Below are 57671 nucleotides of genomic sequence, written 5' to 3' on the forward strand. Positions count from 1 at the left end.
ATCGCTGCTTTACCGCTCCGCATCATCAGGGTGGAGTCGTCGAACCCGGCTTCGTAGACCGAGTCAGCCAACTCGTCGGTGAACTCCTCGGCAACGAGAATTAGATAGAACTCAGGATTCATGGCTTGCTGCTCCCGGACAGGCATCGATGATCCGACGAATGTCCTTCGCGTGATTCTCAGGATTGCGAGGCGTTGACCAGACTGACATCTGGCACTCGTGGTGGCCAAATCCACAGTAGATTCGGCAGTGGGCGTGTCCATTCGACATGACGACGCGCCACCCACGCTCCTCGGCGTACTTCAACGCTTCGCGGATGTGCTTGTTTGGGTGCATTGGCTACATAGTGACTGCACCAGTGTCACTCATCAAGTATACGCCCGCGGGGGCTTCTTGGCAGGCGGCTCGGCGGATAAGAAGGGTCCAGAGTGCACAGCCACCCCAGTTCGGTGTCGCTGCAAATGCTGGTTGAAAAGCCCTAACCGGCAAGTCGGCCTACCTGCCCCGGCGCTGATCTCGTCCGAATTCGGCAAACTTCTATTGAGACCGCCCAGCCCCCGGCGTAGTATCGAAGCTCGCGATCCGTTTTGTCGCTGAAGCGAACCGTAGTCGGCGCCGTGAACAGAGAACCGAGGCCCTGGAGTTTCGTTCACGGAGGATGGCTTCCTGTTTTTGGAGCGCCCGCCATGCCGTCGGTCACTTGTCCTGGCTGTGAGAAGAAATATAACCTCCCGGCGACCGCCGCGGGGCAGGTGGCGAATTGCAAATGCGGGAAGAAGTTCCGCGTTGGCGGAGCCTCTGCGGAAGCGAAGCCCAAGCCCGCGGTCGCCACCGCATCGGCAGCCAAGCCAGCGGCGCCGCAGCCGGCCGCGCGAGCGGTAGCCCCTGCGGCGCGCGTCGCCGCCCCCGCTAAGCCGGCTGCACCCAAACCGGTTGCCGCCGTCGCTACGCCGACTCGCGTGGAGGCGCCGAAGCCCAAACCGAAGCAGGACGACAGTTTCTGGGACGACGTCGACAAGCCGCTCGCTGATCTAGAGCTGGAACCGGTCGAGGCGACGTCGCGGCCGGCAAGTGCGTTCCGCCCAAAGACGCCTGCCCCCGTTCAGGCTCCGCAGCAAAACATCGTGATGCGGATGTGGCACTCCCGTGCTCGCAAGCTGCTCATGGGGCCGCCGATCGCCGTCTTGGGAGTCATCATCCTGGTCTCGAAGTTCAACTCCGGCGAGCGGATTCCTCGGGGCGGATTTTTCCTGGTGGCGATTGGCGTGGGCATTACCTGGGCCGGGCTTACGGGCGAGAGCGAGTGAGTGATCAATTCCGCAGCGGGTATCCCCGCGCCAGGGCGGCTGGTTCCGCATCGCTCCCTGGCGGCGTAAACTGGACGGATTCCCCTCCGTCCGTTCGCCCCCTGCAGAAGACCCCATGCCCGCCATCTCCGCCTTCCGCGGCATCCGCTACGATCTCGGCCACGTCGGTTCGCTTTCGGACGTGATCGCCCCGCCGTACGACGTCATCGATCCCGCCCTGCAGGACGAGCTCTACAAGAAGCACCCGGCGAACGTCGTCCGGCTGATCCTCAATCGCGACGAGCCGGGCGACGACGAGCTCGGCAACCGCTACACCCGTGCAGCGCGGTTCCTCCGCAACTGGCTCCGCGAGGGGGTGCTCTTCACCGAGGGCGACCCGGCGATTTACGTCTACCATCAAGAGTTCGTCGAACGCGGCCAGACGTTCACCCGCCGTGGGTTCATGTGCCGGACGCGGCTCGAGCGGTTCGGCGAGGGGAACATCCACCCACACGAAGAGACGCACGGCGGCGCCAAGGCCGACCGTTTTAAGCTTTGGAAAATGTGCCGCGCCAATCTCAGCCAGATCTTTGGCCTCTACCCCGATCCAGAGAACGAAGCCCAAAACATCCTCGAAGTCGCGATCATCGGGCAGACGCCGCTGGTGGCGACCGACCACCTCGGCACGATTCACCGCGTTTGGCCAGTGACCGACATCTCGGTGATCAACCAAGTCTCCGCGGTGCTAGCAGGCAAGCCGGCGTATATTGCCGATGGGCACCATCGTTACGAGACGGCCCTCAACCTCCGCGACGACTTGGCGGCGGAGTTCCAAGCGCGCGGCGAAGAGCTGCCCTCCGAGCATCCCGCCAACTTCGTGTTGATGATGTGCGTCTCGATGAGCGACGAGGGAATGCTCGTCCTGCCGACGCACCGACTCTTTCGCGGCCTGCCGGCGATGACCGCCGAGCAACTCAAGGCAAAGCTGGGCGAGGCGTTCGAAACGGAACCGGCCGGCAACGGTCCCGAACGGGCGATCGGCCTGTGGGAGGAGATCGAACTCGAGGGTGACCAGGGGACGCTCGGGCTCTACACGGCCGAGGACAATCAGTGGACCTTGGCCCGGATTACCGACGCCGGGCGGCTGCGGATGGCGGAGATCGCCGGCGACCACTGCGAGGAATGGCAGGGACTGGGGGTAAGCATTTTGCACCGGCTATTGGTGGATGACCTGCTGACCGCGGGGATGAACCCCGCGGCTCGCCTGCCTGCACCCAAATACGTGCGGACGCTCGACGAGGTGCCGGTCGGACTCCGCGAGGGGGACGCCGCGGGGCGCGATCTGACCGGCCAAGAGGGGAGCGGCGGGCGGTTCGAACTCGCCGCCCTGGTGATGCCGGCGACGGTCGAGGACATCCAGGCGATCTCGAACGCCGGCGAACGGATGCCGGCGAAGAGCACGTTTTTCTTCCCGAAGCTGCTGAGCGGGTTGGTGATCAACCCGCTGGAGTAGCCGCCCTGCCTGCGACGCCAATTCCAACTGCGAGCCGAGGGGTTCATCCCCTCGGTCTTCGGGGGCACGCCCCCGCCAGAACGTTTCACGTGAAACATCCGTCATAATGGCGAAGGTTCCCAACTTCGCCAATGTTTCACGTGAAACGCAGCTCTCGCTGCAAGCGGCCAGCAGAGGGACGCCGCCAACTCAGCTTCGAGCTTCGCGAGCCAGAATCGCATAGCCGCCCGTTTCACGTGAAACGGCTCGGATCTGTGCTATCCTTTCCGCCGCTCGTTCTCCCCACCGCGCGAACAGGCAGAGCGTCCCCGCCTGATAGGGAAGCCAAATAGCGACGAAGGTCAGGTCGCGAAGATCGAGCGGTCGTCGCCACTGCAGCAGCGTGAGCGTGATCGCCAAGCTTGCCGTGCCGATGAGCGCCGACCTGATCGAGAATCGCCAAGGGGCCGCGGGACGGCGCCGCCGGTCCAAGATCATTTCGATCAGCTCGCCACGGGTGGCGATATACGCACCCGCCTGCCCCACGAAGGAAGCGAACAGCGGCCCCAGGACGAAGCCGAGCCAATCGGCGGGATGCACGATAGTGACACGCCCGCACGCGACGAACGAGGCGAAGCCCACCAGCCCGCCGAAGCAGGGTGCCGCCAGGGGGTGACGCCAAGTTCCGCAGACCGCGCGGACGGCCATGGCGAAGGGGACGACCAGCGCCACCGAGAAGAAACCCGCAATGGCGAATCCGAACACGGCGCCCACCAAGAAGATGGGAAGGCCATACCCTGCTCCGGCCACCGACACGCCGAGGATCGCCGTGACCCAGTAGCTGGCGACATCGAAGGCGGACTCGCACGGACTTGGTTGGTCCAAGCGAGAGTCGCCGCTCCGATCGCAAGCGGTTGGGAGCACAATCTCGATAGCGGTTGGGGAGTCGAACTTACTCATTCGAGCGGTTCCGAATTGAACGGCTGCTTCAGGCGGGCGCACAGCAGAGACGCCTGGACCCTCTGCTATCACCCTATACCGCAATCGCCATCGGCAATTAACTGCCGTTGCGGCGACCGTTGCCGCTCCTACAATCCTGCCGGCAAAATCGTGGAATTGTGCGGGATTGCGCTGCGGACCGCGGGGATGAACCCCGCGGCTCGCTTAGGATGCTACGCCCTGACTCCTCCCGCCTGAACCCTGAACCCCAACGCCTGAACCCTCCGCCCATGCCCCGCGTTATCTGCATCGCGAACCAGAAGGGGGGCGTCGGCAAAACGACGACCGCCCTCAACCTGGCGTGCGCGATCGCGATGTCGGGCGACCGGACGTTGCTGGTCGACCTCGACCCGCAGTGCAACGCCACCACCGGATTGGGACTGATTCCGGACGCTCGCCACGCCCTGGTCGACTCGCGCCCACTGCGGGAATCGTTCCGCGAGACCTACCTGCCGAACCTTTCGCTGCTGCCGGGCGCCCGCAGTTTTGAAGACGTCGACGCCTTGGCGAACTCGTCCGACTCCCGCTCGCTGATGCTAGCAACCCACCTCTCGGGCAGCCTTGGCTCGTTCGACTCGGTGCTGATCGATTGCCCTCCCTCGGTCGGCGCCCTCACCCGCACCGCGCTCGCCAGTGCTAGCGAAGTCCTCATGCCGATCCAGTGCGAGTATTTCGCGATGGAGGGGCTCACCCAAATGATTGAGGTAATCAAACAAGTGATGGGGCGGTCGAACAGCCGATTAGAATTTGGAGGAATTCTCCTCACCATGTACGACGCGACTTTGGAGCTTACCGCCGAAGTCGATCGCGAGGTGCGGGACTTCTTCGGGGGAATCGTCTTTTCAACCGTGATTCCACGAGATGCTGCGGTGTCCGAGGCCCCGAGCCACGGACGGTCGGTCATCGACTACGCCCCGCGTTCGCGGGGGGCTCGCGCCTACGTGGAACTCTGTCAGGAGGTATTGGAGCGTGTCTAAGGAACGTCGTTTGGGCCGGGGGTTGGAAGCGCTGCTGGGCCGCAGCTTCGAAGCTCAATCGCAGGACGGCCAGTCGGAAGTCCAGCTCTACGAATCAGAAGATGGTCAACAGTCGTTCGACCAAAACAGCTATCAGTCGAGTGCTAGCACCGACGAGAACGTCACTCGCTCGGCCGATGGCCAGCAGTGGCTCGGGCTCGTCACGATCGATCGCAATCCTTACCAGCCGCGGACGAGCTTCGACGAAGCCGAGATCGCGGACCTGTGCGATAGCATCCGCACCCATGGTTTTCTGCAGCCGATTGTCGTCCGTCCATTCGAGGGACGCTTTCAGTTGATTGCCGGCGAGCGCCGTTTGCGGGCCGCCCAGATGGCCGGTTGGGAACGGGTGCCGGTGCAGATCCGCGACGTCACCGATCAGCAGATGGCCGAGCTGGCCTTGGTCGAGAACGTCCAGCGCAAAGACCTCAACCCGATTGAAAAGGCCGCGTCGTTCAAGCGGTACATGGATCAGTACGGTTGCACGCAGGAAGAGGTCGCCACCCGCGTGAGCATCGATCGCTCGACGGTCGCCAACTTGCTCCGCTTGTTGGAACTGCCGGAAGAGCTGAAGGGGATGATCACCCGCGGCGATCTGACCGCCGGCCACGCCCGCGCCTTGTTGCCGCTGGGCGACGAGCACGAGCAGATGGAATTTGCTCGCCGCATTCAAAAGGAATCGCTGTCGGTTCGCGCCGTCGAGCAAGCGGTCTCGGAACACATCCGTCGCACCGATGGCGAGCCGCTGTCGATTGTCGACGCCGAAGGCAACAGCCGCCCGTCGCCGCTGCAACCTGGGCAGCACATCCGCGAGATGGAAGAACAGCTGTCGTTGTCGCTGGGGACGAAGGTCGAGATCAAGCAGTCGGCCAAGGGCCGCGGCAAGTTCACGATCCACTTCGCCAGCCACGAAGAGTTCGATCGCCTGCGGTCGAGCCTGAGCCAACAGGCGGCGTCGCAGCAAACCGGCACGTTCTAGACGCCGGCCAGAGTTCGACGATTTCCCCAAAATCAAAAGCGGGGGCGAAGCAATTCGCCCCCGCTTTTTTTGTTTTTAGCCGCCGGTTCTTCAAACCGGCGGTAATGCGGCTCGCCCGCAATTCGCGGCCCGCACCCTCCGTTGCCCTCCCCCGCCCTCCCGGCTACCATACGGGATTGCCATTCGCGGGCCTGGTTCAGCTAGGTTCCGCCCAACGCCGCGGGGCGTAGCTCAGCTTGGCTAGAGCGCCTGGTTTGGGACCAGGAGGTCGCAGGTTCGAATCCTGTCGCCCCGACTATGCCGTATTCTTACTCGCTTTTCTGGCGAGAAATGCGGTCACGTTGGTCACAAAGTTTTGTGACCAGCTGCGTCGTGCCGTCAAGCCTGCTTGACATCAATTAGCATGCCCAAGCGAATTGATATCGGGACAGATATCGCCACGATTGGCGTGTGGGATCCGACCCGCGAACGCCATGATCTCAGCGGCGCGAAGTACGCCGATTTCCAAGCGGCCCTCGAATCAGAAGCAAAAGCAGCTCGGCTTTTCTTTGTCGAAACTGGTGGTGACGGCGGTCATCTAACTGACGTCTACGTAGATGAGCAGCCGAGTTCAGATTGCCTTAGCCTTTACTCGCCTGTGGAACGCGAGTTCCTAATTGAATCCCCATCGGGACGCCTCATCGCTGGTGGCATTGAAGATTTCGTTAGCAGCGAGAAGCAGATTACATCTGAAGAGGATGTGATTGCAGTTGCACCGGGAATCTATGCTCTCAAAATCCACCAACTCGTCGAAGACAAACTCAACGATCGGGTACGAGAGTGCGTTGGCGCCGAGGATTATGCTTACTTCGTTCACAAAACGACGCCATCTTATTGGGGGTTTTTGCTGTTCGGGATAGCACTAATTTCCCTGCTGGCTCGCCTTTGGCTGATCTCTATCGCCATGCTCGCGTTGTGGATCGTTTATATGGTCATCCGATCGAGGTCGCGCAAGGCTGACAAAAGATTTCGCGATATCAACAATCGCGTCGAAGCACTAGATAAACAATTCCCGCCCTTCATCTATGTCCTTCGTAGGCTCGCAAGTCCAGCAGACATTACAGGTGGTTGGCACAGATTGGAGTGGTAGGTTGATGGCTTGATAGGTGGCATGTCGTCGCGGAGCGTCGACATGTTGGACTACGCCGGAGTGTCTGTGCAGAGGCGGCATGCTCACGCATGGGGGCGAGAGCATGGCACCCAGCGTCGATTCCCACCGGCGTCATCTCTCAATCGCTCGCATCCGGTATCCGTCCAAACGCAATCTTGTTCTCCATCGCCTGCCGGCAGTTGTGCATCGGGGCGAAATAGACCTTCGACGCTCCCCACCGCAGGTTGATCGCGTCGACCGCCTTTGACGCTCGTGCGAGTTTGTCGAACTCCTCGATCAGCGGCCGCGACACCTCGGTAGCCAGCTTCAGTCCGCCGACGACGAGGTCGACTTTTTTGATTGCTTGGCCGTTTGGGCGGCGGCGTTCCCAGAGCTTGAAAAATTGGTGGAGTAGCGTCGCCGTGTCGTTCACCAGCGGGACGCCGATCTCGTCGCCGTACCGCCCGCCCCGCTCGTCGCGGAGGGAAACTCGCAACGTTTGAGCGACGTAGCCATGCCGGCGAAGTCGCTGGCCGAGTTTGCAAATGAGCCGCGAGAGAATGAGCTGCGCCCCCTCTTCGGTACGGAACTCGGGCGCCAGGACGTTGCCGTGGCTCATCGAACTTCGCCGCGTCGCGACCTCCGGCAGGTCGATTCCATGAAAGCCGGCCCACCATTGGCCGCCGGAAACGGAACCCCAAATCCGGGTCGCTTCGCGCTGGTCGGTCTCCCACAGTTGGCGGACCGTGTGGACGCCATGCGATTGCAAGCGGGCGAGCATGCCGCTGCTGATGCCGCACAGGTCGGTCAGCTTAAGATGTTCCAAACGCGCCGGCAGGTCGTCGGTCGAGAGGACCGTCAGCCCGTTGGGCTTACCGAGACCGCTGGCAATCTTGGCGAGTAACCGCGTCGGCGCGACGCCGATCGAGCAACTCAGCCAGGGCCCGAAGTCTTTTAGTATCTTGCGCTTCACCTCTTCGGCCAACTGCCGCGCCGACGTCGATTCGCGTTGCGGGCCGCGTAATTGGACTGACCACTCGTCAATAGAGTAGACCTTCTCGACTTGCGCGATTTGATCGACGCTGCGCAGCAGCTCGTGATGTTTCTCGACGTAGACGCTCGGCTGCGCTTTCACGAGCTTGATGCCGGGGCACATCCGCCGCGCGTCGCGGACGCCGGTTCCCGTTTTCACCCCATGCCGTTTGGCGTCGTAACTGGCGGCGATGATGCAGGTGCTGTCCGTTTCGACCGGAATCACCCCCACCGGCCGGCCGCGCAGCTCGGGCCGCAGATGCTGCTCGACCGAGGCAAAGTAGGCGTCCATGTCGGTGAACAGCCAGTTCATCATCTCAGCCGTGCCTTAGTTTGGTGGTCGCATGTTCACTACTGTATCGTCGGCGCAGGCGCGATGCAAGCAACTTTTTTTGAGGCGAGTTTTTGCTCGGCGCTACTGCTGGCAAGCCAGCAGTGGCACGCAATTGACCGACGTCTGCTCGTCCGTCTACAGATCAGTGCGCCGCAGCTTCGCGAGGAGCCGATTGAGGTCGGCAATTTCCATCGCCGAAAAATGCGCGAGCTGCCGCCGGTGCAGATCGAGAACCGCGTCATCAAGATTGGCGAGCACTTCCTTGCCGGCCGTCGTCACCGCGAGGGCTCCGTCCGCTTTCTGCTCCACGAATCCCGCCGCGCAAAGTTCGGCGACGAGATCGGGCGGCGACGGGTGGGCGATCACCATCCGGGCTTCGATCTCCGCCAGCGGCAGCGCTTCGCCCGCCCCCCGCAAGATTCGCAATAGGTTGTACGCCGGAATCGTCAGCCCGTGCGCGGCGAACAGCAATTCGACCTCGCAGCGAATTTTTTCGCTGCTCTTCATGAGGTTCAACACGGCTTCCTGTTCCGGCACTTCGAACGGCGTCCGCTTCTTCAGTTCGAGTTGCAGCGGCGACGATTTCAAACGTCCGCCGTCGCGGCGCATTTGGCCGGGCGTCATGCCGAACTCGCGGCGGAACGCTTTGCCGAACGAGGCGTCCGAATCGTACCCCGCGGCTCGCGCGACTTGAACCAACGTAGCGCCGTCATTACCGCGTAACTGCGCGGCGGCACGGTGGAGCCGCCACCAGGTGAGGTAGGCGAGCGGCGGCCGGCCGGCAATCTTCTTGAACCTCGCGGCAAAACCTGATCGCGATACGGCGAGCCGTTCCGCTAACTCCGCGACCGTCCACGGATGGTTCGGGTGAAGATGCATCAGTCGGAGCGCCTCGCCGATTTCCGGATCCGCGAGTCCGCGCATGAGTCCGGGATCTTCGCCGGGCGCGGCCCCGTGCGTGCGGAGCGCCGACACGAACAGTCCATGCGCGATCGCTCGTGCGGTGGAACGCCAGCCAGGGGAGGCGTCGGTCGCCTCGGCAATCAAACGGGCGACAAGGGCGGTATTCGTCGAATCGAGTTCGATGGCGAGCCAGGGCGCTTGGCCCCAGTCGGCGATGTTCGCCATGCTCGGCTGCAAATGGATTCGCCCTGCGATCAACGAGGCGCCGTCCCCGCCGAGGTTGGCAATCGTTGTGCGGCCAGGCGCCGCCGCAAACGCCAGTTGCCCCTCGCCTAGTTCCAACGATGCGACGTCGGAGCGGAGTTCGAAAGCTCCTGCGCTAATGGCGAAAAAATCAATCGTCTCGCCGCCAGCCAGTTCCGTTTGCCAATCGGCGTCGCAGGCGATGCGGCGGTCCACTTCCACCGAGGCGCCGGCGGCGGTCAAAAAGTCGGTCAGAACATCCACAAAAGGCAGTCGCTTAGACGATTGAACCAAGAAACTAGCGATGCGGCCATTATGGCTCTGGGCGGTAATGGCTACAAGATGAGATGTGGGGCCAACATTCAGGTCGCCGCGGCGATCGACCCCGGGGCAGGGGGTGTTGTGATCCGACTTTCGATTGGTTGGTTGCGCTTCAAGGCAATTACTGAGAGGATTTGTCCGATTTTATCTCACAGAGCCTACTTAAGCAGGTCGGCGAGCGCGGATCTCAGTCGAGGGAATTCGAATTGAAATCCTTCGGAGGCCAGGCGCGACGAGGTGACGTAGCGACCGTAGAGGGCCAACTCAGGATCGCGCTGTAGCACATAGCGAGCGCCGAACCGCACCAACCATGCGGGTGTTAGCAAGCCGATCGGCATGCCGACGGCGCGGCGCAACTCGCGGGCGAAATCGTGCTGCGGGACAGGCTGCGGCGATGACGAGATGTATGTGCCCCGCATTGCCTCGTCGAACAACCCACGCTCGATGAGCCGATTCAGATCGGTCTCGTGGATCCAACTCATCCCCTGCGTTCCCGAGCCGACGCGGCCGCCGAGGCCGCAGCGGGCGAGTCGGGCAAGCGTCGTGAGGGCTCCGCCACCGGCGCCCCGATCGCGGCCGAGCACAAAACTCGTGCGTAAGACCACGCCGCGTTGTTCCGGGAGAAGGCTTTCGCGAAAGGCTGCTTCCCATGCGTGCCCAACGGTCGGCGCGAGGCCGAAGCCGGTGGGCGAGTCTTCGTCGCAAGTCGCGATTGGCGGATCGCCGTAGATGTGGGCGGTGCTCATCTGCTCCCACACGGGCGGCGGGCGCTCGACGTTGCGGAGGGCGCGGCCGAGCACCAGCGTCGCCTCGATTCGCGAACGCAAGATTTCGTCGCAATGGTCGGGCGTTTTGCTGCAATCGACTCTGCGGCCGGCGAGATTCACCAGGCCGACGGCGCCGTCGAGTTCGCGTTGCCAGTCGCCGATCGTGCGGGCGTCCCATGGTGCATGCCGCCACGGCCCTTCTGGCTTGGGCGGGTTTCGCGAGGCGATCACGACGTCGCAACCGATTGCGGCGAGATGAGTGGCGAGCGAGATTCCCAAGAATCCGCTGCCGCCGGCGATGAAGATCTTTTTGCGGGCGTCGGTAGGCGGCATTGTTCTTCTCGGCGGCATGGCGAGTGATTCTCTCTGGCAAGTGAACCGCATCGCACCGTGACGATTAACTGGCATGTCATGCTCGACTCCGAAACTTATCCGAGCACCCTGGTAAACGATCACATATGTTCTGGCTCCCTCCCCCTGGAGGGGAGGACTGGGGAGGGGGGCGGAGGCTGGTACCCGCATCAACCACCCCTCCCTAACCCTCCCCATCAAGGGGATGGGACCTCAGGAGAAATTGTTGAGGTCGGTACGCTTCCGGTCGCGCCGGCCGTGTCGATCGACGCGGAATAACGGCACCCACAGCGGCGCGAAGGCCGCAATCCTGCCCAATGAAACCGATGCCCCGTCGCCATGCGAGTCGATTTGCCACCATAGAGATCGTCGCTTCGTTTTCCTTCGGATCGCCATGAAAGCTATTCTCACGTTCGCCCGCGGTTGGAACGCCCTCGCCGCAGCCCGCAGCCTCGGTCGCCGCGGCGTTCAGATCATCGCTGGCGATGAATATCGCTTCGCCCCGGCCAGCTTTTCGCGGTACACGGTCGAGAGCTTTCTTTATCCGAATCCAGACAACGATCCCGAGGGGTTTCTCGCGAAGCTCGACGAGGTGATTCGCCGGCACTACGTCGCGGGCGAAGAATACGTGCTGATGCCGTTTCACAAAGAAACGTATCTCATCTCCGCGAATCGCGCTCGCTTCGAACCGCTCATCAAATTCGCGATTCCGACGATCGAGCAGATCATGCAGGTCGACGACAAGGGGACGCTCGCGCGGCTCTGCCAACAGCGAGAGCTTCCAATTCCGGAAACAATTGTCGCCGATTCGCTCGAGGAGTTCCGCGAGCGGGCCGTCGGATTTAACTATCCGGCGTTCGTGAAAGTCCGGCGTTCCGCCGCAGCCGTGGGGGTGAAACGGGCGACGAATTCGGCCGAAGCAATTCATGCGTGCGAGCAATTTATTCATCGTTACACGCTAGGTAGCGACGCCGTTCCGCTGCTGCAGGCCTCGGTCCCCGGTGAAGATTATTGCGCGACGTTCCTGTTCAATCACGGCGAACTCGCGACGACGATGACCTACCACAACATTCGCACTTACCCGGTGCGGAGCGGCACCGGCGTGCTGCGCGAGACGGTGAGCGAGCCGGCGATGGAGCAGACGGGCGCCGCGCTGCTCGCCAGTTTGAAATGGCACGGCGTCGCCGAGATCGATTTCCGTTGGGATGGGCAATCGACGACGCCGCAGCTTATCGAAGTGAATCCCCGCTTCTGGGGCGGGCTGACGCAATCGGTCGCGTCGGGCTGGGATTACCCGTGGCTGCTTTATCGGCTGGCCCTCGATGGCAAGGTCCCGCCGATCGTGCCGGGCGATCCGACGATCAAGACCGAGACGCCGGTCGTTTCGATGCTCTCGACGCTGACTGAGATCATCCAGGACGATCGCCAGATGGGGACGCTGCGAGCGTCGTTCGAGCAGGCGCGGAGCGAGTTCGGGGATGGCCAGCGGATGAAGGCGATCAAGGATTTCATTGGTCGGCTGGAAGAGGGAGCCGACATTCGCGGGCGCGTTGAACTGGCCCGCAAGCTATTCCGCGATCATGGCCACACGGTGTCCGACATTTGGGCGTGGAACGATCCGCTGCCTGCGTTGGGATTGCTGTACCCGCTGGCGGTGTTCTTGAAGCATGGAAAGGTGTCGACGGAGTTGTTGGTTTCTTAGCCCCGGCCTCCGGCCGGGGGTAGGTTTCCATTTCGGTCGGCGTCGCCGTACGTGACGCAACGCGACCCCCGGGCGAAGCCCGGGGCTAGAAATGCGGCGTTAGTTTCCTTGTCGGGCGGCGTGGTCGCGGAGCGCTCGAATAAACTCTTTCACCAACGGCGATTGGTATCGATCTTTGTGCCAAATGGCATGAATCGTGCGCGTCGGCGTCGGTTCGGCCAGTTCGCGGTATTCGCAGCGGCGGCCGCGGTCCATTTCGTGTGCCATCGCAGGGATCAGCGAGACGCCGTGCCCTTGCGCGACGAGTTCTTGAATCGTCAACAACTGGACGCCTTGGCAGCGGACCACCGGCGAGTAGCCTCGCTGGCGGCAAAATCCAACAATCTGATCCCCTAAGCAGTGGAGCTCGCTCATCAACACGAACGGCTCGCGCTCCAATTCGTCGAGCGATACCTTTCGCTTCTTGACGAGCGCATGGCTGGGCGGCAGCGCGAGCAGCAAGCTCTCGCTGAACAGCGGCTCGCTATGGAGCAGATCGCTCGCCGACGGCGACGCGATGATGCCGACGTCGATCTCGCCCGCCAGGCACGCGCGGGTCGTCGGGTCGGTAAGGTTCTCGTGCAGCGCGAGCGTCGCTTGCGGGAACTTCTTGCCGAATGACTTGAGCAGCGACGGCATCAGGTAGGGGGCGATCGTGGGGATCGCGCCGATGGTCACCGTGCCGCGCTTCGGGTCGGTGGCGGCCGTGACGCGGTCGCGAATCTCGTCGACGCGCGCGAGCACGGCGACGGCGTGATCGTAGAGAGCCCGCCCCGCATCGGTGAGGCGAATCGTGCGGCCAAGTCGTTCGAACAGCGGATGCTTGAGCTCCTTCTCGAGCTTGATCACCTGCTGGCTGAGCGACGGCTGGGCGACGTCGCACTTGGCGGCCGCCTTCGTGAAACTCCCCTGATCGGCGACGGCAACGAAGTAGCGAAGTTGGTGGAGTTCCATGTCGACGTGCTATCGATTTTTGTTAAGTTATAGTGTTTGTCTATGATTCTACGCGCCGACGTAGGCCGTGGCAATCTCGTGAATCGTCTCGCTGCGATATGAATTCCCTGTTCAGATGCATTCGCCCGCTTCGCAGCGGTGTGCTGCTGGTCTATACTCTTGGCTTGGCTGAGCGACCCATCGCCGGCCACGCAGGAGATGGTTTCTTGAGTCGGTTTCATCGACTATCGATCTGGCTGGCCGTTGTGACGGTCACCATCGGTTCGCTTGGCGTGCCGATCTCCGCTCAGCGCGCCGTCACTTCGGGCGCGCCGTTCCCCTGCCAAAACTGCCCCTGCGGCTGCACCGACGCCGAGACCTGCTGGCGGGGTTGTTGCTGCTTCACGAACGCTCAAAAGGTGGCATGGGCCGAGCGGAACAACGTGGAGGTCCCTGTTTACGTCATCGCCGCCGCTCGTCGCGAGCAGGCGAAGCCAACGGCCTGCACTAACGCCGGCTCCTCGTGCTGTGCGCAGCGTGCAGCTTGCTGCGAACAGCAGAGCGGCGGCTGTGCGGATGGCGCTTGCGGCCATGACAGCGAATCGACTCGCTCGGCGTCGGGCGGGAAGACCGTCCTGCTGATTTGTGCCCTAAAATGCCGTGGAATTAGCGTTTCGGTCGGCTTGTTGCCGCCGTCGGTTCCGCCCGTCCTGCCGATGCTCGCGGATGCATTTGTAGATCTCGGCCCGCTCGTGATCGAAGCTCCGCCGCGGTACTTTTCTCCTAGCCACGACGTGGCGACTCCTCCGCCGGATGCCCGCGAGTTACTCGCGTCTTAAGGCATCAATGTTTCTTGACGCCAGCGGTTGCGCTGGAGGTCTGCGCGCACCTTTAGCACGCGGACTTCTGATCGTGATTCGCCATTGCGTATCGACCGCGCATCGATTGTTGCGAGCAACTCGCACCACGATGGTCGAAGCGCCGCGCTGGCGCGCACCTTGGAGGAATTCGTACTCATGCGTTGGAATATGTTTGCGCTCGCTGCTGCGCTGGTCGCGGCGGCGGCTTTGCCTCTACACGCCCACGGCCCGCAGATTCAACTGACGGCCGAGGCTGGCAAGATCGTCACCCGACAGGTGCTGATCGACAACTACGTCCCCGTTTCGCCGGCGACCTCGCTGTATGTGCTGCCGGTCGTCAATGTCTCTGGTCAATGGCTGGTGCAGCCTCCCGGCACCGCCGGCTCGGGCCCCGGCATCGCGGCGGGCGTCGGCTTCGTCGACGCCGCGTCGCATCCGTTCAAGACCGGTAACTATGCCACGAGCATTACTGCCGGCTTGAAGAAGTGGAACGGCGCGAGTTTCGTCGACGCCGGCGCCGCCCAATTGCAGTTGTATAAGACGGTGAGCGGCAATCCGCTTACAGCGACGACGACCGACGTCGGGCCCTTCGCGTCGCTGGGGTATAGCTTGAGCGTGGCCGATGAAGAGGCCCACACCGGCATGGGATATCGCTTTCTCGGCGACGGCGTTTCGGCGACAAGCACGTTGGACAACGGCGTCTACCTCCTCAGTCTGAAGGTTTCGGCCGCCGGGCTGACGGATTCCGACCCGTTCTATTTTGTGCTCCCGAAAGGCGTCACGCCCACTGAAGCTGGCGCGGCGACGTATGCCTTCGCCCAGCAGCAGGGGATTGGCGCCGGCGCTATCCAGGCAATGACCGCGGTCCCTGAGCCGGCTAGCCTGGCGCTTGCCGGGTGCGCCTTGATTGGCCTGGGCGTCGCCAGTCGCCGCCGCGTCACCAGCGAGGCGTAACATGTGCCGAGCCCGAAAAGCGATGACGCTAGTCGAACTGCTAGTCGTCATCGCCATCATCGGCGCCCTGGTGGCATTGCTCTTGCCTGCGGTTCAGAGCGCGCGGGCTGCCGCGCGCTCTGCCGCCTGCAAGAATCAGATGCGACAAATCGGCCTCGGCGTGCTCCGCTTCTGCGACGACCACGACGGCGAATTTCCGAGCAATTACCACTCAACGAACCAACTGAGTTGGGTCTACACGCTCGCGCCTTACATGGAAAGCGTCGACGCGATACGGGTCTGCCCCGAGGACCCGATTGCCGACGAACGGCTGGCCGCCAAAGGTTCCAGCTACGTTGCGAACGATCTGGTGATCAACGACCAAGATCCCGCCAATCTCGACGACGAGAAGGGCTTCGTGCGCTACCTGCGACAAGTGCCAAGCACTTCGAAGACAATGATCGCGTTCGAGATCGCCGACAAGTACAAGGCGACCTCCGGCGTCGAGCATGCTCACGCTTCGAATTGGTTCACAGAACTGACGGTTAGCGAAAAGTTCGTCGCCGAGATGATTCAAAGCGATATCAAGCTCGATCGGCATGCCGCGTCTTCGAATTACCTTTACCTAGACGGCCACGTCGATCTGATCGCCGCGGAAACGATTCGGCAGTGGGCCGACGAAGGATTCAACTTCGCGAAGCCGCAGTAGGGCGGCGCGTAGGATTAACACTCATGAATAACGCCACGACTAAATCGATTCTCTATTTATGCTTCGCGACGGCGGTCGCATGCGCAGCGCCCCGCGGCGCGTGGGGACACGGGTTGCCTATTCACGTCGACGGCAGCAGCGGAGTCCTGGCCGTTTCCGGCGGGCTCAACCTGTCGGCGGGTTACGTCTCGCAAGGCTTTGACTATCACGAGGATGCGTACCTTGACTTCGGCCCGGGCAATACGCAATTCACTTCGCTCCCCGGCTTTCAGTTGACCGGCATCGCCGCGAACAGCCAATTGAACTTGGAGGTGCTCGCCCGCCCCGATTTCACGCAGCCGAGCTCGCCGCCGCGGTGGCTCTGGTTTTGGGATAAGGAGACACAGGAACTGTCGACCGCTCCCAACGATCCGCTGGTTCGCATCGCGTCGCAGAAGGGGTTCGGCGACGTTCGAATCACGCAGTTCACGCCGCCGACGACCGCGGCGAGCGTCAAGGTGTTCGAGCCGACGTCGAGCGAAATTGGCTCGCATCAACATCCGCTGCTCTATTTCCTCGACGACGCTCCCGCAGCGAAGTTTGGCGCGTACGGCTTTTTTGCGCGGCTGACTTCCCCGAACTACGGGGCGTCGGAGCCGTTCCTCATCGCGCTGAACTACAGCCTGTCGAGCGAAGAGCACGACGCCGCTTCACGGGCGATCAACAACGCCGCTCGATTGGCGGGCGACTACGACAGGAACGACCTCGTCGACGGCGCCGATTTTCTGGCCTGGCAGCGTGCGTTCGGTGCGACGACGGAACTCTCGGCGGACGGCTCGCTCAACAAGGTGGTCGACGCCGACGACTTGGTCGTTTGGAAAGAAGGTTTCGGCCACTCGTGGCCGTCGACAGTGGGCGCTGCTGTAGTTCCCGAGCCAACTGGCTTGGGCTTGCTTGCTTGGGCCTTACTGTTCGTGCGGCGGTGTAAAAACGGGGCGCCTCAAAACGGGCTCTCGTGAATGACGGGGTCGAGTTTCCCCTCTTTCGACATCGTGTCTCGCGTCGCCAGCGCGTTCATCACCGCCGGGTCGACCGAGTCGAACACGAATCGCGTCCCGCCGTCGCAGAAGGCGAAATAGGCGCCCCCCGGGTGTTGGCTGCCGAAGCCCTCGGCGTAGCTGGTCGAAGCGTTGCGATCTTCCTCGTCGGTATCGCAGATGTTGAAGCCGTCTTTGAACGTCGTTCCCAGCACAAATCCAGGTCCGCCGGCGAACTCGCCCGGATGCTGATTGTCGAACAATCGCGAGCCGGCGACGACGCCCCACATCACGGCGTTCGACCATTGTGCCGATCGTTCGCCGAGCGCGAGCGTGTTCGATGAGCCATCGAGCAACTCCTCGGGCTTAATCTGGCGATTGCGGCCGAAGACGCCGTCGAAGTTGTCGCGGCACACGATACAGGTCGGCCGCACGGCCCCCGCGCTGGCGACGTAGTTGGCCGCGGCCATTTGGCAGACCGCCTTGAAGAAGGCGTTCATCCGCACGTCGATCACGGCCTGAAACTGGTGATCGGAAGGGCAGATGAAGACCGGCAACGAGCGCAACCGCACCCGCTCGGCAGCGAGAGATTCCACCGGCGCCTTGAAGTCGACCTGCTCGTACAGAGCTTGCTGTTCCAAGTACGGGAGCAGTTCCACGCCCCACGCCCAACCAGGGCCAGCGTCGTCGCCATTGGGGCGGAGCTTTGAGACGTAGCCGGCCGGGTAGACCTTCTTGGCGGCGACGTAGTTCTGCAGCGCCAGGCCAATTTGCTTCAGATTGTTGCCGCAGGTTTGTTTGCGGGCCGACTCGCGGGCCATCTGCACAGCGGGCAGCAACAATCCGATTAGCAGGCCGATGATCGCGATCGCGACCAGCAGTTCGACAAGCGTCATGCCTCGTTGTCGAGCGTCGCTACGAAGATCAATCATCCTTGTTGCTCCGAGGCATGAACGCGTTGAGCCAAGTCTGCACAAATTCCCGCGATGGCCGATCGCCGTCGAGCCAGACGCCCGCGGCGCCAAGCTGCTGCGCCGAGTCCTAGAATCGCCAACATCCCTGAGGCGGGTTCAGCAACTGCAGAAATCGACCCTGATTGACCGCTTTGTCGCTGCCAAATGACGAAATCAGCTCCATCAGTGCGGCCATCTTGATTGGCATCCGCTCCGGGCCCCGCGCCGAACGCTTGCCGCCAGGTCGCTAAATCGGCGCCATTCACCACGCCGTCGCGGTTGAAATCGGCCGATAGCCCGCCGCCGACCGCCGTGACGTTGAACTGCAGGGCAAACGGCACCGCGGAACTCGGCGCTTGGAACAACATCGTGTACGAGCCGCTCGCCAGCGGAGGTGCAAAGCCAATCGAACCGGGAGCCTCGCCGATGGCCGCCAGAATGTCGGTCTCTTGGTGGGAGTGTTCCGGGTTAAAAGGGAAGTCGACCCACCCCAGCATATTCGTGGGATCAATCTCGAATCCGACGCCTGCCGTCCACGTCGTCCCGCTTTGAATTCCTGTGAAAACGCGACTCAGGCTTTCATGAAATTGCACGACGATCGAACTGAGCACGTATCCGGTCGGCACGTCGAATCGCAGCAAGTCTTGATCAGTCGCAGAGCTCGAGGCGACCAGCGTGTTCCCGCCAGGCGTGAGCGACCACTGGGTGGGGAGTGCAGGATTTCCCGACAAGTCGCCAGTGACAAATTCGCTGTAGTCGGCTGCCCGCAGCAACGGGGCGCCGGCGGACGCCGCTGCTAAAGCGACAAGCAAAAAAGGAATGACTCGTACCATGTCACCCAGGTGCACATTCGCAGCAAACATTCGACGCGCGGCCGCGCGTTGCCGGGCCGTCGAAGCGCAGAGAAGAGGCTCCGCAAGACGGTGTAAGAGTAGGAAGCGGCGCAGCCCGGGACAAGCGAAATCTGGCCGTTTGGCGGCTGAAAACGCCCCCATGACGGTTTGCCGAAGCAGTCTCTCGAAACTTCCCCGCCGTCTGGGGGGGATTTTTTGAGTTCTTGGCTAGCTGCGGGCTGCTGCCAGTCGTTCGACAATCGAGTCGCCGATTGTCAATGCCGAGGTCGCCGCAGGCGAGGGGGCGTTGAGGACGTTGACCACGTTGCCGTGCGATTCGATCAAGAAGTCGTCCACCAGCGAGCCGTCGCGCATCAAGGCCTGGGCCCGCACGCCGGCTGGGGCGGCCACCAGGTGCTCCGCCTTGATCTCCGGCACCAACCGCGCGAGCGCGCGAACGAAGGCTCGCTTGCTGACGCTCCGCCACATCTCATCGGCGCCCATTTTCCAATACTTGGCGGCCAGCCGGAGGAACCCGGGATAGGTCAACGATTCGGCGAGTTCAGGAATGTTGATCGTCGATTTGAAATACCCTTCCCGCGCGAACGCCAGCACGGCGTTCGGCCCGCACTCGACGCCGCCGTTGATCATCCGCGTGAAGTGGACTCCCAAGAACGGGAACGCCGGATCGGGAACCGGGTAGATGAGGTTTTTTACTAAGTGCTCGGCGTCGTGCTTGAGTTCGAAATACTCGCCACGAAACGGAATAATTTTGGCCGGCGGCTCTTCTCCGGTGAGCGCGGCGACGCGATCGCTGTAGAGCCCCGCACAATTGACGACCTGTCGCGCGGCGAACCCGCCGGCGATCGTTTCGACGATCGTGGTCGCGCCGTCGCTCTTGAACCCGAGGGCAGCCGTGCCGAGCTTGATCTCGCCGCCGCCGGCGACGATTCGCTCCGCCAGCTTTTTGCAGACCATCGGATAGTCGACGATGCCCGTTTCCGGGACGTGGATCGCGCGGATACCGGCCACATGCGGTTCGAGTTCGAGCAACCGCTCGCGGCTGATGATCTCGCACTTCACGCCGTTCGCTTGGCCCCGCTCGTAGATGTTATCGAGCCGCGGTAGTTCCTCGTCTGAGAGAGCGACGATTACCTTGCCACAGATGTCGTAAGGCACGCCCTCGGCCTGGCAGAACGCCTCCATTGCGAGCTTCCCCTCGCGGCAATTCTTCGCCTTAAGCGACCCCGGTTTGTAGTAAATGCCCGAGTGGAGCACGCCCGAGTTGCGGCCTGTTTGATGGGCGGCGAGCTCGCTTTCCTTCTCGAGCAGCAGCACGCTACGGCCGGGGAATTGCTGCTGGTACTTGTACGCGGTGGCGAGGCCGACGATGCCTCCGCCGATGACAATGAGATCTGAGGTGGGCATGAATCGGGGCGGGAGGGGCGTTGCGGTGAAGTTGGAAGTTGATTGCGTGAAGTTTACGGCGAGGCGTTTATTGCGAGGCGTTTACTGCGAGCCGCAGGGTTTATCCCTGCGGTGAAGCGGGGACTCGCTCGGCCATTCACCGCGGGGATAAACCCCGCGGCTCGCTGGGCGTTTGACTCGTCGGGGTTAGTAGTTCCCGCCGTTTTTGCGGATGTGAACCATTGGCGACAAGTCGGCGGTGGCGAGGGCGCCGCCGGTGACGCGGGCGAGGAAAATGACGTGATCGCCCGACTCGACGTGCGATTGCGGCAGACATTCCAAATGCCCCACAACGCCGCCAAGGGCCGGGACGCCATTCTCCGCAGCGAACGTTTCGATGCCTTCAAACGCGGGTTGCTCCGGTTCAAATCCTTTGCCGAAGTGCTTCAGGAATTGGTGCTGCTTCTCGCCGACGACGTTGAGCACAAACGGCTCGCTCGCGGCCAACCAATCGGCAACGTAACGGCCGCGCTTTACCGCGACAGTCACGCACGGCGGTTCGAACCCCGCCTGCATCACCCAACTGGCAAGCATCCCGGTGGCACGCTCGTCGCGGCCAATGGTGAGGATGAAGATGCCGCTTGGGACGCGGCCAAGGATGGGAAGGGGATCGCTCATAGGGCAGGGGAGTCCGTGGGCTGGTTAGTTCGCAGGAGGCTTTTGCCCCAGCTTGGCACGCACGCTTGCCACCTTGGCTTGGATGCCGCCCGACACGCCCTGGCGGTAGTCGATCTTCGCCGTGCAGCTGACGCGGTTCGATGATTTGGCAACCGTCTCAATGCATTCTCGCATCAGGTCGAGCACTTGCGCTAACTCGCCTTCGACGATCGTTCCCATCGCGTGGAGCTCGTACGGCAGGCCTGAGCGATCGACAATTTCGACGCACTGGGCGACGTACCGGCTGACGCTTTCGCCCTGCCCGAGCGGGACGATGCTCATTTCCAGGAGAACCATGGTAGGGCGAACGCTCGTGCGGTTACTGGCGCCCGGTTCGCCTCGGCAAGGCGGGAAGATCGGGGCAAGTAGCTCATTGTAAGTGGGGCGACTGGGGTGTCGAGGTAGCCGAAATCCCGCAAAAAGCGCTCTTCGCGAAATCGCAGGAGTTCAATATTCTTCGCCGCGATGGACATCCGAGCGCTACGAGTGTTGTGGGTTCTTGCCGCCGCAACAGGACCCTTAACCGGGGCCTGTAGCGTGTGGGCGCAAGCGCCCACTCCCAACGGAGCCGCTTGGCAACCCTATCGTGCCGATGCCAGCATCTTGCCGACGCCCGGCGCCGGCATGCTCGCTCAAGCAGCAGCCACGCCCGCAGGGCTGCCGGTTCAAGTAGCGCAGGCGCCAATGCCGCTGGCCATGCCGATGGCGACCGACATGCCCATGGATCAGATGATGGCCTGCCCGCCGCCGGTCTTCGCCGCTCCGCCGGCCGCGGTGCCGCTGTTCATCGATCACGGCGACATCTCGCCGAAAGATCCTGCTTTGTGGCAATGGCGGCTTCTACCTGAAAACGTCATCTGGCAATCGTATTGGGCCGGCGTTCACGAACCGCGGATCTCGGGCGTCGCCTTCCACAACGCCCCGAACAACACCGACTATCTCGACGTGTCGCTTGGCGGTCGCGCATCGCTCTTGCGTTACGGCAGCGACGGTCCCGGCCGTAACGAAGGCGCCGAATTCCAAATCGAAGGCGCCGCATTCCCACGGCTCAACCTCGACGCCAACTGGGATGTCGAAGCGGTCGACTTCCGCTTCGGCATGCCGCTCATCTACGGTCGCGAAAAGTGGCAAACGAAATTTTCGTACTACCATCTCAGCTCGCACATGGGCGACGAGTATGCGATTCGCGAGCATGCTCTCGTCGACCGGATCAATTTCAGTCGCGACGTGCTAACGCTCGCCTTCTCGTACTTTCCGCTCCCAGCCTGGCGGTGGTATGCCGAAATGGGCTGGGCGTTCCACTACGACGAATCGGAACCGTGGGAGTTCCAGTTCGGCGTCGACGTCGCCGAACCTGGTCCGACCGGGCCATGGGGCGTGCCGTTTTTCGCCATCAACGGCCACATTCGCGAAGAGGTCGATTTCGGCGGCAACGTGGTCGCCCAAGTCGGTTGGCTTTGGCGGGGGAACAGTACAAAAGTGCTACGGACCGGCTTCCACTACTTCAACGGCAAGTCGAACCAGTTCGAATTCTTCCGCAATTTCGAGGAACAGCTCGGCGTCGGGCTTTGGTACGAGTTCTAGTTTTCCGACGCTGCTTGGGCGGTTGTCGCCCAATTCTCAGGGCTTCGTTGCGAGCCGAGTTCCCGCTAGACTGGTTCGATGGCAACCGGCGGGGCAAATTATCGACTGTTCTGGCAAGAGTTCCGCCGCACGTTTGAGAGCACCGGCGCCATCGCGCCGAGCGGCCCCAAGCTCTGCCGCGAACTGGCCCGCTACGTCGCCGGCGACGGCAAGGGCCGCCGCATTCTCGAAGTCGGCCCCGGCACCGGCGTCGTCACCGACGCGATCATCAACCAGATGGGCCCGGCTGACACGCTCGACATTGTTGAGCTGAACGAGCGCTTCGTCGACGCGTTGCGAGAACGCTTGGAAACGCAGGCCACGTGGAATCGTGTCGCCGATCGGATCCGTATCCACCACATGCCGATTGAGCAGCTTCCTGCGGACGAAAAGTTCGAGGTGATCGTCTCGGGGCTGCCGTTCAACAATTTTCCGGTTGAACTGGTTCAGTCGATCCTGGCCCATCTCGAGCGTTTGGCCGCTCCCGGGGCGACGCTCAGTTTCTTCGAGTACGTAGCGATCCGGCGAGTAAAATCAGTCGTTTGCAAACGGCCCGACCGTGAGCGGCTCACCGGCATCACCCGCACCCTCAGCGACCTGTTCGCCAAGCGGCAGTTTCGCCAGGAGTGCGTTCTCGCCAACGTTCCCCCGGCGTGGGTTCATCATTTGAGATACGACGGTTAGTTATCCCCGTCGCTGGCAGCTATGACTCTTGTTCTGACGATTGAATCGACGTGCGATGAAACCGCGGCCGCGGTGATCAACGACCGCTTGGAAGTCCTCGGCGCCGTCGTCGCGTCGCAGGAGAAGTTTCACGAGCGGTTTGGCGGCGTGGTGCCTGAAATCGCTTCGCGGGCCCACGTCGAACGCATCCTGCCGGTGATCGACTCGACGCTCGCCAAGGCGGGCGTCACGCTGGCCGATCTCGACGCGATCGCCGTCGCGAATCGCCCCGGTCTGGCCGGCTCGCTGCTCGTGGGCCTGATGGCGGCCAAGACGCTGGCCTTGGCGCTCGACTTGCCGCTGATTGGCATCGACCACCTGCAGGCCCACATCTACGCCTGCCGCCTCGCGGCTGGACACGACGTGTTCCCGTGCATCGGGCTGATCGTGAGTGGCGGGCACTCGAACATTTACCGCTGCGAAACGCCGCTCGATTTCACCCCGCTCGGCGGGACGATCGACGACGCGGCGGGCGAGGCGTTCGACAAAGTGGCCAGCATGCTCGGCCTCGGCTTCCCGGGCGGTCCGGCGCTGCAACGCGCCGCGGAGAAGGGCGACCCGCGGAAGTTCCGTTTGCCGCGGCCGCTGCTCGACGACGACTCGCGGCTGGAGTTCAGCTTCAGCGGCCTCAAAACGGCGGTGCGGTATCAACTCTTCGGCGCCGGCCGGCCGACGATGGACGCGGAAACGCTCGACCCGCAACTGGTCGCCGATATGGCGGCGAGTTTCCAGGCGGCAGTCATCGATTGCCTCGCGGGCAAGGCGATGCTGGCCCTCGACAAGACCGGTTTTAAGCGGCTCTGCATCGGCGGCGGCGTCGCGGCCAATCGTCCTTTCCGTGAACGGATGGAACAACTGGCGGCCGCGCGGAAGATCGAACTCCACATCCCCCCGCTGTCGCTTTGCACCGACAACGCGGTGATGGGGGCCATCGCGCTCGAAAAGTTTAACGCCGGCAAATTCGAGACGTTGGAGTTGGAAATCTCCGCTGGCCTCGAACGCCCGCACCTAGCCCCGGGCTCCGCCCGGGGGTGACTTTCCATGCCGGCAGGCGTCGCCCCTACGTGACGCCACCCCCGGGCGGAGCCCGGGGCTAAACACACGCCAGCGCACAAAAAAAGCGGCCCAAGCCGAAGCTTGAGCCGCTTTTCTCAATGTTGTCGATCTAGCTGATTCTAGTCGCGGTCACGTGAATCACATGCGCCGCGAACCGAATTTCGCCAAGCTTACAGGCCCATCGCCTTGCGTTGGCAGGCGGTGCAGCCGGCCGGGTACGAGGCGCCCGATTGCGAACCGAGGACCGTGTTGCCACGGTACCCGACGGTGTGAGCAACCGGTTGCTCGCCCTTTTCGAACTTCGTCAGGGCAGTCTTCATCTCATCGGCCGAGATCGCGCCCGGCTGCTTGAACAGCACCGTGGCGCCATTCTTGTCAATGATCGAGGTGTGCGGGAACTGGGTCGCGCCGAAGGCGGCGGCCACTTTCTTGCCGTATTCGGTCGTGACGTCGACGTGGCACAACTCGTACGACTTCAGCAATTCAGCGTTCGGGCCTTCCGTAGCGAGCAGGTCCGCCGCGACGGCCGTTTCCGGGGCGTCCAGAACGATCAGCAGCGGGCGGTTTTCACTCCGCGTCGTCGCCAGGGCCTTGCCGTAATCCGACTGCCATTCCGTCGTAGCGGGGGTGACGGCAGACGAAGCGGCCAGCATGGCGACAGCGAGGTAATGAACCATTCAAACACTCCTTGTGGTGCTGCGATCTCGCGACGAACCGACGGCTCGTTTCCGAGTCAACCAAGGCCGCCTGCAACGCCATCAATGCGCGGGCCGTGGCCGTGAGAGATTCGCATCAGTGTGACAAGACGCCGGGAAAACTCGCGATACATCGCAACGCCATGGGCGTCGCAGCGAGGGCGTCTGTCTGTGGTGGGTCTAGTTCCTGATAGGGGAGTCAAAGGCGGCTGATTGAGTCACGCGACGCGACTCAAACGTCAAAGTTGATCACCCGACTTTAACCGGCTCCAACCTCGTGGCAAGTACTCGCACGACTCGCGGGAACTACGAGATTAATCGGCCTGCGATTTGCTTAAGCCACGCGGTGAGCCGCAACTCTTGGCCAGAAGTCCTTTGAGGGCGAGAGATTGTGCCGCTGCGTCAAGATCAGTATTTCATGATCTGCGGTTTCCCCAAATTCTCCATCTCTCCGAATTCTTGAGCTGATTTTTTTCCGAAATCGCTCAGTCTGCTCGCAAGGTGATGGGAATTTCGACACGATTTCCGTTGCGAACGACCGTTAGCTTCACGATATCGCCGGGGCGATGCGACCAGAGCTTATCTTGGAACTGCACGCCCGTGCGAAGTTCCTCGCCGTCGAACGCGACGATGCGATCGGCCTGGGAGTGGTCGAGCATCGGCCGCTGAGCGACCACGAGATTTCCCCGCTTGAATTGTTGGACAACGACTTTGCCTCCTTGGAGTCCGGCTTCTTCCGCGGGGCCTCCCTTCGCCACTTGGCGAACGACGAGGCCGTCTTTCGTTTCCATGACGTCGATGATGCCGATGTCGGCACGGACGATCCGGCCGTTTGCGATCAACTCGGGCACGATCGCCTTGATGCGGTCAATCGGGATCGCGAAGCCAATTCCCGTGTTTTGCCCCGTGCGGCTGGCAATCGCGACGCACATGCCAATCATTCGGGCGTTGCCGTCGAGCAGCGGACCGCCCGAATTGCCGGGGTTCATCGCGGCGTCGGTTTGAATGAGCGACTTCATTTGCCGGCCGTCGACGCGGCTCGGCAGATTGCGATTCAGGCTCGAGATGATGCCGGTGGTCATCGTGCCGTCCCAGCCAAACGGGTTGCCGACGGCATAGACACGCTGCCCAACGCGAAGCTGGTCCGATCCGCCGAGATTGATCGGGTACAACACTTCCGCGGGGGCGTTGATTTTCAGGACAGCGATGTCGTGTTCTTTGTCGCCGCCGACGAGTTCCGCGGGATAGACGTCGTTCGAGGCCAATGTGACGCTGATTCGCTGGGCGCCGTCGATCACATGGTAGTTGGTAATGATGTGCCCCTCGCGATCGAGCACCGCCCCCGATCCGGCGCCCTCGGCCTCGCGCTGCATCATGAACATGGGGTCGACCGATACGGTCTTCGTATCAATGTTCACCACGCTGCGATTCGCCGTTTCGTAGACGCTGATGTTGCGTTGCTCATCAGCGGAGATGTTGAGCGGCGTTTCAGGCGAGACGGCCGCAGCCGTCGCGGAGGAGTGCGCGACCGCACTCCAACCAGAATTCCCATCAGCCATCCAGACGCCCGCGACCAAGCCGACCAGCAGCGCCCCCAACGTCGTCCACCCAGTGCGATTCATGACGAGTATCCCTCTGCCCCCGCTCCTGGGGCGCGTAGCTCCTTGAGAATGGCCCGACAAAACGGGCCCCACAACACCTCTCCCATACGCCGGGGAATGCGCAGGTGTTCAATTACAGCGGTTATTCCCGCGGGAAAACGCGGCTGCCGATGACGCCGGCCCACTCCATGCGCAACTGGTCCGACCTTACGAAACTCGGTGCAGCCGCCGGCGGGGCCGAGGTTTACTCGGAAAATCGCTACGCAAAGCCCTAAACTTAGTGCTTTGCGCCGCCCTTTTTCGGCAAGAACCCAATCCCAAAGGCCGCCGCCATCGCCCCCCAGAAGAGCCAAAATTCGGGCGCACTCGGCGAGTGGAAATCGACTTGGTGCGGGTGCTCGGCGGAATTAAAGCCCCAGTCGATCAGCAACTTGGCGCCAATCACCAGCACCAGCACGTAGGCGGCCGTCGCAAAGCGGGGGAACCGCTCCAGCAGCTTGATGAACACCACGGCCGCGAACCGCATCAAGATGACGCCGAGCAAGCCGCCGACGATCACCACCCACAGCTTCGGGTGAACAGCGTCGGCCGCCATCCCCTTCGGCTTGGGCGGCAACACGCCAATCGCCGCCAAAATCGAGTCGACGGCGAACGCGATGTCGGTCAACTCGATCACGAGCACCGTCGGCCAGAACTTCGCCGTTTTCCGAGATTTGGCTGTCTCGGGCACCGGCAGCGGCGCCCGTTGATCGATTTCCTCGACTTCTTGCGCCTCAGTCAGCGGTTGCCCGGTAACCTCGTGGAGCAGCGTCGGCTCGCCGCTCGCGGAAACGTGGACCTCGCCATCGTCCTCACCCGATTCGAAGAACATGTGCTTCACGGCGATGTAGACGAGGTACCCGCCGCCGATCAGTTTGACGATCCGCCACTTCAGCAGCAGCGTCGCCATGAACACCGCAATAAAACGGAACGCGAACGCCCCCACCAATCCATAAGTGAGCGCTTTTTGCTGCTGCTCCTTCGGTAGCCGCTTTGCAAGGAGGCCCAGCACGAGGGCGTTGTCGATCGACAGCGCCCCTTCCAACAGCACTAAGAGTCCAACGATGGCGAGGTCGCCCCAGCCAATCGATTGGCCGTAAACTTGGATGTCGGCAAGTATCATGAATGTCCAGCGGCGGGGTGTCTGCTCCCAGGCGGACGCGGGGGAGCGAATCGAGCATTATCCCGCCGCGTGTCCATTGGGGAAGTCCAACGCGCCAAACCGCTTATCGCCGGCGGAAGAATCCGCTTGGCCCAGTTATGGCGGTTTTTCCATCGTTTTGAGCGACGAAAAGTGGTCTAGGGCCCAAACCTACCGCTCAAGGCGACCTATTCTGCCTAATTTCTTGTGGCGACCCCAGTCCAACCAGCTTAAACTGATAGTGCCGGGGAGTTTAGAGTTCCTCGGGGGGAGCGCCCTAGTGCGCGCCTTGTTGGGTTCGCCGTCCGTCTCGCGGCGGGTTCGCCAACTTTGTTGAAGCCAGCCAGCGAGACGGCAAAAATCAGCAGAAGCTGCTCCAGAGCGGTCGCCGCATCGGAACACGGCGGGCCCTTGGGCAGAAGTATTTTTTTTGAGGGAGCGTTTCCCATGCGTACTCGTCGATCGAACTGGACCGCCATGTTGGGCCTCGCCGTCGCGATGACGTCGACTGCATTGGCCCACGCTGAAGATTCGGGACGCCTCACGGCGTTTCGGCAAGGAGACAAAACCTCCTATGCCGTGAGCCTCGCGCCCGAGATGGCCAACAAGGAAGTTGACGGCGTCGACGTCGTCGTCCTGTTTGATACCTCGGCCAGCCAACAAGGCGCCTACCGCGAAACGGCTCTCGAAGCGCTGAAGACCTTCGCTGCCGGGTTGCGCCCGACCGATCGCCTGCAGATCGTCGCCATCGACCTCAGCGCCCGCGACGTGACGAGCGATTTTGTGGCCGGCGATTCCGCTGCCGTGGCCAAGGCCGTGGCAACGCTCGGCGAGCAAGCCCCCCTCGGCTCCTCTGACATCGAAGCCGGCCTCGACGTCGCGCTCGAAAAGCTTGAAGCAGCCAAGTCAGCTCATCGGGCCGTCGTGTACATCGGCGACGGCGTCAGCATGGCCAACCTCCTCGACGCCCCGACGATGGGGCCGTTGGTCGACAAGCTCCGTGCGGCTCGCGTGCCGGTCTCCAGCTACGCCGTTGGCCCGCAGGTCGACGCCCAGTTGCTGGCCGTTCTGGCGAACCAATCGGGCGGCAATTTGTACGTCGCCGAGCCGATCGTTTGGCAAGATGAAAAGGCCGGCGTGAGCGATGCCCGCGCCCGCGAAGAAAACGTCCGCAACGCTCAGGCCGCCGCGAAGCACCTCGCCTCGTGGTCGCGCGCTGCAGTTGCCTGGCCGACGAAGGCCCAGTTGCCGAGCGAACTCGGCCAGTCGTACCCGACCGCGTTCCCGCCGCTTCGCGCCGACCGCGACACGGTGATCGTCGGCCAAACGCCGGCCGAAATCAGCAAGCCAGTGTCGGTCGCCGTGGCTGCTGTCGACGGCGACGGCAAGGCCGTCGATTTCACTTGGGCAGTCGCCCCAAGCCAGCCGAGCAATGACAATGCGTTTCTCGCGTCGTTGGTCGATGCGGCCAAGCAAGACGGCGGCCTGACGCTGCCGACGCTCGGTACGGCTGGTCTCACGGAAATCGCCCGCCTGATGGGTGCCCAGTCGGACCAACTGACGATGCTCGCCCAGAAGGCGGTCGCCACCGGCGATCGCGAAGGCGCCCTGCAGATTGTGGAAGCGGTTCTCCGCCAAGATCCGGGTAACGTCCAAGCCCGCACGGTGCAAACCGCGATCGAGTCGGGCGCCCCGGTGCAAGCTGCTCCGGCAGTGGCTGCTCCGGCCGCCGCCGCTCCCGCGACCTCGGCTCCGGCTGCTGCTGCCGCACCGGCTGCTGGCGGCGACATTATCCTGAACAAGGCCGTCGCCTCGGAACCGATTCCGCCGGCCGAACCGGGCCTACTGGAGAAACGTGGTCCGGACGGCACGTTCCTCGACGAAGTCGAGCAAGAACGCCGCGCCTACTCGCAAATGCTGCAGACGGAAGTTTCGAACACCGTGATCGAAGCTCGCGAGCGGATGTCGGCTGAACCGCAAATTGCGATTCAGGAACTGAAGCTCGCCCTCGAGAACGTCCGCCGCGCTGCGGAACTCGACGCCCCCACTCGCGCGTCGCTCGAAGACAAGCTGTCGATCGCTCTCAAGGAAGCGACCCGTAAGGCGTCGGTGAAGGATGAACTCGATCGTCTCCGCGACGAAGAACTCGCCGCGGTTCGCGAGCAGAAGTACCTCGACGCCCAGCTTACTCGCAACATCGAACGCGAGAAGCAGTTGATGGATCGTTTCAACGCCTTGATGGACGAACGTCGCTACGTCGAAGCGGAAGAAGTCGCGGCGATCGTCAATGAGGTCGATCCGAACGGCGTCACGCCGCGCGTCGCCGTCTTGTGGGCCCGTCAGCAGCGTCACGTCTATCTGCAGCAAGTGACCCGCTCCGCACGGCACGCGGCGGCATGGGACACGATGTTCCAAACGGAGCTTTCCCACATTCCCTTCCCCGACAATCCCCCGATCGTTTATCCCGATGCCCCGATCTGGGAAGAGTTGAGCAAACGCCGCAAGGACCGTTACTCGGTTGACTTGAAGAGCGAAGGCGAAGCAGAACGCCGCATTTACAGTGCTCTGCGTCAGCCGTTGCGTGCTCCGATTTCGGAAGTGGAAGCGCCGCTCAACCAGATTCTGCAGGTGTTGGGCGAAGACTACGACATCCCGATTATCTTCGACAACGCGGCTCTCGACGCCGTCGCGGCGAGCCCCGAAACGGAAGTTTCGATCGAAATCGCCAACGTGACGCTGAAGTCGGCGCTCGAGCTGATTCTGAAGAATGCCGGCGAAGACCTGACCTACATCGTCGACAACGAAGTCCTACTGATCACCACTCAGGAAGAGGCTGAGAAGCGTCTTCAAGTCCGCGTCTACCCGGTTGCTGACCTCGTCATGCCGATCCAACAGCTCGGCGGCATGGGCGGCATGGGCGGCATGATGGGCGGCGGCGGTATGGGTGGCGGCGGCATGGGCGGCGGCGGTATGGGCGGTATGGGCGGCGGCGGTATGGGCGGCGGCGGCGGCGGTATGGGCGGCGGCATGGGCGGCGGCGGTGGCGGCGGTTTCTTCGCCGTTCCCGACGAAGTCAACGCCAAGCCAGCTCCGAAGCCCACGGCGCCCGCTTCCGTTCAGACTCCTGCCCCCGCGCAGCCGAAAGCGGAACCGAAGGTTGGTGGCATCGAGATCGACCTCTCGATGGCTCCGGAAGCGTTCTGGACCAAGTACTTCGCCGAGAAACAACAAGATCAGAATGTCGTCCGCCACGCTGCCAAGCAGCTCATCAAGCAAGGCCACTACGACCACGCAATCGCCCTCATTCAGGCAGCCCTGGCCAACGGCCAGCCTCAAGCCTGGATGTATGAATCGCTCGGCATCGCCCTCGAATTGAACGGCGCCCCGAAGAGCGAGATCGAACGGGCCGTCATGTCGGCCTGCGACTTCAGCACGAGCCCTGAAGAGCTGATGCTGATCGCGCGGTATCTGTCACACATCGGTTTGAACAATCGTGCGGTCGACATTTACCGGCAAGTCGCCAAACTCGATCCGTTGAAGTCCGACGCCTACGCTCTCGGCCTCCGCGCGGCCCAGCGTGCGAACGACGTCGACGGCATTCGTTGGGCGTCGGTCGGGATTCTCAAGCAAGCTTGGCCCGCCGAGCAGCAAGAGATTCGCAACCAAGCGATGCGCATCGCTCAGGCGACCCTCGAAGAATTGCAGGCGGCCGGCAATCAGACCGAGGCCGACCGCTTTCGCCGCGAACTCGACGAAGCGTTGGTTCGCGATTGCGTCGTCAAGGTTTCGTGGTCTGGCGACGCCGACGTCGACCTGATCGTCGAAGAGCCGAGCGGCGCCACCTGTTCGCTCCGTTCGCCGCGCAGCGCCGGCGGCGGCGTCATCCTCGGCGACGACTACGCCAACTTCGAGAAGGAAGATAAATCAGGGTCGTTCAGCGAAACCTACGTCTGTCCGCAAGGCTTCGCTGGCGAATATAAGGTTCGCGTCCGCAAGGTCTGGGGCGATGTGGTCGCCGACCGCGTGACCGTCGACGTCTACAAGAACTACCGCACGAAGGACGAGCAGCATCAACGCCAGCACATCGCGGTCAACAACGGCGAGGACGCCTTGGTGGTTTTCGATCTGGAACAGGGTCGCCGCAACGACCCGATTGCCAATCAACAACTGATTGCTTCCGTCGATCGCCAGGATACGATCTCGCAAGCGGTCATGGCGCAGCAACTCGGCTCGATTTCCGATCCGTCGATCCTCCCGGGCCGGGGCGGCAGCGTCGAAGATTACTTCGACCTCCGTCGCCAGTTGGCTTTCGCCCGTGGCGGGGCCGTCGGTTACCAGCCGGTCATCATCACGCTGCCGGAAGGTTCGCAAATGATCGCATCGGCCGTCGTATCGGCTGATCGGCGCTATGTGCGGATCACGTCGGCGCCCTCCTTCACTGGCATTGGCAACGTGACGACGTTCACGTTCGCCGGTGCAGCTGCTCAAACTGACACTGACACTGGCACTGATACGGCGGACGCAGGCACTGACACCGCTGATGCGACGGATGCTCCAGCCGACAACGCCGACAACCAACTCGACTTCTTCGACTTCTAGTCCGAAGCGGGTCGACTACAGCAACGATTTCTGCAATATCGACAGCTGAGCAATTCCCCGCGATGCGAGACTAAGCATCGCGGCGAGTTGCTCGGCGTCGAACGTCGCTTCTTCGCCCGTGCCCTGCACCTCGACGTAGCGTCCGCCGCCGGTCATGACGACGTTCATGTCGACCTCGGCCGCAAAGTCTTGCGAATAGTCGAGGTCGAGCGTCGGTACGCCGCCCACGATGCCAACGCTAACCGCGGCGACGCTATCGCTCAGCGGCAAAGGCTCGCCGTTGGCGAATCCGGGGGATGAACGCAGGGCCTGCACAAGCGCCACGTAGGCGCCGGTGATCGACGCGGTGCGCGTGCCGCCGTCGGCCTCCAGCACGTCGCAATCGACGGTGACGCTCCGCTCGCCGAGCGCTTCGAGGTTGACGATCGCCCGCAGGCTGCGGCCGATCAGCCGTTGAATCTCCGTCGTGCGGCCGTCGATCTTCGGCCCGCGGTCACGCCCCTTCCGCGGCGACGTGCTGCCGGGGAGCATGTTGTACTCGGCGGTGACCCATCCTTTACCTTGGCCCTTCATCCAGGGCGGCACGCTCTCCTCGATGCTGGCCGTGCAGAGAACGATCGTCCGGCCAGCCTTCACAAGGACGCGGCCCGGAGCGGCGCCGAAGGGGGCGGGGTCGATCGACCAGGTGCGAAGCGAATCAGCAGGGCGGGCGGTGGTCGTCATGTGGTCGTTGGCGATCTTGTGAGAGTTTGTAGTTGAGTGAATCGCAAGCCGCGAGTAGGACGCAGGCGGTTGGTAAGTCTCGCGAAGCGCTGGACTGATCGCTTAAGCGACCAGTCCGAAGCACGCTGGATTCGCGATTCTTGGAGAACGCTTGACGCTCAGCTCTGAGCTCCCAGCAGCCACGCCAGCACGCCCTTTTGCACGTGCATCCGATTGGCGGCCTGCTCGACAATGATGCTGTACGGACTGTCCATTACCTCGTCGGTGACTTCCTCGCCGCGCTTCGCCGGCAGGCAGTGCATAAAGCGTGCGGTCGGCCCGGCGGCGGCCATCAGCTTGCCGTTTACTTGGTAGTCGGCAAAGTCGCGACGGCGTTGGGCCTCTTCGGCCTCCTGGCCCATGCTCGCCCAGACGTCGGTGTAAACGGCCGCGGCGCCGTGGACCGCTTCGACGGGGTCGCGGGTCACCAGGAACTTCACCCCCGGCGCCTTTGCGTGGAGCTTCGCGACGAATGCATCGTCGAAATCGTAACCCTTGGGCGACGCCACGGCGAACTCCACGCCGAGCAAGCCGCACGCCATCGCGAGGCTGCGGGCGACGTTGTTCGCATCGCCGACCCATGCCAGCTTCTGCCCTTCAAGTGTCCCGGCCGACTCGCGAATCGTGAACAGATCCGCCAGCGCCTGGCACGGATGTGATTGGTCAGTCAGCCCGTTGATCACCGAGCAGCTCGAATACTTCGCCGCTTCGACGACGGTTTGGTGCGCCTTCGTCCGCAGGACGATGACGTCGACCATCTCGCTCAGCACCCGCGTGAAATCGGCGATGCTCTCGCGCTTGCCGAAGCCCGCGTCGTCGCCCAGCAGCATGCTGCCGCCGCCAAGGTGCGTCATCGCCGACTGAAAGCTGACGCGCGTCCGCAGCGACTGCTTCTCGAACACCAGCGCCATCATGCGCCCCGGCAGCAGCGGTTCCCGCACGCCGGCGCGAAACTTTGCCTTGAGGTCGGCGCTCAGCGCGAAGATCCGCAGGATCTCGTCAGTGGTCAGGTCCGAGACGTTTAGTAGATGTCTCATGGCACGCTCTTTTCACGTAAAAACGAAATCGCCGCGCCTCTTCGGCGCGGCGCGATTGGATTGAACTACGGCTTAAAATTTCGAATCGCCTCGACGAGGATCGCACATCCTTCACGAACTTCCGCCTCGCTCGAAGTGAGCGCCGGCAGCAGCCGGATGACGTTCCCCTGGGTGACGTTAATCAGCAGCCCGCGGTCCATGCACGCCTGTACCAGCGGCGTGGCGTCGACCGTCAGCTCGACGCCGATCATCAGCCCCAATTGCCGGAACTCGCGGACGTACGGCAACTCGGCGACGAGCGGTTCCAGCAACTCGCGGAACACGCCGCCAAGCTTCCCCGCGGCCGCCAGTAGGTTCTCCTGGTCGATCGTCTCGATCGTCGCGATCCCCGCCCGCGCGGCGAGCGGATTGCCGCCGAACGTCGCCGCGTGCATTCCCGGCCGCAGGCTTGCGGCGACTTCCTTCTTGGCCAGCATCGCCCCGCCGGCGACGCCGCCGCACAGGCTCTTCGCCAGCGTCATGATGTCGGGCGTCACGCCAAAATTCTGATAGGCGAACCACTTCCCCGTTCGCCCGCAGCCAGCCTGCACTTCGTCGAAAATCAGCAGCAGGCCGTTCTCGTCGGCGATCTTGCGGAGCCCTTCGAGGAACCCGGCCGGCGGAATGCGGATGCCCCCCTCGCCCTGAATCGGCTCGACCATAATCGCCGCTGTTTCGCCGTCGACCTTCGCCCGCACCGCCTCAAGATCGCCGAACGGAGCGTAAACGAATCCGGGCACTAGCGGCTCGATCCCCTCGTGATACCTCGGCTGAGCGGTCGCGCTCACGGCCGCGTAGGTCCGGCCGTGAAAGCCCCCCTCGAAGGTGATGATCTTGTAGCGTTCCTTCGGCGTGTGGAGCCGAGCCAGCTTGATCGCCGCCTCGTTCGCTTCGGTGCCGGAGTTACAGAAAAACGCCTGCCCGCCGAAGCTCCGCTCGCTGAGTAGCTTGGCCCACTGCCCCTGGGCTTCCATGTGCCAGGTGTTCGGTACATGGATGAGCTCGGCCACCTGCTCCTGCACCGCCTGCACGACTTTGGGCGGACAGTGGCCAATGAGATTGCAGCCCCAGCCCGGGAAAAAATCGAGATACTTCCGCCCCTGATCGTCCCAAACCCACGACCCCTCGCCGCGGACCAGCGACAGCGGAAACCGCTTGTAGTTCGGAATGACATACTGATCAAACAGCGACGCCGTCTCGGGCGACATCTTCGTAGCGGCGGTGGCGGTGCTCATGGCGGTTTAATTTTCTCACGCAAAGGCGCAAAGGAAAACGCAGGCAATCTGCTTTGCGCCTTTGCGTGAAATCCTTCTGAAATTGGAATACAGGGAATCGTCAACGCGAATCAGACGCCCCGCCCCCTACGCAGGTTCGGCGACCAATTCCGTTCCCACGCCCTGATTGGTGTAGATTTCCAGCAGCAGCGAGTGCCGCAGCCGGCCGTCGATGATGTGGATCTTCCGCACCCCCTTGCTGAGGGTGTCGAGGCAGCCCTCGACCTTCGGGATCATCCCCGCTTCGATGCTGCCGTCCGCCATCAGGCGGCGGGCCTCCGCGGCGGTCAGCGAGTGGATCAGCGAATCGGGGTCGTTCTTGTCCCGCCGCACGCCGTTGACGTCGCTCAGGAAGATCAGCTTCTCCGCTCCCACCGCCTGGGCGACCGCGGTCGCCGCGGTGTCGGCGTTCACATTCAGCCGCTCGCCAGTTTCTGTTTCGCACATCGAAGGAATCACCGGCACCTGCCCGGCGTAGCAGAGATTGTCGAGAATCTCGCGATCGACCCGCGTCACATGCCCGACGTACCCGAGGTCGATCGGCTCGCCCCCCTCCTTATTCGGCAGCGTCAGCCGCTCGCCGAACAGGACGTTGTTGTTCGTCTCGCCGACGAAGTTGAGCGGCATGGCCCGGCCGCCGAACGTCTCGATCCGCTCGGCGATCGATTCGTTGATCTCACCGGCCAGCACCCGCTCGACGATGCCGAGCGTCGCCTTGTCGGTGTACCGCCGCCCCTGAATGAACCGCGACTCCAGGTTCGCCTCGGCCATCGCCCGCGTGATCGCCGCCCCGCCGCCGTGGACGACGATTGGCCGCATGCCGACGGTTTCCATGAAGACGATGTCGACCAGCAGGTGCCCGAGCGCATCGGGATCTTCCATCACGCTGCCGCCGAGCTTGATCACAGTGATCTTGTCGCGGAACTGGCGGATCCAGGCCATCGCTTCGATCAGAACGTCGGCTTTCTCAATCGCTTCTTGCACTTCTCGCTCATTCCCAGTGCGGGCGGAAAATAGGGAGGGAATCGCGTATTCTAAGGGCAAAATCTGCCCGGCGAAAGAGAATTTGGCCCGCGGGCTGCCGATCTCCGCCAGCCTCAAATTTGAACCGCCAAGGACGCCAAGGACGCCAAGGGGAAGACCAAGAAAGTTGGAACCGCCGATGAACGCAGATAGACGCAAATAAATCCATATCGGCGTTCATCTGCGTCTATCTGCGGTTCCTCGCCTTGATCTCGTTCCCTGTCGTGTCCGCCGTGTCGTCGTGGTTCAATTGCTCCGGTTCCCCGCATTTCCTTGGCGAACCTTGGCGTCCTTGGCGGTAAGTCTCCTCTCCCCCTGGCCCGCGACCCAGCCGTCTGCCAAGATAGGCGTCTCGCTCAGAAACCCGTCTGTTTTGCCCCGGAAGCTGCGAAAATGCCCCCCGCCCCCGCCATGGCGATCGTCCTTGCCGCCGGTAAGGGGACGCGCATGAAGTCGGAGCTTCCCAAGGTTCTCGTCCCCGTCGCCGGCCGTCCGATGGTCCGCTACGTGATCGATGCCCTGCGGGCCGCCGGGGTCGAGCGGGTCGTCGTCGTCGTCGGCTACCGGGCCGACCTCGTCCGAACCGAACTCGCCGGCCTTCCCGGCATCGAGTTCGCAGACCAAACCGAACAGCTCGGCACCGGCCACGCCGTCATGATGTGCCGCGAGCAGCTCGCTTCACATGACGGCCCTGTCGTCATCGTCGCCGGCGATTCGCCGATGCTCCAGGCCGACTCGGTCGCCACCCTCTTGGCGGAAGCCCGCGCACGCCGCACTGCTTGCCTCCTCGGCACGGTTCGCCGCGACGATCCGACAGGCTACGGCCGCATCGTCCGCAGCGCCGCCGGCGATTTCACCGGCATCGTCGAAGAAAAGGATGCCACTCCTGAGCAGCGGGCGATCACTGAAATCAACGTCAGCACCTACGTCTTCGACGCGAAAGAATTGCTCGCCGCCCTCGACCAGTTGCGGGCCGACAATTCCCAGCGAGAATATTACATCACCGACTGCCCAGCGATCCTTCTGGCTGCCGGCAAGCAGGTCGCCGCGCTCAACGTGCTGAAGCCCCGCGAGGCCCTCAGCATCAACAGCCCGGAAGAACTTGCTCAAGTGGAGAAAGTCATGAGTGGCGTGTAGCGAGTGACGAGTTCTCTTCGCTCGTCAGCTCCTTTCCTCTCTCGCAACTCGAAACTCACAACTCGCAACCCTCCCTCATGAACGACCTCAAGATCTTCAGTGGCAAAGCGAACCGGCCCCTCAGCCAACAGATTTGCGAGTATCTGGGCGTGCCGCTCGGCGACATTTCGCTCGGCAATTTCCCCGACGGCGAAACCTCGTGCAAAATCAACGAGGACATCCGCGGCCGCGACGTTTACCTGCTGCAGCCGACCTGCCCGCCGGTCAACGACAACCTCTTCCAGCTGCTCGTGATGATCGACAGCTGCAAGCGAGCCAGCGCCGAACGCATCACCGCGGTGATGCCCTACTTCGGCTACGCCCGCCAAGATCGTAAAGACGAGGGACGCGTCCCGATTACCGCGAAGCTGGTGGCGAACCTCATCACCCGCGCCGGCGCCGACCGCGTGCTGACGATGGATCTCCACGCCGCGCAGATCCAGGGCTTCTTCGATGTCCCGGTCGATCACCTTTACGCCGCCCCGGTGCTCAACGAGTACTTCCTCAGCCTCGGCATCCAGCCCGAAGAAATCGTGATCGTCAGTCCCGACGAAGGAAGCATCAAGCGGGCCCTCGGCCACGCAAAGCGGATTGGCGGCTCGGTGGCGATCATCGACAAGCGTCGCATGAGCGCTGAAAAGACCGTGCAGGCGAACATCCTCGGCGGCCCCGTCGCCGGCAAAGTGGCGCTGATGTTCGACGACATGATCAGCACGGCCGGCTCGATCAAAGGCGCCGCGAACGTCCTCCACGAAAACGGCGTGAAGGAAATCCACGTCGGCGTTTCGCACGCCGTCCTCTGCGGCAACGCAATGAACAACCTCCGCGAAGCGAACCTCGCGAGCCTCATCTGCACGAACTCGATCCCGCAACGGGCCGACCAAATGCCGCCGAACACGCGCGTGCTAAGCGTCGCACCCCTTCTCGGCGAAGCGATCAAACGCATCCACCGCAACGAATCGGTGAGCGGGCTGTTCAAATAGCCGCGCGCCGCCACCCCAGCGCACCGCCGACCACTCCGCAACGCCCATTTGGCCCCGCCCGCTCGCGGCGGGCGTTTCCGCTATTCGCACCGCGCACTCACAAGCAGGCATATAATCAGGCGACTCATCCCCTTCGCGTAATCGCCACATGCCCGCTCCCCTCACCCTCGACCATCTCCGCCGCTACGCCATCACGCGTAGCCTCTTCAAACCAACGACGTTGCCGCGCGCCATTGCCAAGCTCGGCTTCGTCCAGGTCGACCCGATTCGCGCGCCGGCCCGAGCGCAAGACCTCACCCTCCGCCACCGCGTTACCGGCTACCGCGCCGGCGATCTCGAAGCACGCTACTCGCGACTCGCCATCGAAGAAGACTTCTTCGTCAACTACGGCATCCTACCCCGCGCTACGCAGCGCCTCATGCATCCGCGCACAGCCCGCGTCGAATGGTCGTCGTCGCGCTGGACGCAGGCGCAAGCCGTGCTCGAGTTCGTCCAAAGTCGCGGCGCCGCACACCCCCGCGAGGTCGACGCCGCCTTTCAGCATGGCACGACGAAAAACTGGTTTGGCGGCAACACGAAGGCCAGCACGCAACTGCTCGACGGCATGCACTACCGCGGCCTGCTCCGCGTCGCCCGGCGAGACAGTGGCATCCGCGTTTACGCCCCGCAACTCGCCCACGAGCAAGATGCTCCGGTCGACCCCGATGCGGCCCTCGACGCCCTCGTCGACGTCGTCGTGGCCAAGTACGCGCCACTCCCTGCCGCGACGCTCGGCCGCTTGGTGATGGCGCTTGGTTCCGCCGCCCCGCAGTGGCGCGACGAGCGCCGTGCAGCACTCTCGCGCACCAAAGCAAGATTGCCGCAAGCAACCGTCGAAGGCTGCCGCTGGTTCTGGCCCGCCGATGAAAACCCCGCCAGCCGCCGCTTCGCCAGCGATGCCGTGCTCGACGACCAACTACGCTTGCTGGCTCCCTTCGATCCCATCGTCTGGGACCGCCAACGCTTCGAGCAGTTCTGGGGCTGGGCCTACCGCTTCGAAGCCTACACTCCGGCGCCGAAGCGCGTCCGCGGCTACTACGCCCTCCCCATGTTGTGGCGCGGTCAAGTGATCGGCTGGGCCAACGCCGCCGTCCGCAACGGCCGCCTGCAACTGCAACCCGGCTACGTCACCGGCCGAGCCCCGCGCGACGCTGCATTTAAGTCGGCGATGCTAGAAGAGCGGGATCGCATGGAGCAGTTCCTCGGCGTGTGAACCCACTGAGTGGGGCGTGGGTAGCCTCGGTTGCCGCCCCAAGTGGCTATCAGGGCCATCTGAGAGTGCAATCCTTCGGGTCGAACTCCCCCGAATTAGCCTCCCGCGGCTGCGCCGCCCTGGGTAGGCGTGTACGCCAACCAGGACTACCCGCTATTGAAGGTCAAATTCGTCGTGATTTCCATTGGCATCGATAAGCTTGAGTTTGCGGCCGCTTCTTTCAACTGTGTATATCTTCGCGCCTCCGCTTGAGGTTTCGACTCTGAGTCGACCGTCGGATAAACGATTCCATCGCAGGCCTTCAGTAACGTCGATACCAGATTGGGCCCCTACTCCGCTGCCATCCGAAAGGAACTCCACGCTCACTCCAGAGGCTGAACTCTTCCAGTTTCCAACGACCTGGTCGTCCGCACAGCCACTAAGCGCAAAGATGGAAGTCACGATGAGCATTGCAATCCAGCATCTAGGTCGCATGTTGGTTTCCTCGGACTGAGAGTGATTGAAGCTACTAAGCAGTGTATGGTGTTAAGTGTATTTTTAATATGGTTTTGTCAAAAATATGCTGGCGATGCAAGAAGGGCGGGTGGCTGGAGCGGCTCTCGGGGGGCTGCAGGGGGCGCGGTTTCGGCTCGAGCGGCTGGTGAGGGAGGTATCGCCGCAAGAGGTGCTCGTTCGCGCTGTCTCGCTCGAGTGGGCTTTTGCGTCTCGCTCGGACGCATCGCGCGGAATCTCAGCCCCAAAATGGGCGGATACCAACAGCCAGGGTCGTAAGACCCTGGTGGTAGTCCCCACAAATGCGAAAACCCCGTAGGGGCTCATACCCCTGTCTACGGAAGGCTGCTCCTCAAGAGTTGTCGTAGCTTTGCCGCTTACGTTCCAGGGTGGCCAGAAATGACAGGTTTTCAATAGCCGTTTGAACCGTCACAATGGGTGTGTGGCGTAAGGTTGCATTTGGTAGGAAGTGTCTGCCACCGGAGCGGAAGCCGACAGTGCGTGCCAGCATTCGCTGCGTTTGTGACGCGTTAGCATCCAGAAAGCGGGGTTAGCGACGCTGTAACTCCTAGCGTCCCAATGGATTACAAATTGTGTCGCCAAAAGTGCGTTTGGCGACACAATTGACTCGCCATCGCAGGTAACGCCCAGAGTGAGGCTGATGCCAACAACAACTACCAACCCGTCTAGTTACCGCTATTGAGTCAGAAACCCCAATTCGCACACTTACCCAACCTACCAATTGCCTCAGCCGCAAACCCACCGCTCCCGGTCCCAGGGACTCGAAAACTCCCCGGTTTCTGGGCTTGAACTCCACAAGGAATCGGGCACAATTGGGAGTTTGCCACTTGTTTGGCGGTCGACAGTATACGCGCGGAAAGCAGTTCACATGTCCGATACGTTGCAGGTTGAAAAGCGGGATTTCACGGGAAAGCGGCGGAACCACCGGTTGCGCCTCGAAGGGAAGCTCCCCGGGATCGTTTACGGCCACGGCGAAGAGCCGGTCAGCGTCATCGTTCCGGCCGACCAATTGCGGGCCACGATTCGCCACGGCCACAAGGTCGTCGAGCTGCAAGGCGCCGCCACCGGTCAGGCCTTGCTGCAAAATGTTGAGTGGGACACCTTCCAACAACACTTGATCCACGTCGACCTGTTGCGGGTCGATGCTAGCGAGCGTGTTGAAGTGGAAGTGCCGCTGCTGATCCGCGGCGAAGCCCCGGGCGAGCACGAAGGCGGCGTCGTCGAGCACCTGATCCACCACGTCGAGATCGAAACCTCGCCGCTCGCGATTCCTGAGTCGCTCCACCTGAGCCTCAAGAATCTCCACCTGAATCAAACGCTGACGCTGGCCGATATCATCGACATGCCGGAAGGCGCCAAGGTGATTGGCGACCCGAAGACCGTCGCCGTGACCTGTCACGAACCGACCGCGGAAGTCGAAGAAGAAGCCGGCACTGGCGCCGCCGAACCCGAAGTCATTGGCCGCAAGGCTGCCGACGACGAGGAAGCGAAAGACAAGAAGTAGTTGGCCTTGGCCGCTTCTCGGTCCCGATAAGCGGCGAGTTAGGCAGGCAGTTAACGATGAAGCTGGTTGTAGGCCTCGGCAACCCGGGACAGAAGTACGAGGGAACGAGACACAACGTCGGCTTCGACCTGATCGACAGGCTCGTGCAGGAAACGGGGGCTTCGGCCCCCCGCTCGAAGTTCGACGGAGAAGTTTGGGAGTGTTTGCTGGAGGGAGAGAAGTCGCTCCTGCTAAAGCCGCTGACGTTCATGAACAAGAGCGGCGGCAGCGTGCGGAAAGCGACTGATTTCTACCAAATTCCGGCAAACGACGTGGTAATCGTCTGTGACGACTTCAACATCCCGCTCGGGCAGTTGAGGCTTCGAACAGGCGGTTCCGACGGCGGACAAAACGGATTGGCCGACACCATCAGGTCGTTGGGAACTCAAGAAGTTCCCCGCCTGCGGATTGGCATCGGCCCGGTGCCGGAACGATGGAATCCGGCCGATTTTGTCCTCGGAAAATTTGGCCCCGACGAGCGCGTCGAAGTCGCCCTCCAGGTGGCTCGATCCGCAGACGCGGTGCGAATGTGGGCGAAGCAAGGCATGCTCCCCGCAATGAACCGGTTCAATGGCAAAGGCAATTAATTTGCTGTTAGCTATTAGCCGTGGGCTGTCGGCCGTCAGTGGTCGGTAGCTCATGGCTAACAGCTTACAGCTCAACTCAGGAGTTCTAGTCTTGGCAGACAACACAGCAGTATACGAAGCCCTGTTCATTCTCGACTCGAACAAGTTCGCTCGGGAACGCGATGGCTTGGCCCGCGAAGTCGAAGCGCTAGTCGAGGCGGTCGATGGCGAAGTCCTGGTCAGCCGTCTGTGGGAAGAGCGTCGCTTGGCGTTCCCGATCAAGGGACAACGCAAGGGTGCCTACTGGCTCATGTACCTGCGCCTCCCGACCCTCCGGCTCACCGAACTAACCCGCTCGTGCGAGATCAACGACTCGATCTTGCGTCAGATGTTCGTGAAGCTGCCGCCGAGCCTGGTCGACGCGATCGTGGCTCACGCCAAGGGCGAGACGCCGGCCGAAGAGCCGGCTGGCGAGCCGGTTGGCGCCGGGGCGGAAGGCTAAACGGAATTTCCACCGGAAGCTGGTACGGCAGGCGGAACATTAGTACACTACTTGGGTCTTGAGCCTGTAAGCGTTAGTCGACCCAAGTCGGCGGAATGTCCGCCTCACAAGGAACCTTTGCCATGGCCAGCTTCAACCGCGTCGTCCTCGTCGGCAACCTCACCCGCGATCCTGAGCTCCGCTACATCCCCAGCGGCTCGGCGGTTTCGGAAATCGGGCTGGCGGTGAACGACCGCGTGAAGAAGGGCGACCAATGGGTCGACGAGACGACTTTCGTCGACGTCACCCTATGGGGCCGCACGGCGGAAGTAGCGAACGAATACCTCAGCAAAGGCTCGTCGGTCCTCATCGAGGGCCGGTTGAAGCTCGATAGCTGGGAAAAGGATGGCCAGAAGCGGAGCAAGCTTCGCGTCATCTGTGAGAAGATGCAGATGCTCGGCGGTCGCGAAGGCGGCGGCGGAGGAGGGGGTGGCGGCGGTGCGGCTCGCGGCGGCAATCGCGTTAGCAGCGGCGCCCGCGCCTCGCAACAATCATCCTCGGACGATTACGGCTCGTACGACGACGGCGGCCCCTCCGGCGGCTTCCCCGACGACGAGATCCCGTTCTAAGCAATACGAGACAAACCAATTAACGCGTTCGCCGGCTTATCCCGCGGCGAGTATCAAGCAAGTGGATTGACGATGACTACGAAGACCAAAAAGGCCAAGAATCCCGCCACCGCTTTTCGCCTGCCGACGGGCCCGACCGGCGGCGTTCAGCTGCTGCTGATCCACAACGTCGAAGATCTCGGCCACCAAGGCGATGTCGTCGAGGTTCGCCTCGGCTACGCCCTCAACTACCTCATTCCGCAAGGCTTGGCCACCGTCGCCACCGACCACCACAAGCGGATGGTCGAGAAGCACCGCGCCAAGCTGCAAGCCATCGAGAAGGCTCACCAAGCCGACCTGCGGAAGAAGGCCGTCGAGATCGCGAAGCAGAGCATCACGATCGAAGCCAACGCCACCGAAGACGGTCACCTCTACGGTAGTGTCGGCGCCCCGGAAATCGTCGCCGCGCTCAAGAAGAACGACATTCAGCTCCACACCGACCAGATCCGTCTGGAAGGCGTGCTCAAGGAACTCGGTCTCTACACCGTCAAGTTCCGCCTGTCGAGCGAAGTCGACGGCGAGCTCAAGGTGTGGGTCGTGCCGCAAGTCGGCGCCGACGCCTAAGTCGCCGCAATGACAATCGAACGCAACCAGCCGCCGGCGCGAGCCGGCGGTTTGGCGTTTAGGGATGAAATTGGTTGCGTCCGCCGGCCTAGGCCGCGAAGATGCAAGCATCCAGCAGGACGAAGGAGCGCAGCATGGCCGAACGCACTTGGCAGGATCGCAAAGGTTCGGACCGTGGCGCCACGTTTACCCCGGCCGCGCCGGAAGTCGACGTCTTCGACCGCAAGTTGCCGCAAAGCGTCGAAGCCGAGCGGGCAGTCCTCGGCAGTATTCTGCTGCTGCCGGAAGTCTTTGACGAAGTGGCGCTGATCCTTCGCGCGACTGATTTCTACGACAACGCCAATCGCCAACTCTTCGAGCATTTGCTGGCGATGCACGACAGCGGCCAGCGCATCGACTTGATGCTGCTCGTCGAACGCCTGAAGACGGCGGAAATCTACGACGCGATCGGCGGCGCTGCGTATCTGGCGGAGATCGGCCGTCAGGTCCCGACGGCGGCCCATGCGGAGTACTACGCGAAGATTGTCGCCGACAAGGCGCTGCTTCGCTCGCTGATCCACGTCGGCATGGAGATCCAAACCGGCGCGTACGATCCCTCCTCCGACACGCGCGAGATGCTTAGCAAGGCTGAGGAAAAGGTCTTCTCGATTCTTGAGACGCGCGGCACTGGCCACGTCACGCAGATCTCGGAAGTGTTGCAGCACTCGCTCGACCGCATTGATGCGCGCATGGAGCATCAGAACACCTCCAGCGGCGTCGAAACCGGGTTCATCGACTTCGATCAGATGACCGGCGGTTTGCAGAAGTCGGAACTGATCATCCTCGCCGCACGGCCTTCCATGGGCAAAACGGCGCTCGCGATGAACATGGCCGAGCATGCCGGACTCACGGGCGTCGCCACGCTGTTCGTCAGCCTCGAAATGGCGGCGATCGAGCTCGGCGACCGCTTACTTTGCTCCGTCGCCCGCGTGAACGGCAACCGCCTCCGCAACGGCACGGTGTCTCACGAAGAACGCCGCAAGCTGATCAATGCGGCGGCCCGCATCAGCCAGGCGCCGCTGTTTATCGACGACGCTCCCAGCCGCACGATGACCGAAATCGCGGCCAACGCCCGCCGGCTGAAGCGGAGCCACGACCTTGGCCTGATCGTCATCGACTACCTGCAGCTGATCGACCCCGACAACTCCCGCGACCCGCGGCAGGAACAGGTGTCGAAGATTTCGCGCCGCCTCAAGGGCCTCGCCCGCGAGATGCAGGTGCCCGTCCTCTGCCTCGGCCAGCTCAATCGGCAGGTCGAATCATCGAGCAGCAACAAGCCGCAGCTCAGCCACCTGCGTGAATCGGGTGCCATCGAGCAGGACGCCGACATCGTGATGTTCGTCCACCGCGAAGAGTACTACATGACGAACGAGGAGGACCGTGAGCAGGTCCGCGGCCAGGCCGACCTGCTGATTCGCAAGAACCGCAGCGGCCCGGTGGGCGAAGTGAAGCTCACCTGGAGCCACGAGTTCACGCGGTTCGAGAACTTCGCGGCGGCTGCTTATGCCGAGTTCGAATCGTACGGCCCGCCGCCTACGGACTTCTAGCGGCCTCGTTGCTAGCGCTCGCTGGCGCCTCGCTCGCAGTTCGGGGAGTTTCCAACGCTCATTTAGCTTGCACGTTCGGCGCCTGCCGCGTGCTAGCGTCTTCGCGAAGCCAAGTGCTAGCTTTGCTTCAATATCGATATTCGCCGCGAATTACGAAGCTGTAACGCTGAGCCGGCGTCAGAAATCGCGCATCGTTGTCGTGTTTTCAGCACGATTTCCGGCCATTTGTTCAACTTCCCTTGCCGCTCAGCCGGGAATTCAGTATTTCTCCGCGGCCTAATTGGCGGCGTTTCGCTGCGCTTGCGCTGCATCGACGCTCGCCAAACCGCTTTTCCCGCAATCCGCACGGCTCTGGGGCCGCTATGCAGCTAGTTTCCACAACTCGATCGCCTCTCCGACTGCTCGCCCTTGCCGGCGCGTTGGCGGCGGCGGCTTGGCTAGCGACGCCGTGCGCAGGGCAAGAAACGCCTGCCTCGTTTAGCAGCGTGGCGGATCAGCTTCCCAGCGTTCGTCCGACGCCGCCTCCGTCCGCGGCTGCGGCCTCAAACGCACCCGCCGAAGAACTCGTCGCTGAAGTCCGCATCGTCGGCAACGAGACGACCAGCAACACGCAAGTCCTCACGAACATCACCACCCGCGCGGGCCGGCCGTTCGACGAAACCGTCGTGCAACGCGACGTTCGCAACTTGGCGAACCTCGGTTGGTTCGTCGACGTGAAGTCGCTCTACGAGCGCACGCCGCAAGGGCGGATCGTGATCTTCCAAGTCGTGGAACGCCCCACGATTCGCTACGTGCAGTACATCGGCAACAAGAAGGTGAAGGACAAGACGCTCGCCAAGCAAACGCTGCTCAAGGTCGGCGGCTCGGTCGATCCCTACGCCGTTCAAGAAGGCAAGCGCAAGCTCCGCGATTACTACGTCGGCAAGGGCTTCAACAACATTCAGGTGTCGATCCTCGAAGGCGACAAGCCGACCGATCAGGGCGTCGTCTACCTCCTCCATGAGGGCGTTTCGCAAAAGATCTGGCGCACGACTTTCGTCGGCAACGACAGCGGCTTTGTCTCCGACGGCCGGTTGAAGACGCTGGTCAAATCGAAGCCGCCGATCTTCTACTTGTTCAAGGGGCAGGTCGATCGAGACAAGATCGAAGCCGACACAGCGACGATCACCGACTACTACCGGGCTCATGGTTACTTCCAGGCCCGCGTCAGCCGCAAGCTCGAAGACGACGAAGACGGCGATTGGGCGACGCTCACTTTCGTGATTCACGAAGGAATCCAGTCGAAGATCCGCAACGTCTCGGTGATGGGCAATACGAAGTTCGAGCAGAAGCCGCTCGAGGAAAAGCTGACGCTCAACAGCGGCTTGCCGTTCGAGCAAGCGAAGATGCAAAAAGACTCGCAGTGGATGCAAGAACTGTACGGCAGCCAAGGCTATGTCTTCGCCGACGTGCAGCCTGAGATCATCTTTCTGGAAGAGCCGGGCGAAGTCGATCTGCGCTACGACATCAAAGAGGGCGATCGCTTCCGCGTGGGCCGCATCTTCGTCCACATCAACGGCGACAATCCGCACACCCGCATTCAAACCGCGCTCAATCGCGTGACGCTCCGACCGGGGCAGATCATGGACATCCGCGAGCTGAAGGCGAGCGAACGTCGTCTGCTCGCGAGCAGCTTGTTCCACATGGACGCCCAGTCGGGCCAGCGGCCGAAGATTACCTATCGCATTCCGGAAGACGCCGAAATCGGCTTGGCTGAACGCGCGACCGGGAACGTCCGCGGACAGAGTCCCGACGACCTCGGCCCGCCAGTGCTCCCGCCGCTCGGTTCGGCGGATGCCGCTCAGGCTCCGTCCCAGTCTCCAGTGATCGTCGACGCGCCGCTCCTGCCAATGCAGCGCGACGAAGTGGAACTCCATTTCGAATTCGACGACGAAGCCCATTTCCGTCGTTGGCATGAAGCGGAAATGCATCCCGAGTTGCCAGTCGCTCCGGCTGCGATCGAAGCAACTCCGACTCCCGCAACGTCGGGGGCGACGCCCGCTCAACCGCTCCCGCGCCCCGGCTATCTTGAGCAGCCGATTTTCCGCGGCCAAAGCCCAACCTCTCCCGAGGCGCTTCCCTACTGGTCGCCGCAGCGTTCCGCGGCGCCGCACGTCGTCCAGCACTCGCCGGCCGAGAACGCGGCGAACGGTTACAACGCCGTCGCTCCGGCTCAAGCGCCGAATCCGAACGATCCCTACGGCTCCATCCAAAACGTCCGCGGCCAGAGCCCCGACGCCGTCAATCAAGCCTACTCGACGCTCCCCGCCGGCGGCGCGCCTGCCGTCAATTACGGCGGCCAGGTGGTGCGAGCCGGCGGAGCAGACGCGACGGTGAACGGCGGCGTGATGCCGGCTCAGTACTCGGGCAACTTGCAGCCTCCGGCTGGTTCCGTGGCGCCGCAGCCGCTCAGTCCGCTCGGCCCGTTGCCGGGATACTCGGTTGATCCGACGAGCCCGCTCTACGCCGGACCACAAGGGTTGCCGAATTATCCGGAGGGAACTGTCGACATTATGGTCGACGGCACCGAAACGCAGACCGGTCGGTTGATGATCGGCTTCGGCGTCAATTCCGACGCCGGCGTCGTCGGTAACGTCGTGGTCGACGAACGAAACTTCGACTGGACGCGACTTCCCACGAGTTGGGAAGACATCCGCAACGGCTCGGCGTTTCGCGGCGCCGGTCAACGCTTCCGCATCGACGCCTCGCCCGGTTCCTCGGTGAACCGGTACTTGGTCAGCTTTCAAGAACCGTACTTAATGGATCGCCCGATCAGCCTCGGGTTGAGCGGATCGTACTTCGACCGCAATTACCGCGACTGGGACGAACAACGCATCGGCGGCCGCATCTCGCTCGGCCATCAGTGGGTCGAGCGCGACCTGACGGCGACGATCGCCTATCGCGGCGAAAACGTGAATATCTACAACATCAACCCGGCCGCCTACGATCCGCCGCCGGGCGGCGTGCCGGAATTGGTCGCGACTGAAGGCAGCAACGTTCTGCACGGTTTCCGCGCGTCGCTCATCAATGACACTCGCGATAGTTCGTTCTTGGCGACGAAAGGTCACTACTTCGAAGTCGGCGGCGAGCAGGTCATTGGAACGTACGACTACCCTCGCGTCGATCTCGACTTTCGCCAGTATTGGATGCTTCACGAGCGTCCCGACCACTCGGGACGTCATGTGCTGAGCTTCAGCACCACGGTCGGCTACACGGGCACGCAAACTCCGATCTACGAAAACTTCTTTGCCGGTGGTTTCGCGACGATGCGCGGGTTCGATTTCCGCGGAGCATCTCCGATTGTGAATGGCATCGAAGTCGGCGGTCGCTTCCAGTGGCTCAACAGCGTGCAGTACCTGTTCCCCGTCTCGGCGGACGACATGCTGCATGGCGTAGCGTTCTGCGATTTCGGTACGGTCGAGCCCGACACGAAGATCCAGAACTTCCGCGTGGCGCCTGGTATCGGCGCCCGCATCACGGTCCCGGCGATGGGCCCGGCGCCGATCGCGCTCGACTTCGCCTTCCCGGTGAGCTACGCGAGCTTCGACGATCGCGAAGTCTTCAGCTTCAGCATGGGCTTCTCGCGTTAGTCGCAGGCCGAGCTGTACCGCTCTTGGCTAAATAAGGCAGGAGAGCGCGTTACAGCACTTGCGCCGCGCTCTCCTGTAGTACTCATCGAAACGACGCAACTGTGCAGCTTCTATCGCTGTCGACGTCGCAGTGCCACGACGCCGAGTCCGAGTAGCGACAGAGCGAGCGTCGCGGGTTCGGGAACGACGGCTTCCCGGGTAATGCCGCTGATGACGTAACTGCCGCCGTCGATATTGAGATCCTCGAGCAACACCGTCACCTGAGTGACGTCGCTGAAGTCGACGCTCGCGAAGCCAGGGTGGCTAAAGGGGAATGAGAAGTTTCCTGGTCCCAGGACTGATTGGTTGAAAGAGCCGGTGGCAATGGCGCCGCCAGCATGATCGCCGCTCTCGATGGTCACTTTGAGATTGGCCGAGACCCCTTGAGGCGAAGTGGCTGTGGTGACGCCGACTGTGACACTGCCCCCGAGAGTTCCGAAATTAATGCCGCCGGCGCCATCGGTCAGTGGCGTGGTGCGGCCATAGTCGAGCAGGAGCGTGAAGAAACTCGGATCTGCGTTCGAGACGTTCGGAATAAAGAAGGTCAGCGAATTGGCGGCGACTTGCTTGCGAGCATTGGGGACGGTGTAGCCGCCGCCGGAGATCGCGATGTAGCGTTCCCCGCCGAGCGTGACGGCTGGACTGACGCCGTCGACGGCTGTTTGCGTGAGGTTAGCGGGCGTGCTCGGCGTCGTGAAGGGTAGCGAAGGTGGCGTCGGGATCGGGCTTAGGTTGATGTTGGTGGCGTCATCGAAGGTGTCGATGGGGAAAGTCGAGCCGTTTGAGACGCCGAGACCTGGGGACATGGTGAGGGCAGCGCCGAGGACGGCTGCCAAAGAACGACGGATACGATGCTTGAGCATGGAGCTTCTCCTTCCGAGTGTGGCGAAAAGTCATGCGTAGAGGCGCACCGGCAATCTGCCGGGCAAGCCGCACGCCCCCAGATTGTGGTCTTTTTCATCGTAGATGTCAAAGAAAAGCGGATCGGGAATTGAAGTTCGCTGAGCGATTTCAATTTTCGGCCATTTTTCTCGCCAGCCGTCACTGCGCAGGCGTCGGCTGATCTGCACACGGACAGTCGCTCCGCGGCATCATCGCCGGGTAGCCTTGCCCGCCCATCGACTGCTGCATTTGTTGCGGCGGCGGGCCGCCCCAGCGTTGGCGAGCGACGTCGAAGTGGCCAGGGTAGGGGCGCTGGTACCAGCTTTGCGTCGCGAGCACCGGCGGCGAAAACGTCGGGAAGAAGCCGCCGTACATGTACGATGGAAACGAGTAGCCAAAGCCGCCGCCGCGGGCGGACCAATCGTCAGCGCCTTGCCGCATCCGCGCGTAGGTTGGCGCCTGTTGCGCCAACGCCGTCGACGCGCCAGCGCCGAGCAACAGCAACGCAACAATTGTGGAGCGGTTGAGGATCGGCGCCATTGCAAACTCTCCGGAAGCATAGAAGGGGCGGAACGCGGGGCGGGCGTTCGCTAGTTCTATGCTAGGCAGGTGCGATGGGCGGACTCAACCCGATTGCGGCGTTGCGTGGGGGGCGCGACCGGCGGTCGCGGCTTTATTGAGGACGCGATTGGTGCGGGGTGGCGCGATTGGCGCAATTGTGCGGGCGGTTAGTCGTTGTCGTCGGCGAACATGCCCGCCGGCGGGTGTTCGATGCTGTCGGCCATCTTGTTGAGGGCTTCGGTCTCGATTTGCCGCACGCGTTCGCGGGTCAGGCCGAGTTCTTCGCCGATTTCTTTGAGCGTCCGGGGTTCGTAGCCATCGAGGCCGAACCGCATCCGCAGGACGGTCGCTTCGCGTTGGTCCATCGTTTGGAGCATCGCGAGCACATGCCGCAGGCTGTCGCTTTCGACGAGCGCGTCGTCGGGGGCTTGTTGCCGTTCGTCCATCACCATGTCGCCCAGCGTCCAGCCCGCTTCGGTCTGGTCGGTCTGGGGGGTGGCGTTGTAGATCTTGATCGCCTTCTTAATGATCGGCAGCTTTTTCTTCGGCAGGCCGAGGACGCGGGCGATTTCTTCAGGCGTCGGGGTGCGATCGAGCTCTTCCGTCAGCCGCGCGGTGGCTCGCCGCCACTTCGACAGCAGTTCGACCATGTACGCCGGGATGCGGATGGTCTTGCCGGTGTTGATCAGCGCCCGCTTGATCGATTGCTTGATCCAGTAGCTGGCGTAGGTGCTGAACCGCGTTCCCATCGCCGGGTCGAAGCCCTCGACGGCGCGCAGCAGCCCCAGGTTGCCCTCCTCGATGAGGTCCTGCAGGGCGAGGCCTTTGCCGGAGTAGCCGCGGGCGATGTTGACCACGAGCCGCAGGTTAGCGCGCACCATCCGGTCGCGAGCGGCCAAGTCGCCTTCGCCAATGCTCGTGGCGAGTTCTTTCTCCTCGCGAGCGTTGAGGAGTGCCGTCTCGTTAATCTCGCGCAGGTACGTTTCCAGCGGCGTTTGAACGGCTGAGGAAACTTTACGCTTGCGGGTGGTGGCTGGCATGGCGCTTACCGTCGCATGGAGTGTGGACAGGGAACCGACTACGGGAACGTCTTACGCAGGCCTCGCGAACAATCCCTGCCCATCGACGGCGATGACGTTCACATTCTCTTCGTATGGTGCTGTGCTAGCTCTATCGACGGTTGAATCGCGGCGCCTCCACAAGCGGAGCCATGTGCACGAGTGGGGCGAATACGCCCAAGGTTCCGGTAGTGCCAAGAAAAAGGGCCCCGCGGGTCGTAACCCGCGAAGCCCTTCGATTTGCTGAAAACTAAGCCGGCGTCGCGTGCGGCGCCGGTTGTAGGGACGATTAGGATTCGTCCGATTCCGACGACGAAGCCGACTTGAACAGCGGACCCGAATCGGCCGAGCCGACGCCGCCCTTGAGTTCCATCGCCGGTTCGCGCGTCGCGCCAGCCGTCGACATGCCGTTGCCGTTGGCTTCAGCGGCCGCTTCGTCTTCTTCGGCCCATTCAACACGCTTCCGCGACAGGCCGATCTTGCGTTCTTCGGTGTCGACGCGAAGCACCTTCACTTCGATGTCGTCGCCAACGTTGACCACGTCCTGCGGGTTCTCGACCTTTTGATCGGAGAGTTCCGAGATATGGAGCAACCCTTCGAGGCCGTCTTCCAGGCCGACGAAGACGCCGAAGTTGGTGATCTTCGTGACTTTGCCCTTCACCAGCTGACCTTGTTGGTAGCGGTTCGGGATGTCAGTCGACCACGGATCTTCGTCGAGCTGCTTGAGGCCCAGGGCGATGCGGCGACGTTCTTGGTCGACCGACAGCACCTTGCACTCCAGCTCTTGGCCCTTCTCGACCAATTCGCTCGGGTGGCTGATCTTGCGGGTCCACGACATGTCGCTCACGTGGAGCAAGCCGTCGATGCCTTCTTCGATTTCGATGAAGGCGCCGTAGTTGGTGAGGTTGCGAACCTTGCCCTTGACCATGCTGCCGGTCGGGTACTTGTCCGAAACCTTTTCCCACGGGTTCGACTGGGTCTGCTTCATACCGAGCGAGATTTCTTGCTTCTGCTCGTCGATCCGCAGGACGACCACGTCGATGACGTCGTCGATGTTGACCAGTTCGCTCGGGTGGCTAATGCGCTTCGTCCACGACATTTCGCTGATGTGGACGAGGCCTTCGATGCCGTCTTCCAGCTTCACGAAGGCGCCGTAGCTCATCACGTTGACGACCGTACCCTTGATGGCCGAACCGACCGGGTACTTCGACGCTACGTTCTCCCACGGGCTGGCCTGACGTTGCTTCAGACCGAGGGCGATCTTCTCCTTCTCGTAGTCGATGTGGAGAACCATCACCTCGAGCTCGTCGTCGATCTTCACCATTTCGCTCGGGTGATTGATGCGACCCCAGCTCATGTCGGTGATGTGCAGCAGACCGTCGATGCCACCCAGGTCGACGAACGCGCCGAAGTCGGCGATGTTCTTGACGATGCCCTTGCGGCTCTGGCCAACTTCGAGCTTCTTGAGCAACTCGGCCTTCTTCTCGGCCCGTTGCGATTCGATCAGGCTGCGGCGGCTGACGACGATGTTGCGGCGGGCCTCGTCGATCTTGAGGACCATGCACTCGATCGTCTTGCCGATGTATTCGCCAATGTCGTGCGGACGACGGATGTCGACCTGACTCGCCGGCAAGAAGACGTTGACGCCGATGTCGACCAGCAAACCGCCCTTGATCTTGCGGGTGACGAGGCCGGAGACGACGTCGCCTTCGTGGACGGTCTCCATGACCTTCATCCACTTTTCGATCTTCTCAGCCTTCCGCTTGCTGAGGACGATCATGCCGCGATCGTCGAGCCAGCCGGTCGAATCTTCGACGTCCTCGACGAGGACGCGGATCACCTGGCCGACTTCGGGTTGATCGGGATCTTCCGGTTCCCACTCATTGCGGGGGATCATGCCCTCGCTCTTATAACCGACGTCGACAAGCACGAATTCGTCGTCGATACGGATGATTTTGCCTTCAACGATCTGATTGACGTCGACGTCGGCGCTGCCAAGCCAACTCACGTCATCGGGAGCCAATTCGCCAATGGCGTCGGTCCAGTCTTCCTCAGAAACGTCGAACTCACGAATAAGATTGCGGTTAACCATAGAAAAAAGTGGGCGGAGCAGAGACTTGCGACCGATCGAGCTCGATCGCCTCTACCAAAAAGAGGGAGCCATCCCCAGCGTCTGGAAGCCGTACGTCGACTTACCGCGGAATAAAGGCGCAGGGACAAGCCCGCCATCCTAGCAAATCGCCGCGAAACGGGCAATCGGGGTAAGTGCTTGCCGGGGCGAGGCTTTCTGCCTGCGCGATTACTTGGCGGCGATGCCGCTATGGGCCTGGACGCCCTGCACGATTTCCGCCAACCGGTCGACCACTTCCTCCGGCGAGAGGCCGTCGGTGAGGAATTCAATCGAATCGCTCGCTTTGGCGAGCCCGCCGTAGGCCCGTTCCGTGTCGCCTTTGTCGCGCAACCGCTGTTTCCGCAGGACTTCGGCCAAATCGACCTCCTCGCCGCGGGCCTGCAGGTCGAGGAACCGCCGTTTGGCCCGTTCTTCCTCGCCGGCGGTGAGGAAGATTTTGCACTCCGCCTGGGGAAACACGACCGTCGCCTGGTCGCGGCCTTCGGTCACCACATCCCGCCCGGCGGCGAAGGCCCGCTGCTGGTCGGTCAGCAGGCGGCGGACGGCTTGGTTGTCGGCGGCATGCTTGGTGAGCGTCGTGATCTCCAGCGTCCGGATCGCGGCGGTTACGTCCTCGCCGTTCATCGAAATGTGGCTGTCGGACAGATCGAGCACCAAACTGGCGGCCACTGCGGCGAGTTGCTCCGGCTGGTCCCAGTCGACCCCCGCCCGATGGCCAGCGAGGGTGACGGCCCGATACATCGCCCCAGTGTCGAGGAAGCGGAAGCCAAGCCTCCGGGCCAAACGGCGGGCAGCGCTGCTTTTTCCGGCGCCGGCGGGGCCGTCGATGGTGACAATCATGGGGTTCTGAGCGAAGCGGGGCTGAAAAATCGCTGCAATTCGAGCGTCTCCCTCCTGTTATCGGGATCGAAGGGGCCGGGTGCAACCGTTGCGCCGAATGAATCGGCGGCTCCCCGGCCAGAGGCCCGTTTTTGCCGCGTTTCAGCGAGCAAACGGTCGTAGCCGCTGGGTATACATTCCCCCCGGCCCGACTAGAATGTCAAACTGGGGGGAAGGTGTACCGACAGTCTGGCGGCTGAGGTGCGCGGCAGTTTGATCGCTGTCGAGGCGCTCGTGGAGCGCTTCGTCACGCGGAAATGCCGTGGATTTCAGCGGAAAATTTGACTGCGCGGTGCGCCTCGATAGATTTGCATATAGAGAAGTAGAGGCACTGCTCTCGCGCGATCGATCCACGCCCCCCGAAGAACAGACTGGTGTCGGGCGTAAAGAGACTCATCGGCTTGCTGAAGCTGCTATTTCAGATAGCTGATTGATCGTTGGGAGCACTTGCGGCGGATCTGAACACTCCGCCGCGGACAATATTCGAACGGAACAGAGGTCACGAATATGGCCAAGGGTGGCGCCGTATGGGGTATCGATATCGGTCAATGCGCTCTCAAGGCGCTGCGATGTCGCCCACATGAGAAGGAACCCCGACGACTTGTCGTCGAGTCGTTCGATTACATCGAATACCCCAAAATTCTGACTCAGCCCGAGGCGGAGCCGGCGGAACTCGTCCGCGAGGCCCTTGAGACGTTCCTTTCCCGGAACGAGCTGGTCGGCGATACCGTTGCGATGTCGGTCGGCGGTCAAAACGGCCTGATGCGGTTCATCAAGCTTCCGCCGGTCGAAGCAAAGAAGATCCCCGACATCGTCAAGTACGAAGCCCGGCAGCAGATTCCGTTCTCGCTCGACGACGTCGTCTGGGATTACCAGCAACTCACCGGCGGCAGCGAAGAAGATGGCTTCGCGCTGGAGCCGGAAGTCGGTTTGTTCGCGATGAAGCGCGACCAGGTCGCTCGTGCCCTCACCCCGCTCGAGAAGGCCGGCATCGAGGTCGATTTGATCCAGCTGGCGCCGCTAGCTGTTTACAACTACGTCTGTTTCGACCGCCTCGAAGAGCTGAAGTCGCAGCCGTACGATCCCGCCAAGCCGCCGTCGTCGACGGTGGTGATTTCACTCGGCACCGACACGACCGACCTCGTCGTGACCAACGGCTTCCGCGTCTGGCAGCGTAACATCCCGATCGGCGGCAACCACTTCACCCGCGCGCTCAGCAAGGAACTGAAGCTCACCTTCGTGAAGGCCGAGCACCTGAAGCGGAACGCGACGCAGGCCGACGACCCGAAGGCTGTCTTCCAAGCAATGCGGCCGGTTTTCAGCGACCTGCTGGCCGAAATCCAACGTTCGCTCGGCTACTTCCAGAGCCTCGACAAAGCGGCCCAAATCGGCGAAGTGATCGCCCTGGGCAACGCGATGAAGCTTCCTGGTCTGCAACGCTATCTCGCGCAGAACCTGGAGCAAGAAGTCCGCCCGATCGAAGACTTCAACCGCCTCTCCGCCGGCAGTGCCGGGGGGAACGCCCAGTTCAAAGAGAACATCCTCAGCTTCGGCCCTGCTTACGGTCTGTGCGTCCAGGCGCTCGGCAAGTCGGAGTTGAAGACCAACCTGCTGCCGGAAGAAATCGTCCGCACGCGGATGATTCGCGCGAAGAAACCGTGGGCCGTTGCCGGCGTCGCGGCCGTGCTCGCGGGGCTCACGTTCAATTACTTCACGCACGTCAGCTCGTGGCAAACCTCCGACGTAAACCGCGACGATTTCAAGTCGGCGTTCAGCACCGCTTCCTCCGCGGCGTCGACGGCTGCCAGCTTTGAAACTGAGCGGACAGGCATTCGCGATGCGGTGACGAAGCTCACTGAGACGCAAAACCAGCTCATCAGCAACGTCGAAGGTCGGCTTGAATGGCTCGACTTGGTGAAGGCGCTCGACGCCGTGTTGCCGCGCGACGAGCGGCCGCGCGAAGAGAAGGCCGATCATGTGATGAGCCGGAAGGAGCTTCACATCACCTCGGTCGACGAGCGTCACTTCACTGATCTTACCGCCGAGTACGTTACGCCGACGGAAGCGCTTTACCTCGGCTCAAAGAACGAAGATGCAGCCGCCGGCGCCGATGCGGCAGATCCGGCCGCGACGGTCGATCCGATGGCTCCGCCCGCTGATCCGGCCGCAGGCGGCGACGTCGCAGCGGCGGGAGGGGGCGGTCTCACGGGACCAGGCTTCGTGGTGCAGCTCACTGGCTATCACTACCACAACGCCGACAAAACAAATCAGACCCGCAAGTTCGTCATCGATTCGCTCGTCAAGGCGCTTGAAGAGGGGACGGTGAAGCTTCCCGACGGCTACGACGAGACGACGAAGCAGTTTACCGGCAAGCTGATCGACGTCCCGCTCAAGGACATGGGTATTAGTCGGGCGTGGCTCGTCGCTGGCAAGCCTCTCAGAAAAGAATACATCGACCCCGACGCCGCCCTGTACGGCGACGGCCAGACGGGTATGGGGCAGGCTGGTTTCAGCAGTTTGGCCGCGAACGCGCCTGGCGCCGGAGTCGCCGCCGAGCCGGGCGCTGATCCAAACGCTGTGCCCGTCGCCAAAGG

Annotated in this window: 49 protein-coding genes and 1 tRNA gene (2 of these 50 running past the window's edge); 26 read left to right on the forward strand and 24 right to left on the reverse strand. The window is 62.4% G+C overall.

The window, feature by feature from the left end:
• A protein-coding gene (locus PLANPX_RS05895; RefSeq protein ID WP_152097838.1) for a hypothetical protein crosses the window boundary here: on the reverse strand, positions 1-122 show its 5' portion. 118 nt of this gene lie to the left of the window's left edge; the window shows 122 of its 240 coding nt (coding positions 1-122); its start codon is at positions 120-122; its stop codon lies beyond the left edge, outside the window.
• Between the two features lie 564 nt (positions 123-686).
• On the opposite strand from PLANPX_RS05895, the gene PLANPX_RS05905 reads away from it, so the two are divergent.
• Complete coding sequence (locus tag PLANPX_RS05905) at positions 687-1307, forward strand: hypothetical protein (RefSeq protein ID WP_152097840.1); 621 nt, start codon at positions 687-689, stop codon at positions 1305-1307.
• Positions 1308-1422: 115 nt separating this feature from the next.
• The gene (locus PLANPX_RS05910; RefSeq protein WP_152097841.1) at positions 1423-2799 is read left to right on the forward strand and encodes a DUF1015 domain-containing protein; all 1377 of its coding nucleotides are present in this window, start codon (positions 1423-1425) and stop codon (positions 2797-2799) included.
• A gap of 189 nt (positions 2800-2988) precedes the next feature.
• Here the strand turns inward: PLANPX_RS05910 and PLANPX_RS05915 are convergent, their stop codons facing one another.
• Positions 2989-3738: a hypothetical protein gene (locus tag PLANPX_RS05915; protein WP_152097842.1), complete on the reverse strand. Its 750-nt coding sequence runs from the start codon at positions 3736-3738 to the stop codon at positions 2989-2991.
• A 269-nt stretch (positions 3739-4007) separates the two neighbouring features.
• On the opposite strand from PLANPX_RS05915, the gene PLANPX_RS05920 reads away from it, so the two are divergent.
• The 4 genes from PLANPX_RS05920 (at position 4008) to PLANPX_RS05935 (ending at position 6901) form a co-directional block, all read left to right on the forward strand.
• On the forward strand, positions 4008-4754 hold the full coding sequence (locus PLANPX_RS05920) for a ParA family protein (RefSeq protein ID WP_152097843.1): 747 nt from the start codon (positions 4008-4010) through the stop codon (positions 4752-4754).
• Positions 4747-5772 carry a ParB/RepB/Spo0J family partition protein gene (locus tag PLANPX_RS05925; protein ID WP_152097844.1) on the forward strand — a complete coding sequence of 342 codons (1026 nt, stop codon included), beginning with the start codon at positions 4747-4749 and terminating at the stop codon, positions 5770-5772. The genes PLANPX_RS05920 and PLANPX_RS05925 overlap by 8 nt, the downstream gene beginning before the upstream one ends.
• Positions 5773-5992: 220 nt before the next feature.
• Positions 5993-6067: transfer RNA gene (locus PLANPX_RS05930), tRNA-Pro, on the forward strand.
• Between the two features lie 108 nt (positions 6068-6175).
• Positions 6176-6901: a hypothetical protein gene (locus tag PLANPX_RS05935; RefSeq protein ID WP_152097845.1), complete on the forward strand. Its 726-nt coding sequence runs from the start codon at positions 6176-6178 to the stop codon at positions 6899-6901.
• Between the two features lie 139 nt (positions 6902-7040).
• Here the strand turns inward: PLANPX_RS05935 and PLANPX_RS05940 are convergent, their stop codons facing one another.
• The 3 genes from PLANPX_RS05940 to PLANPX_RS05950 all read right to left on the reverse strand — a co-directional run bounded on the left by PLANPX_RS05940 (position 7041) and on the right by PLANPX_RS05950 (position 10834).
• A complete protein-coding gene (locus PLANPX_RS05940; protein ID WP_198421848.1) occupies positions 7041-8249 on the reverse strand; it encodes a Y-family DNA polymerase in 1209 nt (402 codons plus the stop codon).
• Between the two features lie 153 nt (positions 8250-8402).
• Entirely contained in the window at positions 8403-9677 is a 1275-nt protein-coding gene (locus PLANPX_RS05945) for a helix-turn-helix domain-containing protein (protein ID WP_152097846.1), read from the reverse strand.
• Positions 9678-9892: 215 nt separating this feature from the next.
• On the reverse strand, positions 9893-10834 hold the full coding sequence (locus PLANPX_RS05950) for an epimerase (protein WP_152097847.1): 942 nt from the start codon (positions 10832-10834) through the stop codon (positions 9893-9895).
• 412 nt (positions 10835-11246) lie between these two features.
• On the opposite strand from PLANPX_RS05950, the gene PLANPX_RS05955 reads away from it, so the two are divergent.
• Positions 11247-12554, forward strand: coding sequence for an ATP-grasp domain-containing protein (locus PLANPX_RS05955; RefSeq protein WP_172991896.1), 1308 nt, complete (start codon positions 11247-11249; stop codon positions 12552-12554).
• Between the two features lie 99 nt (positions 12555-12653).
• Here PLANPX_RS05955 and PLANPX_RS05960 read toward each other — a convergent pair whose 3' ends face one another.
• Positions 12654-13547: a LysR family transcriptional regulator gene (locus PLANPX_RS05960; RefSeq protein WP_152097849.1), complete on the reverse strand. Its 894-nt coding sequence runs from the start codon at positions 13545-13547 to the stop codon at positions 12654-12656.
• Positions 13548-13753: 206 nt separating this feature from the next.
• Here PLANPX_RS05960 and PLANPX_RS05965 point away from each other — a divergent pair, with 206 nt between their 5' ends.
• The 4 genes from PLANPX_RS05965 to PLANPX_RS05980 all read left to right on the forward strand — a co-directional run bounded on the left by PLANPX_RS05965 (position 13754) and on the right by PLANPX_RS05980 (position 17026).
• A complete protein-coding gene (locus PLANPX_RS05965) occupies positions 13754-14365 on the forward strand; it encodes a hypothetical protein (protein WP_152097850.1) in 612 nt (203 codons plus the stop codon).
• A gap of 177 nt (positions 14366-14542) precedes the next feature.
• Positions 14543-15340: a PEP-CTERM sorting domain-containing protein gene (locus PLANPX_RS05970; RefSeq protein WP_152097851.1), complete on the forward strand. Its 798-nt coding sequence runs from the start codon at positions 14543-14545 to the stop codon at positions 15338-15340.
• 1 nt (position 15341) lies between these two features.
• Positions 15342-16028, forward strand: coding sequence for a type II secretion system protein (locus PLANPX_RS28340; RefSeq protein WP_152097852.1), 687 nt, complete (start codon positions 15342-15344; stop codon positions 16026-16028).
• A gap of 23 nt (positions 16029-16051) precedes the next feature.
• Positions 16052-17026 carry a hypothetical protein gene (locus tag PLANPX_RS05980; RefSeq protein ID WP_152097853.1) on the forward strand — a complete coding sequence of 325 codons (975 nt, stop codon included), beginning with the start codon at positions 16052-16054 and terminating at the stop codon, positions 17024-17026.
• Here the strand turns inward: PLANPX_RS05980 and PLANPX_RS05985 are convergent.
• From PLANPX_RS05985 to PLANPX_RS06005, 5 genes are all read right to left on the reverse strand, one after another.
• Entirely contained in the window at positions 17008-17976 is a 969-nt protein-coding gene (locus PLANPX_RS05985; protein WP_152097854.1) for a DUF1559 domain-containing protein, read from the reverse strand. The two genes, PLANPX_RS05980 and PLANPX_RS05985, sit on opposite strands and share 19 nt — an antisense overlap.
• On the reverse strand, positions 17973-18830 hold the full coding sequence (locus PLANPX_RS05990) for a hypothetical protein (RefSeq protein WP_152097855.1): 858 nt from the start codon (positions 18828-18830) through the stop codon (positions 17973-17975). Before PLANPX_RS05990 ends, PLANPX_RS05985 begins: the two co-directional genes overlap by 4 nt.
• A 228-nt stretch (positions 18831-19058) precedes the next feature.
• Positions 19059-20258: an L-2-hydroxyglutarate oxidase gene (gene lhgO, locus PLANPX_RS05995; RefSeq protein ID WP_152097856.1), complete on the reverse strand. Its 1200-nt coding sequence runs from the start codon at positions 20256-20258 to the stop codon at positions 19059-19061.
• A gap of 186 nt (positions 20259-20444) precedes the next feature.
• The gene (locus tag PLANPX_RS06000; protein ID WP_152097857.1) at positions 20445-20915 is read right to left on the reverse strand and encodes a flavin reductase family protein; all 471 of its coding nucleotides are present in this window, start codon (positions 20913-20915) and stop codon (positions 20445-20447) included.
• Between the two features lie 24 nt (positions 20916-20939).
• Positions 20940-21251 (reverse strand): MTH1187 family thiamine-binding protein, encoded by a 312-nt coding sequence (locus tag PLANPX_RS06005; protein ID WP_152097858.1) that lies wholly within the window; start codon positions 21249-21251, stop codon positions 20940-20942.
• A gap of 240 nt (positions 21252-21491) precedes the next feature.
• Here PLANPX_RS06005 and PLANPX_RS06010 point away from each other — a divergent pair, with 240 nt between their 5' ends.
• The 3 genes from PLANPX_RS06010 to tsaD all read left to right on the forward strand — a co-directional run bounded on the left by PLANPX_RS06010 (position 21492) and on the right by tsaD (position 24335).
• Complete coding sequence (locus PLANPX_RS06010; RefSeq protein ID WP_172991897.1) at positions 21492-22538, forward strand: DUF1207 domain-containing protein; 1047 nt, start codon at positions 21492-21494, stop codon at positions 22536-22538.
• 78 nt (positions 22539-22616) lie between these two features.
• Positions 22617-23261: a class I SAM-dependent methyltransferase gene (locus PLANPX_RS06015; protein WP_152097860.1), complete on the forward strand. Its 645-nt coding sequence runs from the start codon at positions 22617-22619 to the stop codon at positions 23259-23261.
• Positions 23262-23282: 21 nt separating this feature from the next.
• Positions 23283-24335: a tRNA (adenosine(37)-N6)-threonylcarbamoyltransferase complex transferase subunit TsaD gene (gene tsaD, locus PLANPX_RS06020; protein WP_152097861.1), complete on the forward strand. Its 1053-nt coding sequence runs from the start codon at positions 23283-23285 to the stop codon at positions 24333-24335.
• A 191-nt stretch (positions 24336-24526) separates the two neighbouring features.
• Here the strand turns inward: tsaD and PLANPX_RS06025 are convergent, their stop codons facing one another.
• The 3 genes from PLANPX_RS06025 to PLANPX_RS06035 form a co-directional block, all read right to left on the reverse strand.
• Complete coding sequence (locus PLANPX_RS06025) at positions 24527-25033, reverse strand: hypothetical protein (RefSeq protein WP_152097862.1); 507 nt, start codon at positions 25031-25033, stop codon at positions 24527-24529.
• Between the two features lie 503 nt (positions 25034-25536).
• Positions 25537-26673, reverse strand: coding sequence for a S1C family serine protease (locus tag PLANPX_RS06030; protein ID WP_152097863.1), 1137 nt, complete (start codon positions 26671-26673; stop codon positions 25537-25539).
• Between the two features lie 256 nt (positions 26674-26929).
• Positions 26930-27814 carry a TerC family protein gene (locus tag PLANPX_RS06035; protein ID WP_152097864.1) on the reverse strand — a complete coding sequence of 295 codons (885 nt, stop codon included), beginning with the start codon at positions 27812-27814 and terminating at the stop codon, positions 26930-26932.
• 465 nt (positions 27815-28279) lie between these two features.
• Here PLANPX_RS06035 and PLANPX_RS27645 point away from each other — a divergent pair, with 465 nt between their 5' ends.
• The gene (locus tag PLANPX_RS27645) at positions 28280-32431 is read left to right on the forward strand and encodes a VWA domain-containing protein (protein ID WP_152097865.1); all 4152 of its coding nucleotides are present in this window, start codon (positions 28280-28282) and stop codon (positions 32429-32431) included.
• Positions 32432-32446: 15 nt separating this feature from the next.
• On the opposite strand, the gene rph is transcribed toward PLANPX_RS27645, so the two are convergent.
• From rph to argB, 4 genes are all read right to left on the reverse strand, one after another.
• Positions 32447-33154 (reverse strand): ribonuclease PH, encoded by a 708-nt coding sequence (rph, locus tag PLANPX_RS06045; protein ID WP_152097866.1) that lies wholly within the window; start codon positions 33152-33154, stop codon positions 32447-32449.
• Between the two features lie 158 nt (positions 33155-33312).
• On the reverse strand, positions 33313-34230 hold the full coding sequence (gene argF, locus PLANPX_RS06050; RefSeq protein WP_152097867.1) for an ornithine carbamoyltransferase: 918 nt from the start codon (positions 34228-34230) through the stop codon (positions 33313-33315).
• Positions 34231-34295: 65 nt separating this feature from the next.
• A complete protein-coding gene (locus PLANPX_RS06055; protein WP_152097868.1) occupies positions 34296-35504 on the reverse strand; it encodes an aspartate aminotransferase family protein in 1209 nt (402 codons plus the stop codon).
• A 126-nt stretch (positions 35505-35630) separates the two neighbouring features.
• Positions 35631-36527 carry an acetylglutamate kinase gene (gene argB, locus PLANPX_RS06060; RefSeq protein WP_152097869.1) on the reverse strand — a complete coding sequence of 299 codons (897 nt, stop codon included), beginning with the start codon at positions 36525-36527 and terminating at the stop codon, positions 35631-35633.
• Positions 36528-36959: 432 nt separating this feature from the next.
• Here argB and PLANPX_RS06065 point away from each other — a divergent pair, with 432 nt between their 5' ends.
• From PLANPX_RS06065 to PLANPX_RS06075, 3 genes are all read left to right on the forward strand, one after another.
• Entirely contained in the window at positions 36960-37703 is a 744-nt protein-coding gene (locus PLANPX_RS06065; protein WP_232536308.1) for a sugar phosphate nucleotidyltransferase, read from the forward strand.
• A gap of 77 nt (positions 37704-37780) precedes the next feature.
• Complete coding sequence (locus PLANPX_RS06070; protein WP_152097870.1) at positions 37781-38725, forward strand: ribose-phosphate diphosphokinase; 945 nt, start codon at positions 37781-37783, stop codon at positions 38723-38725.
• Between the two features lie 148 nt (positions 38726-38873).
• Positions 38874-39977 carry a DNA glycosylase AlkZ-like family protein gene (locus tag PLANPX_RS06075; RefSeq protein WP_152097871.1) on the forward strand — a complete coding sequence of 368 codons (1104 nt, stop codon included), beginning with the start codon at positions 38874-38876 and terminating at the stop codon, positions 39975-39977.
• Between the two features lie 153 nt (positions 39978-40130).
• Here PLANPX_RS06075 and PLANPX_RS06080 read toward each other — a convergent pair whose 3' ends face one another.
• The gene (locus PLANPX_RS06080; protein WP_152097872.1) at positions 40131-40427 is read right to left on the reverse strand and encodes a hypothetical protein; all 297 of its coding nucleotides are present in this window, start codon (positions 40425-40427) and stop codon (positions 40131-40133) included.
• A gap of 931 nt (positions 40428-41358) precedes the next feature.
• On the opposite strand from PLANPX_RS06080, the gene PLANPX_RS06085 reads away from it, so the two are divergent.
• The 7 genes from PLANPX_RS06085 (at position 41359) to PLANPX_RS06115 (ending at position 49527) form a co-directional block, all read left to right on the forward strand.
• Positions 41359-41994: a 50S ribosomal protein L25 gene (locus PLANPX_RS06085; RefSeq protein ID WP_152097873.1), complete on the forward strand. Its 636-nt coding sequence runs from the start codon at positions 41359-41361 to the stop codon at positions 41992-41994.
• Positions 41995-42050: 56 nt separating this feature from the next.
• Positions 42051-42620: an aminoacyl-tRNA hydrolase gene (gene pth, locus PLANPX_RS06090; protein WP_152097874.1), complete on the forward strand. Its 570-nt coding sequence runs from the start codon at positions 42051-42053 to the stop codon at positions 42618-42620.
• A gap of 91 nt (positions 42621-42711) precedes the next feature.
• The gene (gene rpsF / locus PLANPX_RS06095; protein WP_172991898.1) at positions 42712-43101 is read left to right on the forward strand and encodes a 30S ribosomal protein S6; all 390 of its coding nucleotides are present in this window, start codon (positions 42712-42714) and stop codon (positions 43099-43101) included.
• Positions 43102-43223: 122 nt separating this feature from the next.
• Positions 43224-43709, forward strand: a complete 486-nt coding sequence (locus PLANPX_RS06100; RefSeq protein ID WP_152097876.1) for a single-stranded DNA-binding protein — start codon at positions 43224-43226, stop codon at positions 43707-43709.
• A 72-nt stretch (positions 43710-43781) separates the two neighbouring features.
• Complete coding sequence (gene rplI / locus PLANPX_RS06105; protein WP_152097877.1) at positions 43782-44312, forward strand: 50S ribosomal protein L9; 531 nt, start codon at positions 43782-43784, stop codon at positions 44310-44312.
• Positions 44313-44446: 134 nt separating this feature from the next.
• Entirely contained in the window at positions 44447-45898 is a 1452-nt protein-coding gene (gene dnaB / locus PLANPX_RS06110) for a replicative DNA helicase (protein WP_152097878.1), read from the forward strand.
• A gap of 362 nt (positions 45899-46260) precedes the next feature.
• Positions 46261-49527 carry a BamA/TamA family outer membrane protein gene (locus tag PLANPX_RS06115; protein WP_152097879.1) on the forward strand — a complete coding sequence of 1089 codons (3267 nt, stop codon included), beginning with the start codon at positions 46261-46263 and terminating at the stop codon, positions 49525-49527.
• 110 nt (positions 49528-49637) lie between these two features.
• On the opposite strand, the gene PLANPX_RS06120 is transcribed toward PLANPX_RS06115, so the two are convergent.
• The 5 genes from PLANPX_RS06120 to cmk form a co-directional block, all read right to left on the reverse strand.
• Complete coding sequence (locus PLANPX_RS06120) at positions 49638-50429, reverse strand: PEP-CTERM sorting domain-containing protein (protein ID WP_152097880.1); 792 nt, start codon at positions 50427-50429, stop codon at positions 49638-49640.
• 178 nt (positions 50430-50607) lie between these two features.
• On the reverse strand, positions 50608-50988 hold the full coding sequence (locus PLANPX_RS06125; RefSeq protein WP_152097881.1) for a hypothetical protein: 381 nt from the start codon (positions 50986-50988) through the stop codon (positions 50608-50610).
• Between the two features lie 188 nt (positions 50989-51176).
• Positions 51177-52049, reverse strand: a complete 873-nt coding sequence (locus PLANPX_RS06130) for a sigma-70 family RNA polymerase sigma factor (protein WP_152097882.1) — start codon at positions 52047-52049, stop codon at positions 51177-51179.
• Positions 52050-52356: 307 nt separating this feature from the next.
• The gene (locus PLANPX_RS06135; RefSeq protein WP_152097883.1) at positions 52357-54159 is read right to left on the reverse strand and encodes a 30S ribosomal protein S1; all 1803 of its coding nucleotides are present in this window, start codon (positions 54157-54159) and stop codon (positions 52357-52359) included.
• Positions 54160-54366: 207 nt separating this feature from the next.
• Positions 54367-55038, reverse strand: coding sequence for a (d)CMP kinase (cmk, locus tag PLANPX_RS06140; RefSeq protein ID WP_152097884.1), 672 nt, complete (start codon positions 55036-55038; stop codon positions 54367-54369).
• Positions 55039-55584: 546 nt separating this feature from the next.
• On the opposite strand from cmk, the gene pilM reads away from it, so the two are divergent.
• Positions 55585-57671, forward strand: partial view of a pilus assembly protein PilM gene (pilM, locus tag PLANPX_RS06145; RefSeq protein WP_152097885.1) — the 5' portion only. 190 nt of this gene lie beyond the right edge of the window; 2087 of the gene's 2277 nt are visible here — the first part of the coding sequence; its start codon is at positions 55585-55587; the stop codon falls past the right edge of the window.

Source organism: Lacipirellula parvula, assembly GCF_009177095.1.
In the GTDB taxonomy this organism is placed as follows: domain Bacteria; phylum Planctomycetota; class Planctomycetia; order Pirellulales; family Lacipirellulaceae; genus Lacipirellula; species Lacipirellula parvula.

Coding starts and splice junctions, on each gene's coding strand:
- rplI (WP_152097877.1), top strand. CDS start 43,782: ATGACTACGAAGACCAAAAAGGCCAAGAATCCCGCCACCGCTTTTCGC.
- PLANPX_RS06055 (WP_152097868.1), bottom strand. CDS start 35,504: ATGAGCACCGCCACCGCCGCTACGAAGATGTCGCCCGAGACGGCGTCG.
- lhgO (WP_152097856.1), bottom strand. CDS start 20,258: ATGCCCACCTCAGATCTCATTGTCATCGGCGGAGGCATCGTCGGCCTC.
- PLANPX_RS06000 (WP_152097857.1), bottom strand. CDS start 20,915: ATGAGCGATCCCCTTCCCATCCTTGGCCGCGTCCCAAGCGGCATCTTC.
- PLANPX_RS06005 (WP_152097858.1), bottom strand. CDS start 21,251: ATGGTTCTCCTGGAAATGAGCATCGTCCCGCTCGGGCAGGGCGAAAGC.
- PLANPX_RS06070 (WP_152097870.1), top strand. CDS start 37,781: ATGAACGACCTCAAGATCTTCAGTGGCAAAGCGAACCGGCCCCTCAGC.
- PLANPX_RS05910 (WP_152097841.1), top strand. CDS start 1,423: ATGCCCGCCATCTCCGCCTTCCGCGGCATCCGCTACGATCTCGGCCAC.
- tsaD (WP_152097861.1), top strand. CDS start 23,283: ATGACTCTTGTTCTGACGATTGAATCGACGTGCGATGAAACCGCGGCC.
- PLANPX_RS05955 (WP_172991896.1), top strand. CDS start 11,247: ATGAAAGCTATTCTCACGTTCGCCCGCGGTTGGAACGCCCTCGCCGCA.
- PLANPX_RS06035 (WP_152097864.1), bottom strand. CDS start 27,814: ATGATACTTGCCGACATCCAAGTTTACGGCCAATCGATTGGCTGGGGC.
- PLANPX_RS05985 (WP_152097854.1), bottom strand. CDS start 17,976: ATGATTGATCTTCGTAGCGACGCTCGACAACGAGGCATGACGCTTGTC.
- pth (WP_152097874.1), top strand. CDS start 42,051: ATGAAGCTGGTTGTAGGCCTCGGCAACCCGGGACAGAAGTACGAGGGA.
- cmk (WP_152097884.1), bottom strand. CDS start 55,038: ATGATTGTCACCATCGACGGCCCCGCCGGCGCCGGAAAAAGCAGCGCT.
- PLANPX_RS06100 (WP_152097876.1), top strand. CDS start 43,224: ATGGCCAGCTTCAACCGCGTCGTCCTCGTCGGCAACCTCACCCGCGAT.
- PLANPX_RS06115 (WP_152097879.1), top strand. CDS start 46,261: ATGCAGCTAGTTTCCACAACTCGATCGCCTCTCCGACTGCTCGCCCTT.
- PLANPX_RS06080 (WP_152097872.1), bottom strand. CDS start 40,427: ATGCTCATCGTGACTTCCATCTTTGCGCTTAGTGGCTGTGCGGACGAC.
- PLANPX_RS06125 (WP_152097881.1), bottom strand. CDS start 50,988: ATGGCGCCGATCCTCAACCGCTCCACAATTGTTGCGTTGCTGTTGCTC.
- PLANPX_RS06065 (WP_232536308.1), top strand. CDS start 36,960: ATGCCCCCCGCCCCCGCCATGGCGATCGTCCTTGCCGCCGGTAAGGGG.
- PLANPX_RS06085 (WP_152097873.1), top strand. CDS start 41,359: ATGTCCGATACGTTGCAGGTTGAAAAGCGGGATTTCACGGGAAAGCGG.
- PLANPX_RS06025 (WP_152097862.1), bottom strand. CDS start 25,033: ATGGTTCATTACCTCGCTGTCGCCATGCTGGCCGCTTCGTCTGCCGTC.
- dnaB (WP_152097878.1), top strand. CDS start 44,447: ATGGCCGAACGCACTTGGCAGGATCGCAAAGGTTCGGACCGTGGCGCC.
- PLANPX_RS05920 (WP_152097843.1), top strand. CDS start 4,008: ATGCCCCGCGTTATCTGCATCGCGAACCAGAAGGGGGGCGTCGGCAAA.
- PLANPX_RS05950 (WP_152097847.1), bottom strand. CDS start 10,834: ATGCCGCCTACCGACGCCCGCAAAAAGATCTTCATCGCCGGCGGCAGC.
- PLANPX_RS27645 (WP_152097865.1), top strand. CDS start 28,280: ATGCGTACTCGTCGATCGAACTGGACCGCCATGTTGGGCCTCGCCGTC.
- PLANPX_RS06120 (WP_152097880.1), bottom strand. CDS start 50,429: ATGCTCAAGCATCGTATCCGTCGTTCTTTGGCAGCCGTCCTCGGCGCT.
- PLANPX_RS05940 (WP_198421848.1), bottom strand. CDS start 8,249: ATGATGAACTGGCTGTTCACCGACATGGACGCCTACTTTGCCTCGGTC.
- PLANPX_RS05960 (WP_152097849.1), bottom strand. CDS start 13,547: ATGGAACTCCACCAACTTCGCTACTTCGTTGCCGTCGCCGATCAGGGG.
- PLANPX_RS05935 (WP_152097845.1), top strand. CDS start 6,176: ATGCCCAAGCGAATTGATATCGGGACAGATATCGCCACGATTGGCGTG.
- PLANPX_RS05905 (WP_152097840.1), top strand. CDS start 687: ATGCCGTCGGTCACTTGTCCTGGCTGTGAGAAGAAATATAACCTCCCG.
- PLANPX_RS06130 (WP_152097882.1), bottom strand. CDS start 52,049: ATGCCAGCCACCACCCGCAAGCGTAAAGTTTCCTCAGCCGTTCAAACG.
- PLANPX_RS05915 (WP_152097842.1), bottom strand. CDS start 3,738: ATGAGTAAGTTCGACTCCCCAACCGCTATCGAGATTGTGCTCCCAACC.
- argF (WP_152097867.1), bottom strand. CDS start 34,230: ATGAGACATCTACTAAACGTCTCGGACCTGACCACTGACGAGATCCTG.
- PLANPX_RS05970 (WP_152097851.1), top strand. CDS start 14,543: ATGCGTTGGAATATGTTTGCGCTCGCTGCTGCGCTGGTCGCGGCGGCG.
- PLANPX_RS05990 (WP_152097855.1), bottom strand. CDS start 18,830: ATGGTACGAGTCATTCCTTTTTTGCTTGTCGCTTTAGCAGCGGCGTCC.
- PLANPX_RS28340 (WP_152097852.1), top strand. CDS start 15,342: ATGTGCCGAGCCCGAAAAGCGATGACGCTAGTCGAACTGCTAGTCGTC.
- PLANPX_RS06135 (WP_152097883.1), bottom strand. CDS start 54,159: ATGGTTAACCGCAATCTTATTCGTGAGTTCGACGTTTCTGAGGAAGAC.
- PLANPX_RS06030 (WP_152097863.1), bottom strand. CDS start 26,673: ATGAATCGCACTGGGTGGACGACGTTGGGGGCGCTGCTGGTCGGCTTG.
- PLANPX_RS06075 (WP_152097871.1), top strand. CDS start 38,874: ATGCCCGCTCCCCTCACCCTCGACCATCTCCGCCGCTACGCCATCACG.
- PLANPX_RS05980 (WP_152097853.1), top strand. CDS start 16,052: ATGAATAACGCCACGACTAAATCGATTCTCTATTTATGCTTCGCGACG.
- PLANPX_RS06015 (WP_152097860.1), top strand. CDS start 22,617: ATGGCAACCGGCGGGGCAAATTATCGACTGTTCTGGCAAGAGTTCCGC.
- rph (WP_152097866.1), bottom strand. CDS start 33,154: ATGACGACCACCGCCCGCCCTGCTGATTCGCTTCGCACCTGGTCGATC.